The 57,671-nt window shown below is 36.0% G+C and carries 47 protein-coding genes (2 of these 47 only partly in view); 24 read left to right on the forward strand and 23 right to left on the reverse strand.

The window, feature by feature from the left end; all coding sequences use genetic code 11:
* The 4 genes from K4L44_07885 to K4L44_07900 form a co-directional block, all read left to right on the forward strand.
* On the forward strand, window positions 1-225 hold the 3' portion of the coding sequence (locus tag K4L44_07885) for a hypothetical protein (GenBank protein QZE15742.1). Its footprint begins 372 nt before the window's first position; the window shows 225 of its 597 coding nt (coding positions 373-597); its start codon lies beyond the left edge, outside the window; it ends in the stop codon at window positions 223-225.
* A gap of 9 nt (window positions 226-234) precedes the next feature.
* A complete protein-coding gene (locus K4L44_07890; protein QZE15743.1) occupies window positions 235-666 on the forward strand; it encodes a peptidylprolyl isomerase in 432 nt (143 codons plus the stop codon).
* A gap of 69 nt (window positions 667-735) precedes the next feature.
* Window positions 736-1,152 (forward strand): threonyl-tRNA synthetase editing domain-containing protein, encoded by a 417-nt coding sequence (locus tag K4L44_07895; GenBank protein ID QZE15744.1) that lies wholly within the window; start codon window positions 736-738, stop codon window positions 1,150-1,152.
* 70 nt (window positions 1,153-1,222) lie between these two features.
* Window positions 1,223-2,383 (forward strand): outer membrane protein assembly factor, encoded by a 1,161-nt coding sequence (locus tag K4L44_07900; GenBank protein ID QZE15745.1) that lies wholly within the window; start codon window positions 1,223-1,225, stop codon window positions 2,381-2,383.
* A 169-nt stretch (window positions 2,384-2,552) separates the two neighbouring features.
* On the opposite strand, the gene K4L44_07905 is transcribed toward K4L44_07900, so the two are convergent.
* From K4L44_07905 to K4L44_07935, 7 genes are all read right to left on the reverse strand, one after another.
* Window positions 2,553-3,551: an ABC transporter ATP-binding protein gene (locus K4L44_07905; protein ID QZE15746.1), complete on the reverse strand. Its 999-nt coding sequence runs from the start codon at window positions 3,549-3,551 to the stop codon at window positions 2,553-2,555.
* Between the two features lie 10 nt (window positions 3,552-3,561).
* On the reverse strand, window positions 3,562-4,590 hold the full coding sequence (locus K4L44_07910; GenBank protein QZE15747.1) for an iron ABC transporter permease: 1,029 nt from the start codon (window positions 4,588-4,590) through the stop codon (window positions 3,562-3,564).
* 5 nt (window positions 4,591-4,595) lie between these two features.
* Complete coding sequence (locus K4L44_07915; protein QZE15748.1) at window positions 4,596-5,714, reverse strand: ABC transporter substrate-binding protein; 1,119 nt, start codon at window positions 5,712-5,714, stop codon at window positions 4,596-4,598.
* Window positions 5,715-5,775: 61 nt separating this feature from the next.
* Window positions 5,776-7,917: a trypsin-like serine protease gene (locus K4L44_07920; protein ID QZE15749.1), complete on the reverse strand. Its 2,142-nt coding sequence runs from the start codon at window positions 7,915-7,917 to the stop codon at window positions 5,776-5,778.
* A 315-nt stretch (window positions 7,918-8,232) separates the two neighbouring features.
* Window positions 8,233-10,353: a trypsin-like peptidase domain-containing protein gene (locus K4L44_07925; protein QZE15750.1), complete on the reverse strand. Its 2,121-nt coding sequence runs from the start codon at window positions 10,351-10,353 to the stop codon at window positions 8,233-8,235.
* A 510-nt stretch (window positions 10,354-10,863) separates the two neighbouring features.
* Window positions 10,864-12,318 (reverse strand): NADPH-dependent glutamate synthase, encoded by a 1,455-nt coding sequence (gene gltA, locus K4L44_07930; GenBank protein QZE15751.1) that lies wholly within the window; start codon window positions 12,316-12,318, stop codon window positions 10,864-10,866.
* Between the two features lie 26 nt (window positions 12,319-12,344).
* Window positions 12,345-13,151 carry a sulfide/dihydroorotate dehydrogenase-like FAD/NAD-binding protein gene (locus K4L44_07935; GenBank protein QZE15752.1) on the reverse strand — a complete coding sequence of 269 codons (807 nt, stop codon included), beginning with the start codon at window positions 13,149-13,151 and terminating at the stop codon, window positions 12,345-12,347.
* Window positions 13,152-13,876: 725 nt separating this feature from the next.
* Between K4L44_07935 and K4L44_07940 the strand changes: the two genes are divergently transcribed.
* The 7 genes from K4L44_07940 (at window position 13,877) to K4L44_07970 (ending at window position 24,954) form a co-directional block, all read left to right on the forward strand.
* Window positions 13,877-15,655 carry a tetratricopeptide repeat protein gene (locus K4L44_07940; GenBank protein ID QZE15753.1) on the forward strand — a complete coding sequence of 593 codons (1,779 nt, stop codon included), beginning with the start codon at window positions 13,877-13,879 and terminating at the stop codon, window positions 15,653-15,655.
* Between the two features lie 62 nt (window positions 15,656-15,717).
* On the forward strand, window positions 15,718-16,227 hold the full coding sequence (locus K4L44_07945; GenBank protein QZE15754.1) for a metallophosphatase family protein: 510 nt from the start codon (window positions 15,718-15,720) through the stop codon (window positions 16,225-16,227).
* A 1,028-nt stretch (window positions 16,228-17,255) separates the two neighbouring features.
* Window positions 17,256-21,413 (forward strand): T9SS type A sorting domain-containing protein, encoded by a 4,158-nt coding sequence (locus K4L44_07950; protein ID QZE15755.1) that lies wholly within the window; start codon window positions 17,256-17,258, stop codon window positions 21,411-21,413.
* 60 nt (window positions 21,414-21,473) lie between these two features.
* A complete protein-coding gene (locus K4L44_07955; protein ID QZE15975.1) occupies window positions 21,474-21,791 on the forward strand; it encodes a transposase in 318 nt (105 codons plus the stop codon).
* A gap of 341 nt (window positions 21,792-22,132) precedes the next feature.
* On the forward strand, window positions 22,133-23,176 hold the full coding sequence (locus K4L44_07960; GenBank protein ID QZE15756.1) for a hypothetical protein: 1,044 nt from the start codon (window positions 22,133-22,135) through the stop codon (window positions 23,174-23,176).
* Window positions 23,173-23,865 carry a hypothetical protein gene (locus tag K4L44_07965; protein ID QZE15757.1) on the forward strand — a complete coding sequence of 231 codons (693 nt, stop codon included), beginning with the start codon at window positions 23,173-23,175 and terminating at the stop codon, window positions 23,863-23,865. The genes K4L44_07960 and K4L44_07965 overlap by 4 nt, the downstream gene beginning before the upstream one ends.
* A gap of 6 nt (window positions 23,866-23,871) precedes the next feature.
* On the forward strand, window positions 23,872-24,954 hold the full coding sequence (locus tag K4L44_07970; protein ID QZE15758.1) for a DUF4433 domain-containing protein: 1,083 nt from the start codon (window positions 23,872-23,874) through the stop codon (window positions 24,952-24,954).
* A 199-nt stretch (window positions 24,955-25,153) separates the two neighbouring features.
* On the opposite strand, the gene K4L44_07975 is transcribed toward K4L44_07970, so the two are convergent.
* From K4L44_07975 to K4L44_07990, 4 genes are all read right to left on the reverse strand, one after another.
* On the reverse strand, window positions 25,154-25,684 hold the full coding sequence (locus K4L44_07975) for a hypothetical protein (protein QZE15759.1): 531 nt from the start codon (window positions 25,682-25,684) through the stop codon (window positions 25,154-25,156).
* Window positions 25,685-25,740: 56 nt separating this feature from the next.
* Window positions 25,741-27,459 carry an SWIM zinc finger family protein gene (locus K4L44_07980; GenBank protein QZE15760.1) on the reverse strand — a complete coding sequence of 573 codons (1,719 nt, stop codon included), beginning with the start codon at window positions 27,457-27,459 and terminating at the stop codon, window positions 25,741-25,743.
* 473 nt (window positions 27,460-27,932) lie between these two features.
* Entirely contained in the window at window positions 27,933-28,940 is a 1,008-nt protein-coding gene (locus tag K4L44_07985) for a hypothetical protein (protein QZE15761.1), read from the reverse strand.
* An 8-nt stretch (window positions 28,941-28,948) separates the two neighbouring features.
* Window positions 28,949-29,842: a DUF302 domain-containing protein gene (locus K4L44_07990; protein QZE15762.1), complete on the reverse strand. Its 894-nt coding sequence runs from the start codon at window positions 29,840-29,842 to the stop codon at window positions 28,949-28,951.
* A gap of 794 nt (window positions 29,843-30,636) precedes the next feature.
* Here K4L44_07990 and K4L44_07995 point away from each other — a divergent pair.
* Both K4L44_07995 and K4L44_08000 read left to right on the forward strand, forming a co-directional pair.
* Complete coding sequence (locus K4L44_07995; protein QZE15763.1) at window positions 30,637-31,002, forward strand: hypothetical protein; 366 nt, start codon at window positions 30,637-30,639, stop codon at window positions 31,000-31,002.
* Between the two features lie 96 nt (window positions 31,003-31,098).
* The gene (locus tag K4L44_08000; protein ID QZE15764.1) at window positions 31,099-32,100 is read left to right on the forward strand and encodes a quinol oxidase; all 1,002 of its coding nucleotides are present in this window, start codon (window positions 31,099-31,101) and stop codon (window positions 32,098-32,100) included.
* A gap of 173 nt (window positions 32,101-32,273) precedes the next feature.
* Here K4L44_08000 and K4L44_08005 read toward each other — a convergent pair whose 3' ends face one another.
* From K4L44_08005 to mltG, 4 genes are all read right to left on the reverse strand, one after another.
* Window positions 32,274-33,293, reverse strand: coding sequence for a hypothetical protein (locus K4L44_08005; GenBank protein QZE15765.1), 1,020 nt, complete (start codon window positions 33,291-33,293; stop codon window positions 32,274-32,276).
* Between the two features lie 11 nt (window positions 33,294-33,304).
* Window positions 33,305-35,569: an AAA family ATPase gene (locus K4L44_08010; protein QZE15766.1), complete on the reverse strand. Its 2,265-nt coding sequence runs from the start codon at window positions 35,567-35,569 to the stop codon at window positions 33,305-33,307.
* Window positions 35,570-35,941: 372 nt separating this feature from the next.
* Entirely contained in the window at window positions 35,942-36,787 is an 846-nt protein-coding gene (gene prmA / locus K4L44_08015) for a 50S ribosomal protein L11 methyltransferase (GenBank protein QZE15767.1), read from the reverse strand.
* A gap of 10 nt (window positions 36,788-36,797) precedes the next feature.
* Window positions 36,798-37,874, reverse strand: a complete 1,077-nt coding sequence (gene mltG, locus K4L44_08020; GenBank protein QZE15768.1) for an endolytic transglycosylase MltG — start codon at window positions 37,872-37,874, stop codon at window positions 36,798-36,800.
* A 220-nt stretch (window positions 37,875-38,094) separates the two neighbouring features.
* Here mltG and K4L44_08025 point away from each other — a divergent pair, with 220 nt between their 5' ends.
* Entirely contained in the window at window positions 38,095-39,294 is a 1,200-nt protein-coding gene (locus K4L44_08025; protein ID QZE15769.1) for an FprA family A-type flavoprotein, read from the forward strand.
* A gap of 92 nt (window positions 39,295-39,386) precedes the next feature.
* Here K4L44_08025 and K4L44_08030 read toward each other — a convergent pair whose 3' ends face one another.
* The 4 genes from K4L44_08030 to K4L44_08045 all read right to left on the reverse strand — a co-directional run bounded on the left by K4L44_08030 (window position 39,387) and on the right by K4L44_08045 (window position 44,885).
* Window positions 39,387-40,421 carry a hypothetical protein gene (locus K4L44_08030; GenBank protein QZE15770.1) on the reverse strand — a complete coding sequence of 345 codons (1,035 nt, stop codon included), beginning with the start codon at window positions 40,419-40,421 and terminating at the stop codon, window positions 39,387-39,389.
* A 323-nt stretch (window positions 40,422-40,744) separates the two neighbouring features.
* The gene (locus tag K4L44_08035) at window positions 40,745-42,511 is read right to left on the reverse strand and encodes an ABC transporter ATP-binding protein/permease (GenBank protein ID QZE15771.1); all 1,767 of its coding nucleotides are present in this window, start codon (window positions 42,509-42,511) and stop codon (window positions 40,745-40,747) included.
* An 8-nt stretch (window positions 42,512-42,519) separates the two neighbouring features.
* A complete protein-coding gene (locus K4L44_08040) occupies window positions 42,520-44,262 on the reverse strand; it encodes an ABC transporter ATP-binding protein/permease (GenBank protein QZE15772.1) in 1,743 nt (580 codons plus the stop codon).
* A gap of 11 nt (window positions 44,263-44,273) precedes the next feature.
* Window positions 44,274-44,885, reverse strand: a complete 612-nt coding sequence (locus tag K4L44_08045; GenBank protein QZE15773.1) for a TetR/AcrR family transcriptional regulator — start codon at window positions 44,883-44,885, stop codon at window positions 44,274-44,276.
* A gap of 388 nt (window positions 44,886-45,273) precedes the next feature.
* On the opposite strand from K4L44_08045, the gene K4L44_08050 reads away from it, so the two are divergent.
* The 3 genes from K4L44_08050 (at window position 45,274) to K4L44_08060 (ending at window position 47,624) form a co-directional block, all read left to right on the forward strand.
* Window positions 45,274-45,870, forward strand: coding sequence for a sigma-70 family RNA polymerase sigma factor (locus K4L44_08050; GenBank protein QZE15774.1), 597 nt, complete (start codon window positions 45,274-45,276; stop codon window positions 45,868-45,870).
* 149 nt (window positions 45,871-46,019) lie between these two features.
* Window positions 46,020-46,556 carry a hypothetical protein gene (locus K4L44_08055; GenBank protein QZE15775.1) on the forward strand — a complete coding sequence of 179 codons (537 nt, stop codon included), beginning with the start codon at window positions 46,020-46,022 and terminating at the stop codon, window positions 46,554-46,556.
* 87 nt (window positions 46,557-46,643) lie between these two features.
* Window positions 46,644-47,624, forward strand: a complete 981-nt coding sequence (locus K4L44_08060) for a permease (protein QZE15776.1) — start codon at window positions 46,644-46,646, stop codon at window positions 47,622-47,624.
* Between the two features lie 334 nt (window positions 47,625-47,958).
* Here K4L44_08060 and K4L44_08065 read toward each other — a convergent pair whose 3' ends face one another.
* From K4L44_08065 to K4L44_08075, 3 genes are all read right to left on the reverse strand, one after another.
* Window positions 47,959-48,978 carry a hypothetical protein gene (locus K4L44_08065; GenBank protein ID QZE15777.1) on the reverse strand — a complete coding sequence of 340 codons (1,020 nt, stop codon included), beginning with the start codon at window positions 48,976-48,978 and terminating at the stop codon, window positions 47,959-47,961.
* 806 nt (window positions 48,979-49,784) lie between these two features.
* A complete protein-coding gene (locus K4L44_08070; protein ID QZE15778.1) occupies window positions 49,785-50,240 on the reverse strand; it encodes a hypothetical protein in 456 nt (151 codons plus the stop codon).
* A 118-nt stretch (window positions 50,241-50,358) separates the two neighbouring features.
* On the reverse strand, window positions 50,359-50,799 hold the full coding sequence (locus K4L44_08075; GenBank protein QZE15779.1) for a hypothetical protein: 441 nt from the start codon (window positions 50,797-50,799) through the stop codon (window positions 50,359-50,361).
* A 198-nt stretch (window positions 50,800-50,997) separates the two neighbouring features.
* Between K4L44_08075 and K4L44_08080 the strand changes: the two genes are divergently transcribed.
* The 6 genes from K4L44_08080 (at window position 50,998) to K4L44_08105 (ending at window position 54,147) form a co-directional block, all read left to right on the forward strand.
* Complete coding sequence (locus K4L44_08080) at window positions 50,998-51,483, forward strand: sigma-70 family RNA polymerase sigma factor (GenBank protein ID QZE15780.1); 486 nt, start codon at window positions 50,998-51,000, stop codon at window positions 51,481-51,483.
* A complete protein-coding gene (locus tag K4L44_08085) occupies window positions 51,470-51,889 on the forward strand; it encodes a zf-HC2 domain-containing protein (protein QZE15781.1) in 420 nt (139 codons plus the stop codon). The genes K4L44_08080 and K4L44_08085 overlap by 14 nt, the downstream gene beginning before the upstream one ends.
* 97 nt (window positions 51,890-51,986) lie before the next feature.
* Window positions 51,987-53,225 (forward strand): hypothetical protein, encoded by a 1,239-nt coding sequence (locus K4L44_08090; protein QZE15782.1) that lies wholly within the window; start codon window positions 51,987-51,989, stop codon window positions 53,223-53,225.
* Window positions 53,226-53,347: 122 nt separating this feature from the next.
* On the forward strand, window positions 53,348-53,644 hold the full coding sequence (locus K4L44_08095; protein QZE15783.1) for a TfoX/Sxy family protein: 297 nt from the start codon (window positions 53,348-53,350) through the stop codon (window positions 53,642-53,644).
* Window positions 53,645-53,668: 24 nt separating this feature from the next.
* Window positions 53,669-53,980 carry a GNAT family N-acetyltransferase gene (locus K4L44_08100; GenBank protein ID QZE15976.1) on the forward strand — a complete coding sequence of 104 codons (312 nt, stop codon included), beginning with the start codon at window positions 53,669-53,671 and terminating at the stop codon, window positions 53,978-53,980.
* Window positions 53,935-54,147: a GNAT family N-acetyltransferase gene (locus K4L44_08105; GenBank protein QZE15977.1), complete on the forward strand. Its 213-nt coding sequence runs from the start codon at window positions 53,935-53,937 to the stop codon at window positions 54,145-54,147. Before K4L44_08100 ends, K4L44_08105 begins: the two co-directional genes overlap by 46 nt.
* Window positions 54,148-55,290: 1,143 nt before the next feature.
* Here K4L44_08105 and K4L44_08110 read toward each other — a convergent pair.
* The gene (locus K4L44_08110; GenBank protein ID QZE15784.1) at window positions 55,291-55,818 is read right to left on the reverse strand and encodes a PDZ domain-containing protein; all 528 of its coding nucleotides are present in this window, start codon (window positions 55,816-55,818) and stop codon (window positions 55,291-55,293) included.
* Between the two features lie 758 nt (window positions 55,819-56,576).
* Between K4L44_08110 and K4L44_08115 the strand changes: the two genes are divergently transcribed.
* Window positions 56,577-57,671, forward strand: the 5' portion of a protein-coding gene (locus tag K4L44_08115; GenBank protein QZE15785.1) for a type I restriction-modification system subunit M. The gene runs 453 nt beyond the window's last position; 1,095 of the gene's 1,548 nt are visible here — the first part of the coding sequence; its start codon is at window positions 56,577-56,579; its stop codon lies off the right edge, out of view.

The following is a 57,671-nucleotide window of genomic DNA, read 5'->3' on the forward strand; positions in this document are numbered from 1 at the left end:
TGTATTCTGATCAATAGAAAAGATCGCAGCAGTAATTCTCTTACTTTTCTACGCATACTTGCAATAGTGCTAGGTGCTTTTCTAGTGACACATTGGATTATAACCGCACCTTCGGAACCAATGAATATTATTGTTGCAATACTAACATTTCTGTTTCCAGTGCTATCAACCCATTACTTATATAGATTAAGTAAACAAGAAAAAGAAAATACAATTACTAAATAAAGTTTTACTATGTACGCAGAAATTCATACTGAAAAAGGAATGATGAAGGTGGAGTTTTATGAGAATGATGCTCCTAATACAGTTGCCAATTTTGTGAAACTGTCGAAGGATGGTTTTTATGATGGTTTGACTTTCCACCGTGTAATCCCTGATTTCGTTATCCAAGGTGGATGTCCTGACGGAAATGGAATGGGAGGACCTGGTTACAAAATCAATTGTGAATTGGATGGAGATAATCAATATCATGATCGCGGTGTACTATCTATGGCGCATGCTGGAAGAAACACAGGTGGTTCACAGTTCTTTGTCTGCCACAACAGAGAGAATACACAACATCTTGACCGTAACCACACCTGTTTTGGTCGTGTAGTCGAAGGATTGGATGTGATCGATGATATTCGTTCTGGTGACGAAATCGAAAAGATTGTAATCTTTGAATAATATTTATCTACGAAATAAAAGAGGGAGTGCTTAAATGCGACTCCCTCTTTTTGTATAAAAGATTTTTTCATGAAAGTACTTGTCTTCTATGTCAACTCTTTTGAATATACTCCAAACCAAAAGAGTCTTGATATCGCCCCCGACTGTCCTACAGCCACCACAATCATAAATGATGCAATTCTAGCATTTATACATGCAGAACCATCAGATCAAGATGAGAATCTAAAATCACGAGATAAGAAATTAGCCAACCATCTTAAATGGTGTTGTAGAAAAAATAACACCACCAATGTCATAATACACTCATTTGCACACCTTGCAGAGGCTAAAGCAGATTGGGAGTTTACTCAAAATCTATTGAATCAATGCGATATAAGATTAAAAAATGGTGGTTTTGTTACCCACCAAACCCCTTTTGGACATTTTCTTGACCTAAAGATTGATGCTCCAGGGCATTCACTCGCAAGGCTTTGGAAAACATTATAGTAAAAACATATGAACATATTTTCGTTTTTAGCTGTTCTTTCAATTGAAGGTTAAACTAAAATTGATATCAATGATGATAGCCAATCGAAAATATGTTCTCACAATACTACTTCTTACAATAGCTATAGTCATACCATCTATTGGTCAAGCACAAGAAAAAGTAAAGAAAAGTAGTAAATTTCAAAAACAGACTTTTAATGCCCTAGAGGAACGGTCGAAGATGAAGTACAGACTTATCCCACTCCCTTCATACGATCCAGCAACCAAATTTGGAGTTTCTGTCGCGAATATGTTTACATATTATCCAGATAAAACAGATACAATATCTCCACCAACAACCACGGCCCTTTATGTGATGGGAACTACCAATGGATCGTGGCTAGTTGGAGCCAAACAAACGACATTCCTAAAACATGATTCTTGGAGAGCAAATTTAGCATTTGGGGCTGGAGGAATCAATCAAATTATGAATTTAGGCCAACTAGGAGATGCGGATGCTAAAAAAAGCCTTTTAGCAATGAATTTAGACATCCAACGTAAAGTATGGCAGAAATTATTTCTTGGACTACGTTATAACTATCGTAATATAAGCATATCAGGAAGAGACGACGAATCAGAACAGATTCTAGAACAAGCTGATTTTACAGGTAGAACCATCACCCATGGTATTGGTCTTCTCGGAACAGCAGACTATCGAGACAATATCTTTTTTCCTTATCATGGATTCTATGTGAAATACTACGGGTTGAATTATTTTCCAAATACGAAGGGGAAAGGGGCCAATCATCTCTTTGCAAATATTATTGATTATGCCCACTTCTTCTCTTTAAATGACGAAAACAGTTCTATTTTAGCATATCATATTGTAGGGAATTTTCTATCTGGTGATGCAACACCAGAGAATTTTTCTATGTATGGACACAGCCGTGGAGGTGGTCTACAACGAGGTTATGCAGCAGGTTCATATATAGATAAGAACTTAGTCAGTTTGGATGTAGAATGGAGAAAGCGTACTGGACTATTTAAGAATAGATTTGGATATACCATTTTTACTGGTGTAGGGAAAGTATATGGCTACTATAACAGCTTTAACAAAGCCGATTGGCTACCAACAATTGGAGCAGGTGCAAGATATATGATATTGCCATATGAACGTTTAAATATTCGTTTTGATACGACCTATTCAAAAGATGGATTCGGTTTCTATTTTGGGATTAGAGAAGCCTTCTAATATTATCAAACAACGATGTAATATAGAGCGAAGTCTATCTTAATTACATCGTTGTTTTATTTCACCAAAAGCATAAAAAAGATATTGGAAAGAATCAAATTGAATTCATTAAAACACAAAAATCTGAACATGCTACATTCACTTCACTGAATAAAGTTGATTTAGATCGTTATGCATCTTTTAGAGTCCAGATACAACGACACAGAGAATATATGTTTTCATGATAAGTCTCATGGTCAATAAACTTTAAACAATACCCTTCATCCCTTATTGTTAGAACGATATCGTTTAAATCATTCGTAATGCCTATATGACATCTTTTAAGGGCTTGTGTAACCAACAAATAAGCCTCCTTGTTATTTGTATTATTCTGAACAGAGACAAAAAGCGAAGAATCATGTACAGATACAAAATCACCTTGTTCAATATCAAAAACAATCTTATCACTTTTAAATAATGAGTCAATATCTTTAGTCTTCATAAGATCTTCAGGAGCTCCTTGTACGCAAAGTTCTGAGGTCACCAACCATAACTTGTCCACTTCATGCGTTGCAATATTAAAATCATGAGTAGAAAATATTACAATCTTATGCATCTTACGAGCGAGGGATTTTAAGAGATAAATGATCTCATATTTATTAGGAAGATCTAAAAAAGCTGTTGGTTCATCCAAAATTAAGATCTCCGTATCTTGAGCTAATGCTCTAGCAATCATAACACGTTGTTTCTCTCCATCACTTAATGTAGAAATTTCACGGTCACGAAAGTTCCAAACTCCCACTTGTTTCATGGATTGTTCGACCATTACGACATCCTCTTTTCGTAATCGCCCCATCCATCCGGTATATGGGAACCTCCCAAGACTTACAATATCATACACGCTCATATTAGGGGCCATAATACGATCAGTAGAGACATAACTCACCTTCGTCGACCAATCTTGTTTAGAATAAGCATCAATTAGATAATTATTGTATCTAACCTCTCCCTCTAATAGAGGTTGTATCCCAACAATTGTTCTGAGTAGAGTACTTTTGCCGACACCATTACTTCCTAACAATGCAATAATGTCTCCTTGTTCTGCTTCAAGAGAGATAGCACTTTTTACCTTTTTTTTATCACCAGATTCGACATATCCAACGGTAGCATTTAAGATCTCTAACTTCATTGACAATGGATTAATTGATTATCTTTTTTTTCAAAATCACCCATAAAACAATAGGAATACCAAGAAGTGACATTACTGAGTTTATTGGGAGAACCATACTAAAACCAGGAACTTGTGATATAATATCTCCAGCGACTAAAAAAACAGCACCCAAAATCATCGATGCAGGAATCAGAATTCGATGGCTTGCAGTTGAAAGAATCATTCTAGATATATGTGGAATTACCACACCAATAAATCCAATAGGCCCACAAAATGCTGTCACCGTACCTGCAATCATTGTAGTAGACAAAAAGATCACAGCTCGAGTCAATTTAAGATTCACACCCAAACTAAGAGCATATCGCTCACCGAGCATAAATGCATCCAATCGTTTGCTCATCAAAAACGAAAGAAAAACCCCAAAGAAAGAGACTGCTGCCATTACCATCAACTGGGTATTTGTCACAGATCCGATACTTCCCATTGTCCAAACGACAAAAGACTTTAATGCAGCCTCACTCCCAAAATATTGAAGTAAATTTACGATGGAGGTAGTAACTCCAGAAAATAGTATTCCTAGAACTAAAATAGTCATAATATCTCGCACTTTTGACGAGAGATATAAGATAAAAAGTAGAACCCCTCCAGAACCAATCCATGCCGCCAAGGCTAAAGACCAACTTCCCCAAGCACTGCCCATAAAAGAGAAATAGGTACTTCCCACCCCAAGAATTAAGAAAGCGACTCCTAGACTTGCACCACTACTCACCCCGAGAATATAGGGTCCTGCAAGAGGGTTACGAAAAAGCGTCTGCATCTGAAGACCAGCAACCGCAAGTGTGGATCCAACAATACATGCAGCCCATAACCTTGGGACACGTATATCCCAGACAATGTCATTCAATATCGGGTTGGATGTTTTTCCACCAGTAACAATCACAGCAAGATCACTCCATGTTATTTCTGCACTACCAATATAGAGATCTAGTAATAATACCAATACTAGAAACAGAGATGAAAAAATAAAAAAAAGAATATATCGTCGATTTGATTTCAAAATATCTAATTTATTTTTTGATAAAAATAGAACAAGTGTTCAGGAAGCAATTCTGGATGAAAAATAGCAATCATGTCTTTTAAAACTAACTCTGGATTAACCACACCACTTTCCCAATAGTCATTCCCACCATCAGGACTCATACGAAGGTTGTTATTATAGATATGATTCTCTTTAAACGGACGAAACTTCTGAAAACGTGGATCGCTCTCTACAATCTGTTTTTTAGAACTCATAACCCCACAATCAATCCAAAAGTCCGCTTTATTCGATTTCAGATACACCTCTTCAAACGAGACAACAAAAGCTTTATTCACCTTTTTATCATCCCAAAGATAATTGGCACCTGCATCTCTAATCAGTTGAGCCAATAATGTTCTACCGCCAGCCAGCCACCATGCATCTTTGTATGGAAAACCAGTCAACACAGATGGTTTCTTAAGATTTGAACTTTTCACTTGCTCTACTAACTTGGTATAAGCAATCTCTTTCTTATTGAAGATTGCATCTGCAAGATCTTGTTTATCAAACAAAAATCCAAAAACCTTAATCCATTCAAGTTTACCTAGAGGATGTAATTCATTATACTCACCAATCACCACCACTGGAATATGGAATTTTTGGAACCTCTCATAGAGATCCATCACTTCACTTCCTACGCCATAAGCTAGAATTACATCTGGTTTCAATGATAAAATCAGCTCCTCATTCAACGTATTATCGTATCCAACATCTTGTAGATCTCCATTTTTAATTCGTTCTAATAAGGCAGGATCATTTACATAATTGGCACCAGAAATCCCCACAAGATGATCTAAAATACCTAGTTCGCGGAGGAAACCAATATGAGTCGTAGAGAAAGAGACGATTCGTTTCATCTGTTTTGGTAAAGCGATCGACATCACTCCTTCTTTACGAATATTTGAAGTATTTTTCTTAGTATATGAAAGGTGAATATTAGCACCTTGCCATGGAGAAGTGATCTCCAAAACTTCTTTTTCATAATCAATCAGAAACCCCTTAGCAAAGCGATTGTGCTTTGTGTGATCCTCTTTTGTTTTACTTTTTGGGACACAACCCACTAATAATAAAACAATTGCTAAGAAACTAAAAAATTTATACATGAATCAACTTAAATTATTACATCCATTGCCAAAGATATTGGCTTTAGTTGAAATAATCACATTAATAAGAGATAAATTTACCTTTATAATGGACTCCATTCTTCTCTATAGAGTAAAAATAAACCCCATGCCTTGACACTTGAATGGTTAAATGATTATCACCTATAGAGATAGAAAGATTTTGTGTTAAGATTTTATTCCCTAAGATGTCATAAACCTTAAAATCTACATCTCCTAGATTCTTTGAACTTCGAACACAGTACTTTCCTGAACTTGATTTTCCTAATGAAAACACCCTCACTTCATTATTATCGCTGTTTACACGAACTGAACTACTTCCTTTATTATAAGAAACTAATTCTCCTATAAAGAATGCTCCAGATCGACTCATCGGATATGAATTCATCGGAATCATGACACCATTCGAAACATAATATGCAGTATTCGTAATATTATCACTGAAATATGGAATATAGTCTTGTCTCCATGATTTACCTTCAAGAGAAACCGATATAATATGGTCTTTTGAAACTTTAAGAGGACTAGCTAAACCAATTATTTCTAATTTGTTGAATGTTAATTTTTCTGCCGACAATGAATATTGTGCTATTGGGGTTAAAGTACCAGCATTGATATCAGACATATTATACACTCTAAAAACAACATTGTCTTCTTTATAACCCTCATAATTAGCTTTGATATACATGGTAACAGAGATTTTTTCTATCATCACATCCTGATCATAAGTAAACCGTTCACAAATTGCAGAGATAGAAATACTTTCATTGATGTCTGATTTAGCATTACCTTCTCTACTTACATTTAGATTCAACTCATACATATTATCTGAATCTTTATTCGGATCATAACCCTCCATTTTACGTATATCTTCATTCCCTACTAACCAATATTTAAGCTGTTTACTTCTTTCATTATAATGGTCGAAGGTATAATATAGGCTTGAATAATAATCATCATACGGATTACCACACTTAGATACTCCTCCTATCAGAGAACCAATTATTTTTTTATCATCAAATAGTGCCGAACCCGAAGAACCACCCTCTGTTGTTCCTAGATTCCATTTCTTAATATGGACCGAACTATTTGCAACTATTCCTTGCCCGTAGTTCCCAAAAGTAGGGGCTTCATGACTTATAGAGTATTTCTTAACATCTCCAGAAGGATGATGGATACCAACCACATCAGGAGTAAACATTCCTGTAGCATCCCAGCCAGCATAATAAGCGTTATTCGAAGGAGAAAGTTTCGTATTCATCTCAACCAAACAAAAGTCTAAATCTTCAGCCGTAGCCTTAACGGTCCCTCCATATACAAGATCATAATGAGGACCATCAAAGCCACTACATCTATATGATTCATAATTAAAATGGTAATAAGTATTCCTTGCAGTTGCATCTGATGAGATACAATGATTTGCTGTCAAAACATAAGGAGGCTTTTCCCCACCCTTACTATTAATCAGTGTCCCTGTACAAACATATTCCCCTGAAATAAGCAATCGACACACACTTCTTTTTAGGAGTTGATACTCCTCATTGTCGGTACAGTTAATATCCACTTGACAGGATCCAGAAACTTTAAATTGTTTCTCTTGAAATGCATTGTCATCAAATTCAGCAAGATTTCTAAATCCATGTTTTACACTTCCTAATTGAATGTGACACGTCTCCACTCCTAAGTCACTTGGAACATCTAATTCTACGAACAAAGTATCTCCTTTATAAAGACAAGATTGAAATCCCCCCATAGAGTTCTCCATACCATTCTGAACAGGATGAAATGTATTCGTTTTATTACCATAAACAAAAAGATGCATGCCCGAGTTAATCTGCATCTTTGAAAACTGCATGCTCAGAAACAAGGCATCTTTGGATGCAATTTTCATTAAATAAGCACAACTTTTATCTTCGTAATCAATCTTTGTTGCTTTTCTAATAAAATTCAAATTAAGCGAGTAAGGAAAAGCTATTTGCAAACGTTTACTCTTCTCCACCGGAAACATCTCTCTCAGATCATGATTATTAAAAAGAGGCAAAGTTACAGTAAACACTTGTTGATTGGATCGATTCAAAACCATCTTATACTTAGTATAAGGTTTAGGAGTATTGTCTGCCATATTATTTCCGTACAAGAAAAACACAGAAATCATAAAGACTAATAGGAAGTAGACTTTCTTCATAGGACTATTTTAAGAGTTATCTACTTAAATGCACACAATAACATTCTCATAAACACGAATATAATTCATACCTAGGGATGAAACTTCTTTGAGTCTATGAAAAAGCAAAAAACACAATATTACACGAAGGACTAGTGTTTATCATTGATATTAATCGACATAAAAACAGATATTGTTTTGAATAAAAACATCCTAGCTAAGAAGATTGTTTATTTCTCAAAAATTATCTCACATAAAACACACTCACTTACAATCTCATATTAATTTCCTTATTATTAATAACGAAGATGGTAAAAGAACACTTATAAGCAAAGTCTAAAACATCACCATTTTACCTTTAAAATTAAGGTGTTCATTTCGAAGACTAAAGAGATATATTCCAGAAGGAAGATCATCGATCACCAAGGAAGTCTCTCCAGAAGAGATTAGAAGCTGTTTCACCTCTAACTTGTTACCCAGTATATCATATATTGATAAAGTTGCAAGTCCATAATCATTCTGACTTTGTATGCGATAGTGACCTGGGAGATTTTGTCCTTCAGGGAAAATTTTGATCGCAATAGAATCCTGTATTTGAATTGCAGTCTTCATTTTATTTGGATGACTTATAATCTCTCCAATAAAAAAAGAAGAAGCACAATGAACAGGGCTTGCACTCATTGGAAAAAACTCCTCTCCTAACTTAAAATATGCAGTATTTTCAGTTTCTTTCTTTTGCGCACTGTAATATAATGAAAGATAATCTTGCCAATTCTCTCCTTCTATAGAAAGAACGACCATATGGTCTTTATCCATTTTCAAAGGAGACGGTAATTTAATTATCATAGACTTATCCTTTTGAACAAGACTTGCCAAGAAACTAAAGTTACGTACAGGATGAAATAGATCATTCATATTATAGAAAGTGGCAACAATTCGATGATCAGAGAGTTTACTAAACTCACTTCCAACAAAAAAATTAAGGGATAGATAATGAACCGAAACAGGAGTACTATATTGAAACCGTTCCCCGACAGCTTCAACAGGCCTAAGGTCTCCATAATCATGACGATAATCACCAAAAGGATCTATATTAAGATTCAGTTCGGAAATCGTGTTTGCATCCTCTTGAGGATCATAACCCTCCATCGATCTTATATCTGCTCCATTAGACAACCAATACTTAAGCTGCATATTTTTTTCAGGGAAATGGTCATAAGTATAAAAAAGACTAGTATAATAATCATAATTAGGCGACACACAAGTTGCAGCACCTCCAATCAAAGAACCTATTACTTTCTTATTATCAAAAAGAGCACCTCCTGAAGAACCACCCTCAGTAACCCCAAGGTTCCACTTCTTAATTAAGATAGAACTGTTCTGAACAGTCTTATCGTCAAACTGAGAAAAAGATGGAGTGGCTTGACTTACACTCAATTTCTTCACATCTCCCTTAGGGTGATGAATAGCATATACCATATCAGTCAAGTTACCTGTTGCATCCCATCCTGCATAATATGGCTCAGTAAAAGGAGAAGGATTGCCATTCATCTCGACTAAAGAAAAATCTAAGTCGATGGAAGTAGAACGTAGAAGGGAACCTCTAATAAGGTTGTAAGTAGGCCCCTCTAAACCGTTACAAGTATAAGATTCATAATTGAAGTGAAAGATTGCATTTGCAGCTTCAGTCTCATCTTGAATACAATGATTTGCAGTTAAGACATATGGTGGTTTCTCAACACCACGACTATTCATTAGAGTTCCTGTACAAACATGTGATCCTGAAATAAACACTCGACATACACTTCGTTTTAATAGCTGGTACTCTGAATTAGAAGAGCAGTTAATATCCACCTCACAAGACTCAGAATCTCCAAAACTCTTTCTTCTTGTCTCTGCCGGCTTTATATCACCAAAAGGTCGAAATCCATGATTTACATTCTCGATTATAAGTTCTGCGTTAAGTTCTTTAATATCATTGGGAACGTCAAGTTCAACAAACAAAGTATCTCCTCGATAAATATCTGATTGAAAACCGCCCAAAGCATTGTCCATTCCTGATTGTATCGGATAATAAGAAGTAGTTTTATTACCATAAACAAAAAGAGTTGCCCCTGATGGGATTTTCATCTTGGAAAAATTCAGACTCATAAAAAGCGCATCTTTAGAGACAAACTTTAAAATATAAACTCTTGAGTGGTTGTCAAAATCAACTTTCGTTGCATGAGAAAGAAAGTCGATATTTACATAATTGGGAAATGCAACCTGTAGTCTGCTCCCTTTCTCTTCAGGAAACTTTTCTAGCAGTCGCTCATTATTTCTTTCAGGCAAAGAATACACTTGAATATCATCAGCTAATGAATGCTTCAAATACGGAATATTATTTGCTTGCACCTCAAAAAGACAGACCAAAACAAATATTAAGCTACTGAAAAGAGAGATAAAAAAAAACTTCATACAACAAATATCATTTTCAACATAGAAATTATAAATACAAGATAGTACTCTTAATGATAATAAAAGCAACATTTAAGGACATGATTGCTTAATTTTAGTTAATCCATATAAATCCTAGAGATAAAATAAATACCCCATTCAAATCAATGTGGATAAATTTCACTGAATCATCCACGACCTTAATAAAGGACTATAGGGGATCTGACACCACTTCAAAAAAGACTATCCTAAACATCTATCTTTCAAAATTTATTCAATCGAAGAGAAGATCTTCACCTTGACATTCCTGCCTCTTGACATTAAGAAAACGAATTAGGCTAGGTCTATTATGGGAGGAGATTCAGGAAATAGACGAAGTAACATAAAATGGTTTCATCAAATAAAAACTATTTATTTGAGGCCACGAACGATCAAAATTTGAATCCGTCAACACATAAAGTAAAAAGACACATATAAAAAAAGGGTTCTATCCACAAGATAAAACCCTTTAATAATATCATTTAAAAAGAACTACTTCTGCAAATAGGTATCCATTGATTCAGCAGCTTTACGACCATCACCCATAGCAAGGATCACTGTTGCACCACCACGAACAATATCACCACCAGCGAAAACCTCTTTCACATCAGACTGCATATTATCTTCTCCAACAATAACAGTTCCCCATTTAGAAGTTCGTATAGATGGCAAACAAGAAGGAATAAGAGGATTTGGAGATACACCAACAGAGACAATTACAAGATCGATATCTATCACTTCAAATTTACCTTCAATAGGAATAGGTTTACGACGTCCACTTTCGTCTGCTTCACCAAGTTCCATGACTTGAAGTTTCATCGATTTTACTCGACCATTTTCGTCACCGAAATATGCCACAGGGTTATGAAGACACATAAACTCAACGCCCTCTTCAATAGCATGGTTCACCTCTTCCACACGAGCAGGAATCTCTTCCATCGAACGGCGATATACAATCATTGCTTTTTCTGCACCAAGTCTTTTCGCAGTACGTACAGAGTCCATTGCAGTATTTCCTCCACCAATGATAGCAACTCTTTTGCCTCTTAAAACTGGAGTTTCAGAATTATCCTGATATGCACCCATCAAATTCACTCGAGTCAAGTATTCATTTGCAGAAAAGACCCCATTAAGATTCTCTCCAGGAATATTCATAAAACGAGGTAATCCTGCCCCACTACCGACGAAGAAGGCCTCGAATCCCTGCTCTCTCAGGTCATCAAAAGAAGCTGTTCTTCCAACCACAAAGTTCGTTTCAAAACGAACTCCAAGTTTACGAAGATTGTCGATCTCATGCTCAACAATATCATTTGGAAGACGAAACTCAGGAATACCATATTTTAAAACACCACCTATCTCATGTAATGCTTCAAAAACGGTAACCTCATACCCTCTTTTAATCATGTCACCAGCAAAAGATAACGATGCAGGTCCAGAACCTACAGCGGCCACTTTATGTCCATTTTTCTTTATGGATGGCAACGTAATTTGATCTGCATGATCGCGAGCATAATCAGCAGCAAAACGTTCTAAGTAACCAATCGCTACTGCAGGCTTTTTCATTTTTAAAGTATAGAAACAGTTCGCTTCACACTGTTTCTCCTGAGGACATACTCGACCACATACAGCAGGCAAAGCACTTTTATCTTTTAACGTAGCCGAAGCCTCAATAAAATCACCTTTTTCTACCTCCTTAACAAATTTAGGAATATTGATTCCAACAGGACAACCAGAAATACAAGTAGGATTTGCACAGTCCATACAACGTATTGCCTCTTTCTGTGCAGCTTCCATCGAAAGGCCACAATTGACCTCTACTTCTTGATGTAGAACTCTGACACTAGGGGCAACCTCTGGCATTATGACTCTTTCTAAAGAGACACGATCTTTATTTTTATATTTTTTACGAAGCGCTTCTCTCCACGCTTCTGATCTATCTAACAACATGGGCTTAATTAAATTGAAATTGGGGATTAATCAACAGGGACTTTTTCCTCTTTGACATAGCTTTTAAGACGCATCATCATCTCATCAAAATCCACTTGGTGGGCGTCAAATTCTGGGCCATCAACACATGTAAACTTAGTTTTACCCCCTACTGTAACTCGACAAGCACCACACATTCCTGTCCCATCAACCATCATAGCATTTAAGCTTGCTTGAGTTGGAATATCATACTCTTTAGTGAGTTTTGCAGCAAATTTCATCATGATTGCAGGACCAATAACAATAGTTTCATCCACTTTCTCACGATCCAAGACACGCTTCATACCTTCAGTAATCAGCCCTTTTTGTCCTAAAGAACCGTCATCGGTCATAATAATTAATTCATCAGACCATTTCTCCATCTCTTCACGTAAGATAACAAGTTCTTCTGATCTTGCAGCAATAACTGAAACGACACGGTTCCCTGCCCTTTTAAAACCTTCTACAATCGGTAAAAGAGGAGCTACTCCAACACCACCACCACATGCTAAAACCGTACCAACATTATGGATATCAGTAGGGCGTCCTAGTGGACCAACTAAATCAGTTATGTAATCACCAATTTCTAAATCGGCTAATTTCTTAGAACTTGCACCAACAATCTGAGCAACAATGCGAATAGTACCTTTATCAATATCAGCACCAGCAATAGTTAGAGGGATTCTCTCCCCTTTTTCTCCGACACGGAGGATTATGAAGTTACCAGGTTTTCTTGATTTGGCAATCAGGGGGGCTTCAATTTCAAAAGCAACCACTTTTTCCGAGAAAAATTCTTTGCCTATAATTTTATTCATTCTCTTTTTTCGTTAAATTATGGTCTATTTTTAACGTATGAAATAGGCCATGTTTTACTCAAACAATATTGCAAAAATAACATTTAAATAAACAGGATTAGATAACAACCCTTCATGGAATAATTCTAAATTATGAGATGATCATCATTATAGTTTTAAACAAAACCACCCCATTTAATGATAAGTTCGTATTATAAAGCAATGAAATCACACGAAACATTGGTAATCTCCTATTCTCATTCAATAAGAGAGAGACTCAGTTCGCAAGTATCAATAAAGTTAAATAGAGAAATGGACTATCTCACATACTCTCATTAGAATACAGCTCATTATAAATATCTAAAGTAAAACATCTACTCAAAGATTGTGCGAATATAGATTGTATCTTCAAGAAGAAAAACGACCAATCGAAATCATAAAGAGAACCTTCTAGGGACATCCATAGTCATATAATTTTAGGTCATATATCTTTTTTTAGGTAGTTTTGTAGAAAGCATATACCATAAAATGAAACACAACAAACAAACAAATATGAGCACTAGATGTCCTTAGAGACCTCCATCAATTAGTCCTTTCAATTTCGCTTTCTTCTCTAAAACACATACAACAGAGCATAAACCAGAACCTCAACCTGTAATAATTAAAACTTAATAACATTATCGCTTGTTATTTTAACAGTTGCATAAATAAAACGGCACTACATTTGTTTAGCAAAATAGAGAAACATGATTAATGATATCACTACAATGATTAAAAAAGGAATAACAAAGCAATCGATTCTTTATCTATCTTTTTTTGGATTTATTCTTTTTTCAAATATCCTCCGTGCACAACCGAGCGAGAATATTCCGACCTCTTTGCAGGAGTCTTTTCAGAAATATGAGACACTAAAAAAGAATAATCCTTACCAGGCGGTGAGCATGATGAAGGAAGCAGCCAACCTCGATATAATTCAAAATAACAATAAAGTAAAGTCATCAATCTATAATCGTATAGGAAACATATATCTTGAATTAAAGATATATCCTCTTGCAATGGATGCATACTTTGAATCACTAAAATATATCAATCTTGCGAAAGATGAAAATGGAAAAGCCTACTGCTTAAATGATATTGGAAATGTATACTATGCATTAAACAATTTTCAGCTACCTCAGAAATACTACCAACAGTCTCTTGAAATTTTTGAGAAGCTAAAAGATAATTATGGAATAGCAGTGGCCTGCAATAACCTTGGGATGGTTGCTTTAAAAACACAGAAATACGAGAAAGCACTATCATTCTATAAAAGAGCATTAGTCATTAGAAAACAAAATAATAACCTAGGATTAATCGGCCACTCTAAACTTCTTATTGCCCAAGTATTCCTAGAACAAGGATATTTCGAAAAGGCAATTAACTATATGAAAGAAGCTCGACAAATGTATGCTAGAGACAGAGAGCCTGAAAATGTAGCAACAGCTGATTTTCAACTGGGTAAAGCCTATTTTTTATATAAGAAATATCCAGAGTCTTTACACTTCTATGAAAGTGCACTAAATCTTTACACATTAAAACAGCAGCATTTAGAAGTTGGAAATACAACATTAGAGATCGCGGCCTGTTATGAGAATCTTGATAAATATAAGCAAGCGGAGGAGAGTGCTCAAAGAGCCAATATCCTTTTTGAAAGTTACAAACTTAAAAGTCGTAAACTTGATGCAATTCTATTTCTTTCAAAATTATATTTAAAACAAAACAGATACAAAGAAGCAGCTAAATATCAAACGGAATATATTAACCTCGAAAAGTTAATAGAGACAGAAAACAGCCGTTCAGAATTCTCGAAGCTACTCTATAGTATTGATGCATTCAAAGAGACTCAGGAGATCAAACAACTACGTGTAATTAATAGTCAACAAACATTGCGTACTCGACTTCTATTAGTTCTATTTCTTATATCTATTTTATTCATCATCTATTTCATTATCTCTTTTAATCAAAAGAGAAAACAACAGCAACTGATGAATAACAAGACCAAAGAGATTGCCTCTCTAGAGTTATACAAGAAAGAACAAGAGAATGAACGATTAAATAGAGAGTTGAATTTTAGAAATAATGAGCTTGCATCCAAAGCAATATCCATGGTGAAGACCAATGAATTTATTGATGAAATCATTAAGCTTCTTCAACAACTCATCATCCCTAAAACAGCCCAGAAGAGTATTAATCAGATCATAGACAAACTAAACTTCTTTAAGAAAGACGATGGATGGAAAGAGTTTGAAGTTCGTTTTGAAAAAGTTCATAGTGATTTCTATCGCAATATCGAAAAAAGTCATCCCAATCTCACACCAAACGAACGTAAAATATGTGCTTTCTTACGTTTAAATATGACGACCAAAGAGATTAGTGCTCTGACTTATAAGAGTGCTAAAAGCATTGACGTTGCAAGATCTCGTTTACGTAAGAAGATGGATCTGCCCCGTGATGAAAACTTAATTACATATTTATCGCAGTTTTAATTTTTATACTACTTTTAGAAACGCAAAGCTTATGAAAAGTTTTGCGTTTTTAATTAAAGCTTATGAAACAAATAGCACTCATTTCTGATAGCCATGGGAAATTAGATAATCTGGCAATAAAACACCTAGCTGATGTAGATGAAATATGGCATGCTGGTGATATTGGGGGGTTACCAGTAGTGGACCAAATTCAACAAATAGCTCCTCTACGGGCAGTATATGGAAATATCGACGACCACCAAGTAAGGGCTACCACAAAAGAATTTCAAATCTTCGAAGTGGAAGGAATCAAAGTAGTGATGACACACATAGGCGGCTATCCCAAAAGATACTATAAAGGTATTGGTCCTCTACTCACAAAAGAGAAACCAAATCTATTTATCTCAGGACACTCCCATATATTGAAAGTAATACCCGACACTTCAAAGGGGCTTCTTCATATGAACCCAGGAGCAATTGGCAAACATGGATTTCATAAAATTCGTACTTTACTTAAATTTGACATTGATAATGGAGAAATAAAGAACCTACGTGTTATTGAATTAGGACCAAGAGGAAAATTGGTAGAATAACTCTCTTTACATCTTTGTTGGAGTCATCTTTGGGATTGGATATTAATCCTTGTGATTTGAAACGATAGGTTCTCTCAAAAATAAAAGGCAAGGGGTATAACAACAACCAGAGAACTGTTTTGATCTTTGAAAAAATAATGTAGCACACAAAAACGAATTACTAATTCACTTTAGAACAAGAGAAAATAGAGGTCCGCATTGAGAGACCACTCTTAAGAACATTACAGAAATATATCCAAAGCATCATTTTTTAATAAAACACATCCCATTCATCATGATTGACCTACTTCACACGAGTTTTTACTATGATAGAATGAAAATATTTAGACAGACAGATAGCCAATAATACTATTTAAGAAACAACCCAATAGCAAAATAAACTACAGACATCTCTATCCTAGTCTATAAATTTAAGACAAATAGAACCAGATTGAACCATATCTCGATTACAAATCGTTTACCCTTCCTTTACCCTTTGGTTACTCTTGGGGTAACCAAAGGGTAAAGGAAGGGTAAAGGAAGGGTAAAGGAAGGGTAAAGAAGAGTATGTTGAAACTAGTTCAATTTATACTTTTTGACACTGTCCATAAAAATGTGTGACACTTTTCAGGACTATCAAAAAAAGGGTGTAAGTTCTATTAGTATCTCCTTATCAATATCAGAACAAACATTATTCACTATCAATGCTCCTCTTGCCATAAAATAGAGGCTCCACAATAAGAGACATCCAAATATCCCCAATGAATTACAAAATCAGCACGCTTTTAATCATCTACAGAGTAAATTCAACGAAATCTAAATTTTTTTGAACAATTCCTTAAGTTAAAGAACTAAAATTAAATTTCAATATATTAACAATAGTGTAAATTTGTGTTTGAATATTATAATAGGGAAGCGTAGGAATGAAGTAGATGTTTATAATTATTCAAACAGAGAATCTTTAACTATTTTGCCTCGCTTGAATAGGTTATTCATCAAGCTACTCTAAAGACACTTCCTTTTAAACTTTTTACACTATATCATAGAATATGAAGAATTTCTTGTGGCTGATACTATGCCTTTCGAGTTTATCTATCCAAGCAAAAGAGTGGACAGAGATAACGAGTAAACCTATTATGGACATTTCATCTATGGCTTTTTTGGATGATGAATTAATAGGAATTGTAAATAGAACAAGCATTGTAAAAATAGATTACGACAAAGGAACTACAATCCCATTTATCCCAACGGGGTCTTTTAGTAAAGATCCTATTTTAACAGATGTATATGTTGCGAAAGATCACACAATATATTGTGTGGATCAAAACAATAAAGAGATAGTCATCTTTGAACAAGATGGAGCTAAAAGAGCTACAACTCCTATAGCAATCAACAAACCCATATGTTGTTATTTTTCCTCAAAGAATAAACTATGGATTGGTGGTGAAGGAATTGCTTGTTATGAGAATGGAGTACTACAATCATCATCGACTCAACTAATGGGCAAGACGAATGATCTGCCAACGGTAAAAGATTTTCAAGAGATCGAAGGGAACCTCTTTTTTGTGGACCGACGCCGGGGAGTATTTCAATTAGATAAGATTGAGAATGGAGAGGTCTACTACACTAAAGCATTTTTAAATGATGGCACATATTCCAAATCAAATCAATGTGCAGTAATGGGCTCACAACTTTTGGTGGTTTCACAGAACAGTAAAACTTCAACTCCTGGGTTATATTGTTTTCCATATATGCTTACGAAACCTTCTCTTGTAGCAAAAATGGGAGTGACTGGTAAAGATGCTTTAGGAGTGGCAACAAAAGATGAATTTGCATGGGTATCCACTACTAATTCCATTCAAAAGCTAGAATATCAAGATGAAACAGCACCTGTCATTGTATTAGATGGCTTTGAGATCACAGGTACAACCTCCGCAAAAATCAAATATCATTGTAATGAAAATGTTTCCATCACTTTAGAGTTTCTTCAAGATGGTACAGAGATCGAAAAGAAGGTTGTTGACTACAAAGTATCTGAAGGGATTAAAGAAGTAATTTTTGATCGTTTTGTACCTCAACAGATGAGTTCTGTTACATTAACCGCAGTAGATAAAGAGGGTAATACTTCAAGTAAAGTAACATCTACTACCATTAAGCAAGAGATAAAACTTTCTCTTAATGTACTATCAAGAATAGAAAAAGACTTTATTCCATTCGTCTTAAAGACCGATATGGGTGGGTCTTTTTACTATGTTATTAGCGATGACCATAACGTATCCAACACCTATACTACGGCAGATCAAATTCTTAATGATCCTTCTACAACTCAAATAAAAAGTATTACTCCTGGAGATAATACTCTCCGCTTGCATATCCCTTCTTCAACACCAAAACGTCTTTATTATATCGTAACCAACGGTTTAGGAGATCAAGTGATGGGAGACTCAAAGATCATTATGCCATATCAAGAGATGGATAAAATTCAACAAAGAGTTTTATATTCACTAACAGGGCATGGAAGTGACCTTTCAGAGAAGTGGTTACAAAAACATATTGGTTACCTCGTCGATAGAGCAGATAAAGCATCGGTGGATGCAAAAAATTATGTGATCTCTTCTGCCAATACCGCGTTGTATCTGAAACTAGACAAAACAACCCAGAAAGATGATACAGATAGAGAACATCTTCGTACTTTATTAACAAAAGTACTATTTCCTCTATCTATGGTCTATCAAATAGAATCTCCCAATAACCCATATTATCACAAGCCAGAGACAAAAGAACAGATCGTACATCTTTTTGACTATATCTACTCTAGAGGTTTTAACAACACCTGTTATAAAGAATTTCAAGGGGGAGGAATCTATCTTACACTATCTAGCTATTTCTATTCCGCATTCTTGATGAGAGATGATCTTATCATTGCAGGGAGCTGGCCAAATGTATTGAAAACATGTCGATGGTGGACAGAGTGGTCTTTGATGGATAATTTCGATGTCGAAAGATGGAACAAAGAGGATAAGAATAGAACACGAAACTCCGATTATACACGTACCTTTTATAGAAATAAGATGCTTACACTGCTAATGAGTGGGGCACATAAAAGCTATCGTAACGAAGAGATGATCAAACTGTCGAGAGTGATTAACGAAGCATGTCAGTTTTCACCAGGATGGGGCGGAATGATCAAAAGAGACTATACAGGATTTCATCATCATGGATTCTGGGGTAATGCGTATAATGCAGGGGGAGTAATGATGGCTTCCGACATGGCCTTTTTCCTATCAGGAACACCTTATGCTTTGAAATCCTCTGCACTTGAAAATCTAGGAAATTATTGGCTAGCACAAATTTTCTACTCCAATAGATATGATATTCCATATGGGGTAGCAGGTCGTTTTCCAAACAATCGATCTACTCTAATGACCAATGAACTCTCTATTCTTTCGCTATGCAAGGCACTACCGAATGGTAAGATGAAGCAGCAATTAGAGGGACACTTTATGACTCTATGGAATAGCACCGATGCAGTGAAAGACCAGAAAGCTCGTGATGTCCAATGTTCTATCAATTTTACTGGATCTTATGGACACTGGGCAGATGCAAACACATTTGTAAATAGCAATACTGTATCTCCTATTACGTATACTGAAGGAAACAGAACGTTCCCATATGCTGCATTCCAAGTACATCGCTTTAAAGATAAGATGATCTCAGTAAAAGGTTTCAATAAATATGTTTGGGACTTTGAGAATAATGGAGAACAGAACTTTTTTGGTTACAACCAATCGAATGGTGCACTAGAGATCATAGGAACACAAGACATTGAAATTGGAGCGCCATCTGCCAAAGCTTCGGGATGGAGTATTGATGGATATGATTGGGCACATATCCCTGGGGTTACAGCATATAATATTCCTATTCCAGATTTGAAATATAAACGTAGCTATGACCAATATGCGAAGTTCTGTTTTGACTATTTTGCTGGTGGTGTTTCCTTAATGAATCAGTATGGAATGTATGGATATCGATTCAAAGACTTACGCACACTTAAGAGCGGAAAAATCTCATTGAGAGCGATGAAATCATATACATTCTTTGGGAACTATGTTGTTTGCTTGGGTTCAAATATTCAATCTACATTAGATACTTATCCTGTTCACACCACTATTTTTCAGAATCATATTAATATTGCTACAGATAAAACCATCTTTAATGGAGTTGCACAAACTGGAATTCTAAATAGTTTTAAAGGGACAAATTCTGCAACCACAATTACAGATTCGAAAGGTATCTCATATTATTTCCCTTCAGGTTCTGCTTTAGAGCTTTCAAGAGAAGAACAAACGTCAAGAGATGATCGAGATCGAAAAGATACCAAAGGTACATTCGAAAAGCTTATATGGGATCATGGGCAGAGTCCTAAGTCGAACCAATATAGCTATATAATTTCTTTGGATGGAGAAAAACTAATCCAGGATATTGCGACAGCTCCCAATGATTACGTTAAAGTAATCCAACAGAACGGCTCGGCCCACATTCTCTATTCAAAACAAATGAATCTATATGGATATAGCTTCTTTGAGGCAACGAATGTTGCATCACCTGAAGGGGTTATTGAGAGTATTGACTCGGATGCAATGGTAATGGTTCATCAAAAAAACAACCAAATAAACCTCTCTCTTTCTCATCTTGATTTAGGACTACTTCCAAAAGATAAGCACTATAATATGGTGTGGGATGTAGACGACAATAACAGATGGAACGAATCGGAAGAACAACAAGTTTCATTGGTATTACGTGGAGAGTGGGACATCAAACAAAATAGTCATGAAAGAGCAGTAGTATCGATCTTTGATCCTGTAACAAAGACCACTACACTTCTCTTTAAAACAATATATGGTGCATCAAAGGAAATATCTCTAGAACAAAAGGTATCAACTCTCTCCTCTTTGGATCTTCAGGCAAAAGATATTCAAGTCTATCCAAATCCTTTCAAGAATCTTATCAAAGTCTCCTTAGGGAACAACAAGGCTGTGATGAATTTAAATATAAGAGACATCAGAGGGAATATAATACTCTCTAGAAAAAATTGCAAACAACAAGAAGACATCATTTTAGACAGCTTTCCTAATGGAATTTATTTCCTGGAAATATCTGATATATATTCAAATAGACAATATGCAACGAAACTTATAAAACAGTAGAACGAATGTAAAATATTGTAACTAAAAAAAGAGTCCCTTACAGCATTACCAAAAAGCCCTATTGGGAAAGCAATCAACTATACCCTAAACCTATGGGATGAACTGTGCCAATATACAGAAGATGGAAGCTACATTATCGACAATAATAATGTGGAGAATAAAGTACGTCCAGTAGCGATTGGACGTAAAAACTATCTCTTTGCTGGATCAGAAAAGGGAGCAAAAAGAGCAGCAATGTTTTATACCCTATCTTCAATCTGCAAAATGGCAGACGTTGAACCTCATGCATGGTATACAGATATCTTAAATCGTATATCCGACACCAAGCCATCGAAATACGATGACTTACTTCCTCAAAACTGGAAAGTATCTTCATAATAAAAAAGATCAATCTTCATATACGTGAATAGCCGAACGGATACATGCATAAAATCATTCGTGGATTCAAGCGACAAAGGCACAAATCTTTATGCTGTTTTTCCAACTGACATTTTCATGTTATGGTTACAATTAGATATTATAAAGGACAATTACAATCAGACATAGAATGCACCTACGCACTATTAGGGTTCTTTCTATTTATTTTATTAATTTTACAATACTTACATTTATGATCAACATTAAAACAATATTTAGCCCCCTCCATAAGCGAAACTAATTTTATTTGATCTTGTGGATTTGATAGATATTATACCCTTCTTATTTAAAAATTTCGACCATTGGAAAATAGCTATATATTCAACATTACAGAGATCCCAAACAAGCATGGGCAATCTCTAAAACTAGAGTTTTATGGAGGAGATATCACATCGCGATATTCAGATGTGTTATTGGTGTCTGCATTTCAAGGCGATTTCTATCCAAAGAAACGAACGGTTCTAGGGCGAATAAATGAACGTTTTGGCATTGCTTACCCTGATGGACTTCCCAAAGAGGCCCTAAAGTTAGAAAAAGGAATCTATGATTTAGCGAGTCCTCAAACAGAGATATACAAACGTTTATGGGCCATAGAGATGACCCAATTTGAAAAAGGAGAAGAGAGCAAAAACGATTTCTATACCTCCATGAAACGGCTCGAAAAACTGATTGAAGTGATAGAGTACCTTGAGTTAGAATCTATCTCACTCCCACTACTGGGTTCAGGAGCCCAAAACCTCTCTCTTGATGAAACTGCCATAGGCATTATGGGAGTGGTACGCAAATGGGCAATGCGTTGTAATTCATTAAAGACTGTCCGTGTATTCGCCTACGATCTCAAAGCAGCCTCCAGATTAAATCATATTATCGATGCATTCTTTGGGGAGGATACAGAGCCTACTAGTAGCACCTCTTTAGAGTTGCTACGAACATGTAGACAAGAGCTCATAGAGAAGATCGATTCCCTCAACGAACATTTGATTCCCCATCTAGAGGAGATCAACAACCTACTTAAATCTCCATCTCCTTCGGTGAAGAGTATTGCAGTGGCGGGAAGGGTGTTAGCAGAGAAGAGCACAGAGTGCCTTATCAATGTTTGGCATCCAGAAATAGATACTTCGAAGATGACACTACACGAACGCATCGGAACCATACAACCCAAGATACTCAAAGACTCGGGTTGGATGCTCTCCTATTTTAGACTACTACAGACTAGTGGAAATTCGGGAGCACATAACACAAACCATATTATCACTGCCATCGATGCCGTTGCAATTATCCTTGCGTCTCTAAGAGTGGCAGAGTATACAACAACACATATTAATCGTTATTTATTAAGAAGATGATAAAATTAGACCAAGCGATAACCATTTTAGAGAATGGATTCAAAAAACTAGAAAATTCACAAGGACCTCTGCAGTTAGAAGATATTGAACCAGAAGTAATCAATCAAGCATGCAGGTATATCCTCAACAATTATCCTGTCAAAAGCACCCACAATATACAGAATATTGGAAGTGTTAGACCTCAGAATGTTCACCTTCTACCCATCACCCAAACATTTGTACAAGCTGCCCACATTCTCTATCCTGAGAAGTATGATCTAAAAGAGATGATGAACTATGCTCCTATTTCTATCATAAACAATATTAGTTGGGCAGGAATGGGAGAATTTCTAGAGGATTACTTTGCAAAGAAACACTTTGAGAAAAAATGCAAATCCAATAGTCAATCAGAGATTTTTTACTCTACGAAACACCAGAGATGGGAGGATGGCCTATTAATAACCGAAAGTCAAGTAAATAGGAATGTCAATTTACGTTTCTCCGAGAACAGAGAAGAGCTACTAGTGAGTGTTGAACCAACGTTGTCAGCCAAACGAGCCTTCTTGGTATCATCTCAAGATAAAACTTTCTGCTATCAAGGAGAAGATCCTGATTTCTATTTCCGTATGGAGCTCAATCATTTTGATGAGATCCAACTTTTTGAACTCTTTAGAGTAGACCGTAACTTGAAAATCATCTATTTTGAATAGCTTATAATGAACGAAAAGCAGAACACCCAATTTATTAGAAACAACGAATTTGTTCTCACTCAAATAGAGGAGGTACAAAATTTAATTAAAGAGGCTATTGCTTCAGAAAGTTATCGCTCTTTAGATTCAATCAAGGAGATATATAACACACTATTTTTGTCAGAAGACATTCGAGAACATGTCACATATAAATTAAGTACGGTTGGCAATTCGTCCATGGCACTTGGTCGAATAGATATGAATGCCGCCAATGCTCGGCACCATATCACCCTAAAATTAAACCCAAGTCTATATGAGATAAACCAGCAATACAACAATCTCTATGAGGATCTCGTACATCTTTTTAAATATCTCTTCTCTGCATTAGAAAACCTAACGGTATATCAAAACGATCGAAAGATACTGAAATACCAAAAGCTACTACATGGAGCGAGTGAATATCTACATGATCTTATCGTGAACCATACACAGGTAAATGACAACCAAAAGAGATGGAACAAGGTTCTACAAGAGCGAGAGGCATGGGAATTATCAAAACTCAAAGAGGGGAAGATAGAGAGACAAGATGCCTCGGATCTATATGAGATACTTCAAAGCAATGGGATTGAGAAACTATATCACTTCACTGAGCGAGAGAATGTGAAGAGCATTATGGATCATGGAGGCCTCTATGCAAGAGAATTGCTTCATCGAAATAATATTAACATAAAAAATCCAGGTGGCGACACCCTCTCTTATGAGTTAGATAAGATGAAGAGTTCTGAACACTATGTCAGACTCTCTTTCTGCAAAAGACATCCGATGTTAGAGGAGATGATAAAAAAAGGAAGGATTCAGGACCCTGTCATTCTAGAGATAGACGTCAGTGTATTGAAGCGAATAGGCTCTAAGATTTGCGATCAAAATGCCTCCAGACGAGATGCAGTGATACGATATGAACTCGAGACTTTTCGTTCGCTTCGATACGATCTATTTCAGAAAACATATTCTGGTCTATCCTACGAAGAGAAAGATGCCTACCAAGCGGAAGTACTTATATGGGAAAAAGTTCCAATCAACTATATCTCCAATTTGAACCATATAGGATAAAAGGTGGAAACAATGAACTAGAGCTAGTTGTGATAATAGGGCTCGCTAGCCCCAGTATTCAGAAATAGTAGTTCTCAATAAACGATGAAGGAATAAAGTGCAATTAATAAGCATCTATTCCTTCATCGTGAACACTTCAACCACTCCATTTTGAATGAATGCTCATCAACCTAAGCGTAGAGATAAGGGATCAATCGAATCAACTATATTCATCCGCTATAGCATCATGGATCATATCCCACACATAGAGCGCTGTCTGCTTTTGTCTAAAATCGAACCACTGTTGTCGATAACCAGAACCATCTATAATCGATTTAAAATGAGCAAAAGGCCTTTTACGACTTAGAGCTTCGACCAAATCAGCTTGTAACGAGATATTCTCTACCTCCTTCACAAAGTTCGCCATCATATGAAATGATTCTTCCGACTCCATAGGTTCCATCGTGATACAGCTTTGCCAAGCAACATGTTTCAACCCATCGGAAACAATACTTTCGCCCACAACTGCCTCTAATTCTTCAAAATCATAAAGAAAATCTTTAGGCACCTCCTCGATCTCCAAGGTTTCAGGATTCAAAAAACAGATGAAATCAGCAGTCAAGCTTTCAGCGATACTACCTACAAGTTCTTGTAATTTCACAGAGGCTTGCTCCAAAACAATTTCATGTCGCATCTCTTCAATATAAATAGATGATATTCTATTTTGTACACTATTATCTTTCTCTGCCATCTTACGATAGTTTTAATATTTCAAATGATTAGATCATCAGCACGTTGATTAATTATCTATTTCCAATTCAATTTCCCAAACTCTTCTCTCATTGCGGGGCGGTTTTTGTATTGAACCAATAAAGAGCTTCTTAAAGTTGTAGCAGCGTTCAAACCTCCTTTCAGTTTGGCCATATTTTTAAAATAATGCACCAAAGTCACATAGACACCTCTTCCTGTATTTCTTGCAGCATTCTCAATAGCCATTGTATAATACTTCAATAATTGAGTAGAATAGTTCTCTTTTAACTGGTCTGTATAATAGATGACTACATCAATACTATTTGAAGAACGTACTAGTTCAAATAGATCATTTATCAACTGCTCTTCAATGTACACCCAAGCCAAATTATGAATAGGAGTACTTCTATAATAACCGTTTTTATTATTTTTCAAATCGTCTATGAGCAGATCTCTTTTCTTTTCCCAATCTTTCGTATCGCTAGTCTGTTTAAAGATATAAAAATACTTATTCTCAGAAGTATTTTCAAGAAACAGTTCTCTAGCCAAATTATGGTACTTTAATGTTTGTTTTTGTTGCTTATAGAGCTCTAGGAGTTGATCTTTCCATCGATGGACAACCCCACTAGAGTTTTCTTTTTGTGCTATCTTAATCCCATCTAGTATCAGCTTTTCAACTTTTTTCAGATTGTTTGCCTTCAAGGCAGCATCCACCCTTATCTGTCTAAAATTCTCAAGATGTAAATAAGAATCTATGATATTTTCTACTTCGACCTGACGATCTTCAGACTCCAACATCTTTACCTTTTGCTCCAGATATCTTCTTAAAGAGTGCTTTGAACTCCAGTCATTTTCTTTACTCAATGTAGAAATATTCGCATCAATAAACTTATAAGCCAAATCCAATTGTCCTAAAAAGGCAGCAGTATTAAAAAACAATGACTCTAGACTATCTCCGACACCAAAATCTATGTAATCAGAATTTTGAACCTGTTCATGAAGCCAATCGAAAATCCGTTTTCTCAATTCACGAGAAGGCGTATTTTTATAGAGTATATTCTCCATGACCTCAAATGATTCACAAATAGCTCCTCCACAATCTCCAGAGGAATCATCCATATATTGAATCGCACTTATTCCCTCCATTGCAATCGCAGCCGAGATACAAAAAGCTTCGTTAAGATTGCCTTTTAAGTAATACTCATCCGCCTTTATCTGGAACTGACTCACATCATTCATTGCTTTGTGACCACTACGATAGTCAATAAATCCCCCATCTTCATAGTTCTCAAAGATTCCATTAATTTGACTCTCGTAATAGGATATGTTGTCCGCGTTATCTACAGAAACAGGCTCTGAAAAAGTGAGCTTAATTTGATGCCTAAAGTCATGATTATTCTCCCCATAGTCAAGCATAAAATCCCTCAGATCTTTGAGTTTCGCATCTTTTATCAACTGTTCCCAGCTCACTTCTTTAAGTTCTATATTGTCTGATGGAATATTCATTGTTTTTCTCTCATTGATTGCAAGAGCAACCGCGGCGACATGTTTACATATAGCACCATCATAGGGACAATCACAATAGTAATCAGCAGATTGGCTATCGTAATCAGGTTTAATTTCCACTTTATAGGTACCATTATTCCCCTCCACATCAGCATACCAAGTCCCATCTTGTCCTTGATTAAGCTCCAAGATATTTCCGCTATGATAATACCCCTCTCCTCTTTTTAATATTACAGGAGGGATTATATTGATTAAATCTTGTATCGTCATTTTATATTTATGTTTACTCTTTTTCTATTTCTACTTTGCAAAATAGGAAGAAATACAATCCAACTCAGACTTTTGCAAAATTCTCCTCTCTTTATTCACTGTGCCTTCATTTGAAGGCTAATATCAACGAAACCAAATCCCATTGATATTTTACTTTATATAAAAAAAGTTTACACTTACTTTCTATGAAAAAACAAGTTTCATATTCTCAAAAAAACACATCTTTATCATGATTTCTATCTATTCGTTATAGATTTCAACGTAAGTTATATGTTTCAAGCCTGAATCACAACATTGCAAACACTAAACTAGAGAAAAATCGTTTAGAGAAATGGGGTAAACCCATAGGGTCAAACATGTATAATTGCTAAATCTCGTAAAAATAATCAGCACATTGAATTACCACACAAAAACAGCCCAGACTCTTTATTCAAGAGTTTGGGCTGTCCTAATATTTTATTTTAAAGGACGTATTACGAATTCAAGTAATTGAGATAACGTCTAATATTCATTAAGAAGATGGTATCAAAACAGATAAGAATAAAGCTTAAGACGGTGATAAAAATACCAATATGGGCAGACCATCCTATGGCAATCACAATCCCCGCAATAAATGCGAGCAACTCAATCCATAAAAGAACCCGCATTCCTATCTTGGTCTTCTTAAAATGAATCGCCAACGCTTTCTTATCCTCCTGCTTTGCTTTCCTAAGACCTAGAATCACACCGATGATGAGTCCTAATGTAAATACTAGCACTACGGCAATAGCAATGTTTAAAGATACCATAGGCATGAAAACAGCCTGACGATAGCCCATTGCAAAAACAATCACACAAAACAGCATCATAAAGAGACTTTTCAACTCTTTCTTTCGATAGGTTATGGTATTGTATCGAATGATAGACTCTATATCAGAAGATTCGTGTAGTTTAGATGGCGCAGAAATATTGTCCCATATATACTGTGCAAGAACATGTGGATTCATCGGACATAAATTGGTCCATTTTTGAGTGAGTCCTGAAACAAATTTAAGTAGAGGAATAGAGATCAGCTCATTCCATCTTATCGGACGTCGTTTCCAATCTTCATAAAGAGATGGACGATAGATATGTAGACGCTCAAAACCAATTTTCGTCACCTCTTCTTCCATATGGCCTTTGGTACGAAGATAAACTCCTCGTGTCTTAGGGTTCGCATTTACAGAAGAGAGGATATGAAACTCAGGTATATTTTGCTGTTTTGCCCAAGTAGCGATCTTCATCACTAGATCGAAATCTACTGCGATAAATGCCTCTTCTGATCCTGCATCCTTCATGGTTGTTCCAATGCAAACGACCACTGCATCCGCATCCATTTCTATACGATCTATATCCCTTAACTCTTTTCGACCCATTAGTGTAAGTTGGGTAGAGGGAGGGGTGAGTGATTGAAATATCTTTCCTACACGCCCTGTTGCTCCAAATAAAACGACTCTCTTCATATAAATAATTAATGGGTCAACACTCTAGCAAATGCCATGGTCATTCTTTTGGTCACGACCTGTTGGCCTTTATTTGATTTACCATAATATAGTTCTCCTAATTTAGCCATATTGCTAAAAAGAACCTGCGTTTTTCCATCTTTATCTTCATAAACTAACATTTTCTGACAAAAAGCATCCAATCCAATCTGTGGAGCATCATGCATAGCCATTGCTCCGGGCTTAGGTGCTCCAAAAAACAGTAGAAGGGTTGGACGGATAGATAGTCCATAATTCAATGCTTCCTTTTGAAAATCGATAAATGTAAAGATGCGTGTATCGCTATTTTGAAGAATATTTAATACTTTAAAGATTCGCCCTAAAGACTCAATGTAATTGTACTTGCTATGTATACGAATTACACCATAATCCTCTGTTAATTTTATCAAATCAGGACGAACAAGCAGGTCTTTAGGCAATGTCGAGATCACTCCTTCAATTACCTCTTTGTAGTCAGCCAAACTTTCGATATCCATACCATGTCTTTTTGCTACGAACTCAGCGGAAGTATAAGTTAAAGAGGGACGATCAGCATTTGGTTCCGAATAGGCCAATATCTTAAATGGCATATCCAATGCAATCTCTTGATTTATCGTTACCAGTTGAGAGATTATTGGAGAGTCATCACTAAAAATGGACACGATAGCAGGAGGGGTCTTCGCTTTTGCCTTCATTGCCATTCGATGATGATCTAACTGTACAATTTCCCTATATTTAATAGTTTGTCTCTCCACTTGCATATGAAGATTGTCTACCTGGGCTTCTATACTAAGCCTAGAGGTGTTCTTGTCAACAGGAGTTTGACAAGAAGGGATCATCATACAAAGAACGTTGAATATAAAACAATGAAAAACGTTTTTCATAACTATCAAAGGGCTAATTAATAAACGGCACAAAAAGATCTTGTTTGGAAACAGAAATAAACAAGATCAGTTCTATCTTAAACATTACAATACTCCTTATCAAACAAAAATCGAAACCACTTGGTTTAAATTTATCGCTACATCAGGTGCAGATACTCATAAAAGTCAGATTTAATTCTCTTATTTCCCTTTTAATTCTTCCACTAACATGGTGTATTTAAAGTAATAAAAACACGTTTCATTCAGACATAATAGCATCACAAGGTGAAAAGTTAAGGCATTCTCCATAAACGAGTTGTTTTCATTCACTGTGTGTCCGAACAAAGGTTCAATTATATAAAGGTTTCCCAGCTACTTTGGTTAACCTTTCTTTGCCCTTCAGTTACTATTTGGGGAACCAAACCCAAACCAATGTGTGAATAATTTGTAATCAAGCAACGAAGTAATCTCGTCATATTTTCTAACGATTTTTAGCCACCGTATACGAAAGGACGAAGAGAAATCCAGTCATTTTAGACCGAATCATTAAACCTTAGACTCTAGATTAGTAGAAATTAAATGAAACGGTATCTGAGAAAAGGCTGAAGAGTGGTTTTCCTCCATAAAAACATCGTAATTCTATTAAGAGAGAACAGAGCATTGTATAAATGGCTATTGGAAATTAAAAACACATCACTATATCCATTGTAAATCGTGATGACAAGAACATCGAACAATTGTTAAAGACATATTAAAATAGGACACAAAACTCTTTTGTATTTTCTACTTTCATTTTTATTGTCTAACCTTACAGCATGATTTCTTTTAAAACATACCACACTGAGGATAAAAGTTCTGCAATCCGATCTCAAATTGGAGTGCTATTGGTGTTGCTATGTTTTATGGTTTCAATCCTCACCCCTTTGAACCAGAGGTATCACGAAACCACATTCTATTGTAAGAAACGTCAAGCATGGTTTATTGGAGAGAAAGCAAGTCCGAATCAGGACATGCAAAAGACATTGTGTCAAACCTCTTTTTCTATGCCAGGCCTGATAGAATCTACTGTGAAAATTCAAAAGAGCTATCCAACGATAACTGCACCAAAGTATAACCAGCATTCACACGAAGAGCTGGAGGGATATCTAAATCCCCTCTACACACCTCCAAAGTATTTGTAATAGAACATCTGTGTCATTCAATCTGTTTACGAGTAAAAGAGATCGTATAAATGGGATTGTTACACCCAAACTTTTTATTTACAAATACTTTATATCATGAATAATTTAAAATTCAAAAACAATATATATTCTGCAATTCCGGTCATTCTACGAGCAGTGATGGGCTGGATCTACTTCTCTGCTTTTTGGCGAAGAGTGATATTAATGAATAAGCTTGACCCCAACATTGCTGGATATGTAGGCGAGAAATTTAATGCATTTTTGCCAAATGCACTCTTTATCAAACCCATCATTCAATGGTTGGTAGACAATCCTGACATGCTATGGATTAATATGATCGTCTTCACCCTTGTAGAAGCATTGATAGGGCTCTCTTTCTTTCTAGGTCTATTTGTTCGTCCTATGGCATTGGTATCCGTAGGGGTTGCATCAGGAATCTTATTGGGATCTGGATGGCTAGGAACCACTTGTTTGGATGAGTGGCAAATAGGGGTTCTATGTATCATGGCAGGAACGTTACTATTTTTTACGGGGTCAGGCGACTACTCCCTGGATAAAAAGATCGAAAATAGAAAAATCACTTGTTTTGAGAAACCAAAATATCGTTGGCTTATTGTCCAAGATTTAGAAACACTGGTCTCCCCGACCAAATTACGCAAAACAATCCTTGCTAGTGCGATTCTTATTTTTTTAATTATGACAGGTACCAATCAACATTTTCATGGAGGAGTATGGGGACCACTTCATAATCTAAGTAAAAAGCCAAACTATGAAGTGACCGAACTCCAAATGAAGAGTAATAAAGTTCGATTCGATATCATGCGAACCGAAGGAATTGATACCTATGGAAGCTTTCTCTTTAAAGTGTCGCTATTAAATAGCAATGTAGAAAAACAATCATGGAAGGATGAAGTGCTGAGCAATAAGGTTGAAATTACCAATCATCATGTAGCGATGATTAAAAGTGGAGCCCATGGACTAGAACTTCCTTTAGGAGCAAAGGCAACCATCACATTATCCACCAATGCGATAGATGCAGACACCCTTATGATCGAAGATATCTCTGGAAAGAGATGGTTCTTCAAGATTAAGAACTAGTTCTTAAGTAGAGAGAAGAAAAGATAGAGGAACAGGAGATTAAAGCCCCCTGTTCCTCCTTTCACTCTTCCAAGACAAACCTCCAATTTTTCACATCAAAGGAATTTCTGAAGACTTGATTCTATTCGAAACATGAATCGTTTCTCGGAATATCATATCCTTCCTAAAAAGGGCTAAAAGATCCCTAAAAGACGATTAATCTTTCCTCCTGCCACACAATCATCATCCGCGTTCTCTATCAAAGTTCGCACAGAAAGACGATGATTTTCGAAATAAGAGTCATACAACTGCTCTTTGTTCCTAGCAGTGTTTGGAATCACCTCTAAGTCTGTCATACTTCTTAAGCGGATCTCCATCGTTTGGTTGTCAAAATAGTTAAAGGAGTTTCCGGAACGAAAAGTATAGTAGTCTGTAAAGATATGGCGGTCGTGGTTGTCCGATGTTTTACATAAAACGATATTTAAATTATAGCAATCTTTATCGATACTCTTTTGAATCTCTCTATCGATTCTTTTCTTCAAAACAGATATTTCAGTCGGTTCAATAGAGTCCCTCCCTTTGGTATATATCTTACTCGTTACAATGGTTATATGAAGCTTTTCATGACACTCCTTCTGCCCTCTCAAATAAGCCTCTAAAATAGAGATGAGATTCGAGATATTATAGTGCGCACAGATATAGTTATCTACAAGCACAAAAGAAGAGGAAGGGTGACCTAGCTCTTTTAAACTTTGCCACGAATAAAAATCATTATCCAAAGGATCTTTGGGATTAATACAGATTGTTCTGCCTTCCGTATACGGTTGCCAACGCTGTAATATTTCGTCCATCTCAATCTTTGGAATCGAATCGAAACTTTCATTAAAAGAGAACTTCAAACGCTCTTCCCGATCATATAGAGACACCTTATTTTGAACCAACTCGGCTTTTCCATTTCCTGTAGCCACTGCATTAAACAGCGTTTGTAGAATGAGATTATGAAATCCATTAGAATCTTTCTGTGTCTTGGCATACTCTAAGAAACGATCCGCTTCATTATCGATAAGCAACACATTCTCATCTCTTTGAATAAAATTGATAAGATGTAACAGTTGTTGCATCTCTGCCTGTTGTATAAATGGGTCTAGACTGTTTTTAAGTACCAACAGTTGATCAAAAAGTTGGTCTGTACAATAAGTTGCAGCATTTCTCATCTTAAACCATTTTATTTATTCACCTCACCCGTTAGCAGCCCCATCATCAAATTCGATGACTCATCAAAGAAACCTTGTCCAAATTGATTATCTAAAGTCCCTTTGGGGGTAATATTAATTCGCTCTATATGTTTTTTTCCTTCAGGGATATTGTTTGGAGGATATAAATAATATATCACACTTTCATCGCTTGATATTGCTCCCTTTGCTGTTAAGAATTGCATTTTGCGAATTAGATATTCGGAGTGGGTCTCTACGACAAATTGGACATCAAATCGTTTCACAGCATCCACCAACATATCTGCCAAAAGCGATTGTAATTTAGGGTGTAGATTACACTCAGGCTCTTCTAAAAGAAATAGTTTCTGATACTCTCCTTTTGTTTGCTTTATCGGGATGGTTTCGATCTCTTCCTTAAGGATATTAAATTTATTTTGCTGAATCTCAGATTTACCACAACGAAATTGTATACATTGGGTCTCGGCATTTGAATCTAACCTAGGCAAAGACGGTAAGTTTTTACATTCCACTCGATAAACTACAATTGCTCCCTTTTCGACGGAATAAAATGCTCTACGTATACTCTTTGGATTATACAAATCGTTTACGCCAGGAAGATCCAAAAAGGATCCTTTCTCTTTCTCTTTCTGTTTTGCTTTGGACTCTTCCCAAGCTTTTCTATCTTCTTTATCAAGCGAATTGTTCATTTCTCTCAGTTGATCTGCAATACGGCTTTCACAGTTGGTAGCAATCTTCAATAGAATTGCAATCAATTGAGAGTAACCAAATCCAGTATCTGCAATATTGGTTTCTGTTCCATCAAAATTGATTACCCAAACACGATGCATATACCCTTCTATCTGCTCAATACGAAGTCCTAACCCGATGCCAAGCGTTCGAATCCAATAGTCTATAAAGTTATTGGCGTCCTTAGAGTGTACAATATATTTTCGCAATTGGTTCTCACTCTTTTCTCGGATATTCTCATCCGTTTCTATGCGATTGACTTTACCCCAAAGTTTGCGATATAAAGCATCAGATTCCGTTTTATCAATCCCAACCGCATCCATAAATTTTTGGAGTGTATTATTCTTCTCTTGTAATATCTCCTCTGAAGTTTTAGTTCTTGTCTTATTTGCACTCCAATCTTCTCCACGAATCATAACTTCAGGTGTTGCATTCTCTACAACTTCTCTAATATTGTCAAAGAAATAACTTGAATGACCTGAGTCCTGTTGATTATAGTATGCCAATAGATCTTCATTAAAATCAGTTCCCTCACTCTCTAAGTGATACAATCTTCTGGTATTAGAACGTTGCACATTACACAATAGCAATGAAGGCATACCCACATACTGAAGTAAGCTATTTTCAGCTTCATAATAGTTATTGGCACACTCCACAAGAGAATCATTATAGATATCATGAATTGGCATCTCTCCAAAGTACTTGGCTATCTCTTCATGAGGATCATTCTCTTTGGTAAACGTTAGGGACGAAAAAAAGGTATCTTTAAAGCTACAAAGAAAAGGAACGTCTTTCAGATACTCAGGTACATGTGAAGTAGGAGTATTTTCAGAGACTTTTTTATGATAGAATGCATGAAATATTCGTTGAAGAAATGTATCACACTCATCATAAGAGAATTGGTCTCTATCTTCCAAGGCAATATGTAAAAACACCAAATTCTTTTCAATACCATGTTCGATACAATACCTCTCCCATACTTGATAGAAGCTATTTTTATATCGATAAGTATAACATGGAGTATCATAGGTTGAAAAAGTTCCCCAATCGGATTTATTCTCAAAATATTTTCTATCAAAACCAAAGGAGTAGATACAAGCCTCAGGCACTTCCTCGTCAGAAGTTAACTTCTTAAAAGGATCTAGTGCGATCTCCTCCTTTAAAAATTGGAGACCTACCAGTTTATTAAATGCATTGAAATATAACTTGACATATAGATTGGCATCCTCCATTCCAAACATCGGCAAGGTAATCCCCTTATAGTGCAACGTAAAAGCAACCTCATTTTCACTTCCTTTAGAGTGGATTGCCTCCATGGAACCTAGATGATGTTTTTTCCCATTGAAATTTAACGAATGAAGTCCGTCATTTTGAAAACTATCCTCTAGAAGCATCAGTGCCTTTAAAAGGGAGCTCTTTCCACAACTATTTACCCCTGTAAGAATCGTAATAGGATTAAAGTCGACACTCGTATTCTCTCTGAAATTACGAAAATTCTCCATACTAATCCCCGATAGCATCTCTCTCATGTCATTTATTTAAGTTATTGTTATATTTAATTGCAGCCTCTATAAAAATATAAATATTTAGGTCTTAATAAGATTTTAATCTGGGATATTTTATAAAAAAACAAAGTAAAAAAGCAGAAATAAAAGACAGAAAGGATCTTAAATCCTCCAAATTGTTGAGCTCCTCCATTTATTAATAGGTCTAATCCTGAACTGGGATAAACCATGTAGATGAACTGTCAACCTATATGTAGATTTACAAGGAGAATCGCATTAGGTCTAACTGCAACAGTATTATCTCTTCAAACACATGATACTCCTTTTTCTAAAAAATAATCCCCCTTCCTCTGACAAGAGAGAAAGGGGGATGTTTCGAATTGAAATCATGAAATGCTATTGCTTCTCCAAAAGCACTACGGCCCATCCTTGGTTTTCGTAAGTATCTCGATAGACATACCCAAGGGATTCAGCTTTTAGTCGAATATCCTGCACATCCTCCACAAAGAAACCACTCATATACAATAGTCCTCCTGTAATTTGAACCGAGGCATATTTAGGCATATCTTGCAATAGAATGTTCTTATGAATATTGGCCAATACCACCTCATAAAGAGCATCCTCAGGAATGGCTGTGGCATCACCAAGAATAGGACGAATTACTTGATTCACTCCATTAATCTCACTATTCTGGGTAGTACTATCAAAACACCAAGCATCGATATCAATGGCATCGACATGTTTTGCACCACGTTTGGCTGTCATAATACCCAATATTCCAGTACCACAGCCCATATCAAGGATTGTCTTATCGGCACAGTCCAAAGCGATCAACTGTTCTAAAATAGTGGCTGTCGTTTCATGATCACCAGTACCAAAACTCATATTAGGAACAATCTCAATCTGATAAGGGTAGTCCGAATCAGATGCAGGGCCAACAGCCCTAATTAAAATTTGGTCTGCAATCACCATCTCCGTAAAAGACTCTTGCTCCCATACTTGGTTCCAGTTTTGATCTGGCACCTCTTCACTTTGAGTCTCTACAGTATATAATGGTGCAAAATCTAAAGAACCATTTTCCACCAAGGAAACATCAAAGAGATCTGATTGAACATATGCCTCAAACACCTCCTCTTCCGATACAAAACTATCATACCCTATCTCACCTAAAGCAGCGGTAAGAAGGTCTCTATTCACCGAGTTGTCTGGAGTGATTGTACAGACTGTCTTTATATATTTCATTCTAATATGATTATTTTCGATGACTTTTAAAGCCAATCCTTCTTCTATTTAACTCTTTTTGATACGCTTTTGCATTAATCAAATGCTGGCGGTAACTCTTAGCAAATGCATGGTACCCATCAAAGCTCTTGTTTGCACAGAAATAGAGATAATTATGGTGGGTATAATTCAACACCGCATCCACAGCTTCTACTGAAGGGAAACAGATTGGTCCAGGAGGCAATCCTTTATATTTATAGGTGTTATAAGGAGAATCAATCTTTAGGTCGTCCTTCAAAATACGAGAAATCGTAAAGTCACCCAAAGCATACTTCACTGTAGGATCAGCTTGCAAAGGCCATCCTCTTTTTAAGCGATTCATATAGACTCCAGCCACTTTAGCCATCTCATCTGTATGACGAACTTCCTCTTGAACAATCGAAGCCAAAGTAGTCACCTGAATAGCACTCAACTTTGCCTCTTTTGCCTTTGCTAATCGTGTTTTATTCCAAAAAGTTTGATACTCTTTATGCATCTTAACCAATACTTTTTGAGGTGTAGTGGTCCAATAGATCTCATAACTATTCGGAATAAACATTACAGGGTATGTCTGCTTATCAAATCCGAAAGCTTTCATCTGAGCAGTATCATTAAGGGCCTTCAAAACTTCAGTAGAGTCAGCCATAATATCCTTCGCTATTTTACCAGCTAGATCTGGAAAAAAACGAACATTATTAAAGGTCAAAGTGATAGGAGTTTGGTTTCCTGCAAGAAACTGGTTCACTAAGTTGTTTCCGATGGTCCCCTTCTTTAAAAGATAGTAACCAGGCTTTAACTTCTGGTCTAGATGTTTCTTTTTAGCTAAAAAATCAAATGCTTTATGATCAAGTAGCGCGTCCTTTTTTGTCAAGCTATCACATAGATCATCATAGGTGGTATTCGGTCCAATGTAGACACCACACTCTTGCTTTACAATGGAATGGAACACATATCCGAACATTTTATACGCATACAGTCCTGCTCCAATTGTTAGCAATACAATCACAACAGCAATATTACGTCCCATCTTAGGGCGTATTAATGCTTGATTCGATTTTTCAATAGACATTTTATTTTATCTGTTTTAAGTTTTTTTTTAATATTCATGACGAATTTAATATGAAAGCACTGCTTCACCAAATAAACCAAGGGTAGAATTAAAGACACTAATATCTTATTTTGACATTTTTTAGTTATTTATTAAACTATAATTATTACATTTGCGCGTATTATAATAAGCCTCAACACAAAAGGCTTAGCATGTTTAATTTGAGATTATTATATTATTTATGCATCAAGTAAAAATATCCGACGACATCTTTCATGTAGGTGTTAATGACAGACGATCTGAAAGGTTTGAAAATTATTGGCCACTAGACAAAGGAATAGCATATAATTCTTACCTTATTGTAGACGAAAAAATTGCGTTATTAGACACTTTAGAACGGGCTTTTATTGATGAATATATAGACAATATCAAAAATGTAATTGGAGATAGAGAGGTAGATTACCTCATTATTAACCACATGGAACCTGACCACTCTGGAGCAATTAGAGCAATTGTAAAAGAGTTTCCTAATATCACATTTGTTGGTAACAAAAAAACCTTTCCAATGCTGGAAAGCTTCTATAAATTCACGGAAAACACTCTTGAGATTAAAGATGGTGAAAACCTAAGTCTTGGGAAGCACAACCTTCAGTTTCATACCATCCCTATGGTTCACTGGCCAGAAACAATGGTTACATACGAAACAACCACAAAGACACTATTCTCTGCCGATGCTTTTGGTAGTTTTGGTGCTTTAAATGGAGGCATTTTCGATGATGAGCTTGATTTATCATACTATGAAGAAGAGATGATGAGATACTTTACCAATATCGTTGGTAAATATTGTCCTCATACCCAAAAAGCATTACGTAAGCTGGACGGTCTAGAAATTAAGACTATTGCTGCACTACATGGTCCAATTTGGAGATCTCATATAGATATGATACTTGAGAAATATGAGAAATGGAGTACATATCAGTCAGACAAAGGGGTAGTTATCGTATATGGAACGATGTATGGTAATACAGAAAAGATGGCTGAAACCATTGCAAGACAACTTGCTGTAAGGGGGGTTAAAAATGTTCGTGTATACGATGCATCTAAAACACATCCATCTTACATAATATCTGATATCTTTAAGTTCAAAGGTTTTATTATCGGGAGTTGTGCATACAATAACGAAATGTTCCCAACTGTAGAGACATTGGTAAACAAAATCAAACATATGGGGATTAAGAAAAAATCTCTTGGTGTGTTTGGATCTTTTGCTTGGAATGGCGGAGGAGTAAAGAACCTAATGAAATTTGCAGAAGATATCAAGTGGGAGGTAGTGGCAAATCCTGTAGAAGAGAAAGGATCTCTTAAGGAAGATAAATTTCAACAATGTGTTGATCTTGCCAACGCCATGGCAGACCAATTAGAGGCCGAGTTTGGAGCATAAACAGGGCTCTTTAATATACTAAAATAAAAGGCACCCTCTTTAGAAGGTGCCTTTATTGCTTAAAAATAAAACTCAAATCAGAACGTAAGAAATTATAATGTTAGTTTCTCTGTCATCTTTTTCAATGGATATTTCTTCGCCACGTTTGTAGAGTGAATCATCATATCCACATATCCTTTACGTGAAAATATTCGCTTGCTTTCACGACATTCAATAGATAGATTGCCCCTAAAATCCTCCAATCTGTCATACCCTTTAGATGCCATCCATCCCTTTAGCTCCTCTAGCATTCGAGGAATATATTCCACCTTATGACGGTAAACAGTACTTACAACTTGTACAGATTCAGCTCCAGCCAATATCATCTTTACAATATCATATCCATTTCTTACACCACCAGAACCGATCAGCTCAGCAATGATATTTGAATATAATTTACCGATAAAAGGAAACGATCGATGTAGGATAGAATCTGAAGTTACATCCACGTCAAAAGACATCTGTTCCGTTTGGGTATTAATATCAGGGAAAATAGGATTTCCAAAAAGAACCAACGAATCAACTCCAGCTCGATCTAATAACTTCACATGATGAAGAAGATTAGTGAAATAGGGACTTAGCTTCGCTGCGACTGGAATATGCAAATTAGATTTAAGAAGCTCTACTATTCTACACTGCTCCAATTCTGTATGTTTTGAGTTATAACTCCACGAAAAGTTAGGGACACAGAAATTTAGCTCAATCCCTTTCACTCCTTGATCCTCTAATGCTTTAGCATAAGTTACCCAAGCATCAGGATGAAGACAGTTAAGACTCCCAATCACAGGAACATTGAGTCTTTTTACAAGATCTCGCACATTGCTTAGATGTGCATGCAAGTCTCCATGTCGAACAAAAGGAAACATATTGCGCTTGGCATGTTGTTTTATTTCATACTTACGTTGTTGTGATTCAGAGAATTGATTCATCATCGCAACTTCTTCAAAAAGCGTAGGATAAACGACGGCACCAATACCATTATCCATCGCATCCATCACTATATTGGGAGAAAGAGAGAGGTCTGAAGCACCTAATACTAATGGAGAGGAGATCTCCATGCCCATATATTTTGTTGAAAAGCAAACCATAAGCCTAGTTCTATTCTAAAGGATTTGAAATTAAATAGGGTTTATGAAATACAACAACATACAATAGTTTAAGTTCAAAGCAATGATTCTTTTTAGAAAAATTAATGGACTTAATCACACTATTCATATGCTACAAACTAAACATAAAGGTTGAGTTTCCATACGATTCTATTCATAAATAGATACAATTCATACACATGTTACCTGTTTCATCACGAACGATACAAATAGAAAACAAGAGAGAGGTACATAATAGCACCTCTCTCACCACTTTAAACATCAAGAATACACGGCTGTTGTGAATTTAGTAGAATAAACAGATCTCACAACAATGAATCGGAGTAATGATTTGTCTCATCCAAAATAAGTTCCTGTTTTTGAGCCATATGATAGAAAACACCTCTGTCTTTATATAGTGTGAGAGGTTTTCCCATCTCTACCACTTTGCCTTTATCTAACACAACCACTTTATCTGCCCCTGCAATAGTTCGCATCTTATGTGCAATGATGATTACCGTTTTGTTCTTTACTAAATGATTCAATGCTAGCTGTATCTTCGACTCATTTTCCACATCAAGAGCGGCAGTCGCCTCATCTAACAAAATGATAGGGGCATCTTTAAGCAGGGCGCGTGCTATGGAAACACGTTGTCTCTCTCCTCCTGAAATAGTTGAACCATTTTCACTCAAGACAGTATCATATCCATTAGGCATAGCCTCAATAAAATCATGACATTGTGCAAATTTTGCAGCATTCACCACTTCTTCGTCAGATGCCCCCTTTCTACCCAATCGAATATTTTCACGTATGGTAGAATTAAAAAGCACGACATCTTGAAAAACGATAGAGTAATATTTCAATAAAGTTTCAGGAGCAATGGTATTAATAGGGATATCTCCCAACTTAATAGCCCCACTTTTAACATCCCAAAACCTAGCAGCTAATTTGGTTGCAGTACTCTTTCCACCACCAGAAGGGCCTATTAAGGCAGTTATCTCTCCCTGCTTTGCGGTAAATGAAACATTAGAAAGTACAGGACTCTCTTTTTCATAAGAGAAGGATACTTGATCAAATTCAATATTAAAATTCTCCAACGCTACATCATCATCACCTTTTTGCTCTTCAATATCATGTATCTCTTGAAACCTTTTGATACGAAGGTTAATAAACAACAAAGCAGCAAAATTATTAAACACTTCATGGATAGGATTGAATATTTGGGTACCTAAAGTCAAAAATATTAAATAGACAAAGATCGATACTTGATGTTGCATCACCATCCATCCTCCAACCAAGATAACACTAGGTAGTCCTAACTTTATCAGCATCTGTGAAGCATTCACAAATGCTCCAGTTAAAAGCTCCTCCTTTAACAAACTCGCTTCATAACGATCTACAACCTCCTCTAGTTCTCTATCAAAATCCCCCTCTTGGTTATACGCTTTAATCTCTTGCACTAGGTCTACTCCCTCAAATATCTTTTCAGCCACATCTTGTTTCTTTCCATACAAGGAGATGTTTATTTTGTCTATTTTTTTCTTAGACATAGCAATGAAAAAGAACGAAATAGGAACCACCCAAAGTAGAGCCAAAGAGAGTTGCCAATTGAGAGAAAAAAGCCCTATAGAAGCGATCAATATAGTCACTAAGGATGCAATGAGTTGTGGTACAGCATGAGAAAATATATGTTCTAAATCGGTGGCATCATTCATCAATGTAGTACTTAGATCCGAAAGGTCTCTTTTACCAAAGAATGAAAGAGGAAGTTTTCTCAATTTCTCCGCCAAACTTATTCGTCTCTGTGAACTTTCATTATACACTTTAGTATAAACGCTATCATATTGTAATAAAGAGACCCCATAAATCACCCCCATCATCCCGAATGCAACCAGAATAAATGTACCTAATGACCATGGAGATCCAAAATTACTTTGATGCTCTAATGGAAAATATTGATCCATAAAAATAAAGAGAAAGATCATCGGCAGCATGATCGCTATATTTTGCAATGTAGTATAGCCTATTCCAATGATAAGATCAGAAGCTCCTTTTGCACTCATTGCAAAGCGCTTTTGTATATATTTTTTCATACTATTATTTATAAAGTCCATTCAACAGAAACCTGATATTGATTCCACATCTTAGTATACAACGCTTTATTACTTAAGAGTTCGTCATGCGTCCCTCTTTCCACAATTCGTCCTTTATCTAAAACCAATATCATATCGGCATCGGTCACACTAGTAAGGCGATGTGCAACCATAATCACAGTCTTCCCTTTAGTAAGCTCCCGTAAAGCTTGCTGAATTAAATGTTCATTCTCTGGATCAGAGAAAGCAGTTGCCTCGTCTAATACAACCAAAGGAGTATCTTTCAATATAGCCCTTGCCAAACAGATACGCTGTTGCTCTCCGCCAGACAGATAGACCCCATTTTTCCCAATAATCGTATCCAATCCTTCCGGAAATTTATCGATGATATCCAGGCACTGTGCTTTCTTTAGAGCACTCAATATTTCAGCATCGCTACAAGACTCTAATCCATATGCGACATTCTCTCGAAGCGTTCTTTTGAATAAACTAGAGTTCTGAAAGACAAAACTAACATACTCCATTAGCGTCTCTTGACTCAATGATTTCACAGGTTTACCTCCTATAGCAATAGACCCCATATCAGCATCCCAGAAGCGTGGAATCAATTTAGCCAAAGTCGTTTTACCTCCACCAGAAGGGCCTACCAAAGCAATCGTCTGCCCCTTAAAAAGATCAAAAGAAATATCTTGAAGTACTTTTTTATTCGTTTTTGGATACGAAAATGAAACATCTTTAAAAGAGACGGAACAGTTGTCCGACACATCCTGTTCTTCACCAAACAGGACAGGAGGCACATCAAGCATTTCATCAATTCTATTTAATGCCTCTCCAGCTTGTCCCATTGCATACCCCAAATTCATACTTCTCATTACCACCTGTGAATAGACTGGTGTAATCAACACGAAGAGTAATAAACTAGTAAAAATAGTCACATTAGACATAGGAGTGTTTGTCATCAACAGTATCGTTAGTGGAACCAAAACAAAACAGAACGAATGAACAAAGACCAAATAAAAAGACATAGGCCTCCTACACCAAGCGGTATAAGTAATCACCATATCCCTATAATCAATAATACTTTTATAGAAATTTTTAAACGAAAAGACTGTTTGCTGAAATGTCTTCACCACGGGGATTCCCCGTATATACTCAACAGATTCCGTGTTCATCTTCTCCAACTGATCCATATATAGCTTCGTGAAATTCTGACCTCTTTTACTCATCAGAAAACCCAAACTAGCTAGAGCTAAGCCTAGAGGAAACAGACAAGCAAGCCCCAGACGCCAATCAAGAAACCACATAAAAACAAACGTCAATATTGGCATCACAAAAGTTGCAGCAAGATCAGGCAACTGGTGTGCTAAGAACATATGAGTAATGGTCGCATTATCATCAATCACTTTACGTATCTCTCCACTTGTATGATTATCAAAAAACCCCAAAGGCATACGAATAATCTTTTTCATAGACATCTTTCGTATATTGTTCTCCACACGAAAAGCAGCAGCATGCGAAAGCATCAAAGCAAAATAATACAATAACACCCCCAATAATGCAAAGCCCATCGCATAATACGCATCTGAAAGAGAAGTTAATGTATGTTGGGTCAATAGCTCTTGCACAATGTTCCAAATAAAATAAAACGGAAGAAGCATTACTACAGCACTAATGCTAGAGAGTGCAATAGAACAAGGAAGTAAGAGCTTTCTATTTCCTAGATAGCCCTGTACTCTTTTTAAAATAGTCATAGGATTCTTATTTATATATTCATTATCTTTTTCCAACCTGCAGTAGAAAACAGCACATACTCCTCAAAAAATGTGCGCATCTTGTCCAATGGATAATCATTACAAACAAGTTCTGAGAGTATTTCAACAAACCAAGAGGAGATATTTCGAACAAATAAAGAGGAGATATTTGCATTTATATCAGGATATTTTTGTTTCATCTCTTTCAGATAGGCACGACCTATATCACACTGTAACCCTATAAAATCTTCTCGAAAACTCTCATACAATGAGCCTTCACAATCACACAAGAGCAATTTAAGTTCCTTCTTATACATAGTCACCAAATTCATATAATAGTCAGCTCCTTCTTCGATAAAAGAGTCTAAATAAAATACGGTAGTGTCTAACTTACTTGAATCATTATGTTCCCCTAACATGGAAGTAATTTCAGTCATTAAGGGCTTTAATATTTGGATGAGAATCTCATCCTTATTTTTAAAATAGTTGTATATATTACTCAAACTCACATCCGCATTTTGAGCAATATTTCTCATAGAACTACCCTTAAAACCGTTACTATAAAACTCTTGACATGCAGCCTCAATAATATTATTTCGTTGTTCCGCTTTCTTAATCTGCATTTTATAATTATTTATTTTATACAAAGGAATCAGAAATCACTCATGCTATCAATCCCAATATTTTATGATTAACCAATATAAAAACGAACATTTTACGATTATGTTCGTTTTCGTATAATATCTAAAACGATATTTTATGCTTCCACACGCTACAACAGTTTTCATATATCAAACAAAACAACTAGAAATGCAATGTTCAACAAGATGTATTACTGAAACAGACTAAAATGACAGGTAAAAAACAGATCTCATGTATTAAGCGACTATATTTATCATGACTTGAAACATATAGTTATTTTAGATAAAAAAAGAATAGGGGGTGCATTAGAGTGATCATTCAGAATTAAAATATTCTCACTATCTTTAAAATTAAACACATTATATATTGATGAAAACAGATAAACAAAATAGCTGTTGTAACCCACATCAAGTGACAGCAGAATTCTATGATAACATCTTTGGATTTGTTTTGAAACAAATCCAAGATAAAGAGATAGCAGAAGATATTACCCAAGAGGTAATGGGAAGGATGGTAGAAGCATATAACTCCAAACAAGAAGTGCAAAATACAAAAGCATGGCTCTTCCGTGTCACACGTAATATCATTTCAGATCGTTATCGTAAAAAAGATATTTTACAATTTGATAACTCAATCCTAGAATCAGAGAAATCAGAAAATGATTTCGAATTAATGACTGAAGACTATATTGTACCGATGATTCACCTTCTTCCTGAAGAATATGCAAAACCGCTTTTATTAAGTGATATTGATAACCTCAAACATGTCGAGATAGCAAAGAAACTTGACCTCTCTCTCTCTGCGACAAAAATGCGGATACAAAGGGCTAGGAAAAAACTGTACGAATTATTTCTAGAATGCTGTGATATAACTTATACCGAGAATGATTCTTTTGCTCACTGCACCATAAAAACGAGTTGTACTCCCCTACTTAAGGAGAAAGATAGATTAAAAAAAGAGAAATAATACTATCATCTAACCTCCTAATAAACAACATATTTACATTTCACATCACAAAAAAAAAGACTCTTTTTTTTAAATAGATGTGTCTTTTTTACTCATTTCACGACTTCCTTATTGAAAACAATAATTTTTCAATAAAAAGGAATTAAAAAATGAAAAAAAGAGACGGATTTATCGCATCAATCATCACTATTCTATCTTCTGTGTTTGCCTTTATAGGAATCATCAGTTGTTGTGGATTTCCTATACTCGCTTCCATCCTTGCCTATATTGGACTCGGAGCATCTCAATTACAAGCACTTGCCCCCTATCAAAACTACTTTCTAGTTTTAGCAATTCTCTCATTAATATACGGCTTTTACAGCATCTACTTTAAAAGAAGGCCTAAGAAAACCTCATCAGATTGCTGCAATATATCCATCGAAGAGGTAAAAGAAAACAAGCCCAACGATTGTTGCAATATATCCATCGAAGAGGTAAAAGAAAATAAGCCCAACGACTGTTGTAATGTATCCATCGAAGAGGTAAAAGAAAACAAGCCCAACGATTGTTGCAACAACTCTACTAAAAAAGCATTAGCCAAAGAATCGGATAATTGTTGTAATAATACTTCGAATAAACTATCAAAAATTATGCTTTGGGGCGGAGTCATCGCTGTTCTCTTAGCAATCATTGCCACCAAACTTTAATCTCAATACTCATTTAATTGTAAACCTAGAAACAAGAAGTTTCAGTTAGAATACAATGTCAAGTCACAACTTTTATAATTAATCATCATGCTAGAAAATTTAATACATCACATACAGTACCTACTATTTCAGATAATGGGTATAGAGAATACTCCATTTTTTATTAATCTAAGTAAAACACTAGGAAATTTCATCTTTATCACCCTAGAACTGTTTATCCTATTTATCGGAATTACTGCTATCATAGAGTATATCATGATTCATGTAAATCAGAAAAAACTACAAAAACTATTTAAAGGAAAGGGAATTGTAGGAAATCTAGCAGGAGCCACCTTTGGAGCCATCACCCCATTTTGTGCATGTTCTACGATTCCAATGACCGTAGGCTTCCTTAATGCCCAATTGCCATTTGGTTCCATTATGTCATTTCTAATCTCCTCTCCGCTTCTCAACCCAATCATCATAGCGATGCTCGCAGCCACAGTTGGAGTTCAAAATGCAGCAATTTATTTTGTCTTAGCCTTTGGGTTATCTGTTATTTTTGGATATCTATTGGAGAAGTTCGGTTTTACTAAAGAGGTAAAAGCAGTAAAAGTAACAGGTGGAAAGGATACAATTATTAATGGAATAGATGTAAGAAAAGAACTACCTATCACAAGCAAAATAAGAATTAGCCTAAAGACCGGATGGGACTCATTAAAGCCAATCCTTACATATCTCTTTATTGGGGTAGCCATCGGCTCCATGATCTATGGATATCTACCTGAAGGAGATACCATTGCAAAAATAGCAGGAAGCGACAACTGGTTTGCTGTTCCCATTGCCTCAATCATTGGAATTCCTCTCTATATTAGAGCCGAGACAGCGATTCCTATTGCCATGTCATTAATATCTAAAGGAGTCGGAATGGGAACCGCAATTGCATTGATTATAGGTGGAGCTGGAATGGCCATACCAGAGATGACAATGTTGGCAAAAATATTCAAACGTAGACTATTAATCACATTCATTGGAGTGATATTCTTGGTTGCTGTCATCTCTGGTTATGTATTCAACATCATAATATAAACATAAAGAGAAAAACACGTTACTTGTTTATCCTTCCTAAAAACAGGACGAAATAACCAAGAATCTATCCCCAAAAAGAGACCTCCTAGAATGGAGATACACTTCAAGATGTATCTCCATTCGTTTTAATTAAACAAATAATCAAAAATGGCCCAGGATACGAAGCCCTTCGACAAGTGGTTCCTGATCTTGTCGAAGGGCTCAGGGAGCTAGCTGATAAAACTGCTCCCAGCAGCTGTAGCAACAATCGTGACCTTAATATATTGATATATCATGTCTCGAGTAAAGGCTTTACAACTTCCATACAACAGGTTCCCACAATCAATTTATACAACTAGAAATAAGTATTTTGATAAATCACCTTCTTAGTCTCCTCTCCATTCACTAGATGGTCCTCCCTATTTAATTTACCATATTCATCATAGAAATATCGTTTCTCTGTAATTTTATCATTCTTCTGTTTCTTCTCACAAATTAACCTATCGAAGTCATCGTAGATATAGTCCACTTGGGTATTAAGTTTCGAATTCTTGAAATATTGATATACCTCTCTCACTTTATTATTATTTTCATCATAGAGACATCTTTTACAACCAATAGTATCCACCTTTGATTTCATCTCAACCTCCTCTATAAGATTATGATGGTCATCATATTTATAAGTGAAATACCGAATTAATCGTTCATGACAATGTAGAAAAACCTTTTTCAATACATTTCCATGAGCATCATATTCAAAACGAGTATGATGAATACTTTCGCTTAAAGAAGGCATAGAATCCACTTTTTCAATCAAATTATCTCTCCATGGCTCCCCATTAAACATATAAGAATCTAGCTTCTCTCCACGGCTATTATATTTATAGAAAGTCTTTAAATCTACACGACCACTCATAAAAGAAGTCTGTATCAACAGGTTTCCATTTTCATCAAAGATCGAAGAGTTTAGTAACTCATCCAAATAGTTATAAAAACTACGACTCGATATTTTACCACTCTTCCAATATTTCATCACACTATAATTACCAAGTGTATTTTTGAAGAAGTATCTCTTAAAACCACTTAACTTTCCATCTTCACGATAACTGAAAACGTCTTTAAAGAAAAGCGATCCATCATCATTATAATGTTCCGCTTTGAGAACACATCCTTCTATATTGTACTCACACGCATAAGTTTGCAACGTATCAAAATGAATCTTCTGATTCTTGTTGCATTGCTTTTTTCTACAAATAAATTCTTTATGAAATCGAACCTTTCGATCCACATGTAAACTATCATTAGAAGCCCATATTACATGTGAATAAAACATATAGGAAAGGAATAAAAAGAATAGAAGGAAATATTTTCTCATAGAATATCAAATTATTTAGATTAGTAGCAACATCTCTTTATTTTTTTAGAAATATTGGGCACGAATATAACATAATTTAAAAAACTAGGAGATATGAATTCATAAAACGATGAACACTCCTTCAATATTAAATGAGAAAAAAGATGCTTCTCTCAAAACTTTAAAAGAGAACTAAAGACATAAAACTTGCATTCATGTCATAAATAAAACGAATCAACCTTATATAATGTAGACTGATCGGAGTGTAGGTTACCGACCACTTCGACATTTGGTTGCTGAGCTTGTCGAAGCACAGGGACCATTTGTCAGCATTGTAGGTTACAGAGCTTGTCGAAGCACAAGGACTTCACTACCGAAGCAAAATAATCATATATTTAATTCAAACATGATAGCAGCAAACCAATCGATTTACCCATTATCACGATTTATCACCAAGTCGCATACCCTTTTCTTTTAGATTGTTTGACTAAAATGTATGCTTAATTCACCTAGTATATGGAGTTATGCAAATACTGACAATATAATTACCCAAGCTACAGCCAATACAAGGATGTATAACATGAGAGAGACAAGCCCTTTCCACATATTTTTATCTTTCAATGGATCTCTTTTTAATGAATGATACACTTAAACTTCAAACAATTATATAAAAATATAACATGGAACAAGCCACCAAAAATCGCTTAAACAAATAATTCAGTATCCTATATTGATGAAACACGAATGCTCGAAAAAATATAACGACTCGCTTCCTTATATACCAGGTCTAGATCAATACGAAATAGGATATTTTAAATATCCTGAATTTAAAAATTCAATACCTTACCCTCTCTTTTGACTTTCTTATCTTTATACGAACCGATCACATTCCCTAGAGCAGTTCCAACTCCCACTCCTAAGGCAATTCCAAGACTACGCTCCAGTTGAAGTACAGAGGTCCCCAATAGAACCCCGATCATCATCCCTAAGAAGGTTCCTCTTTTTACATAATACCCCTCTTCCACCAATCCATATTCCTTACGAACAAAGTGAATCACTCTCAAAAGCTTTGTTGCCATGGCTCTACTACTATAAGATCTTCCAACCTCTATATCCAAAGAGTCAAGATTCTCTTCCAACTTCATCATTTCATTCTCACAAAGTCCTCTCTCCTGAAGCACTTGAAGCAATCCGACAAGTCTCCATATCGTATTCTTCGTATTCTTCGACTCCTGTTCATCATAAATATGTTTTAATAAGCTCTTTGCGTGGTCAATTGTCATAGTAATTTGATTTTCTTAATATTCTCCACCTTGGAAATTACACCTAAGAACAGAAGCAATATACAAATTTTAGCACATGAGACAAGAAAAATTAGAATTATAACACACATTGAAACAACTAGAACAATATTTTACCCTCTTTTTGCAATGCCTCCTCTCGTTGTCTCCCCATCGCATACCCTAAAACCATTCCCAACGAGATACCGACTGAACTATAAAAAAGTCCCCCAATTATTCCAACACATGCCCCCATACAGATACCATACAGACTCCAAGTACGAACATAATATCCCTTAGGCACCAAGCCATATTTATTTCGCAAGAAGGCACTAAATTTCCAATATTTAGCCTGAAAGTTCATTCTTTTATAATCATTGTCCACTTCAATATTCAAAAAATCTAACTGTTCTTCAATAGATAATTTCTCTTCTTGTGAGAACGATCTATGTTCGAGTGTAGATAGCAATTTTTGAAATTTACGTGCATCTTTTACATTCTGCGTATCATGGTATATCAGGATAATCTCATCTAAACGCATTCTTGTTTCTTGTAACGTCATAAGCTGTATATAATTGATATGTAAAGAAAAAACGATATTCATAAAGTGGGAATCACATCATATAAGTGAATCATTTCCATACATTATTTATTAAATTACAACAACGATTCGATCTATCCAAAATATCAATTTAAAAAAAATAGAGAAATTGTGTCACAAGATTCGCTCATAAAGAGTCATACTAGTATAAGACCTAGAATGAAAAACTTTAACGACATATACAACCAGAACTATAGAAAGATCTATGGTGTTGCATGCAATATGCTACACGATAGTGATGATGCAAGAGATGTTATTCAAGACATCTTTATATACTTGCATAAGGTACTTAAGAAAGGAAAGATCATCGAAAAACCACCCAATTGGCTCATGAGGGTTACAATTAATCGATGCATAGACCTTCTGAATAACAGAAAAAAATTCTGCACAGAAGAGCACATTCCAATAGTGGTAACAGAAGAGAAAATATTAGAGAAGAAGCAGGATCGTGAGATCCTAAAAGAAGCATTAAAACAACTGAACCCTAAAGAAAGAGCACTTGCCACTCTTTACGGAGAGGGGGCATCTTACAAAGAGATGGCTGAGATTACGGGGATAAAATTCACATCTATTGGAGGCACATTATCCCGAACATTAAAGAAACTAAATGAAATCTTAAAAACGTTGCATTATGACCTGCATTAACGAAGATTTAATTCAAAGATATATTGATACAGAGGTGACGTCTGAGGAGAAGGCATATATAGAGAACCATCTTCAAAGCTGTGAGTATTGTAACAAACAGGTGGAGCAACAACGTCAATTGGCAGCCCACCTAAAGGGAATGATCTCTCAATTCCAATCTTCAAATATCGAGATCCCTCCTTTTGAGGAGATAAAAAAGACGGGGCATCTCTTCCGATATCATAAACGCAAAGTCGTGGGCGCCCTTTTGGTTGCGGCTTCTATCGTGATATCCTGTTTTTTGTTCCAACCTAAAGAAGAGAAACAAAAAAACTATTTGATTACATACGACTTAGAGCAGTCTTTAGATGCCAATCTTCCATTAGAGGAACAGAATCTCCACTTTCAAATCATTGAATACAAATAATATATAAGCGTAAAAAGATCTTGTCGGACCAATGACGATTGGTTAAATCACAAAAACATACATGAAAGATTCTGATAACTTTCTTAAATCTAAAACGATGAAAAAATTAATTATTCTAACAATATTTTCACTCATCCAACTTCCTCTATTCGCACAGAAGCTTATAGAGAAGTATAAAACAGGAACAGTAAAATTGGTTGCAGATAAGGAGTATGCACAATCCAACGATTGGAACAAAATATTTCGCTCCTACTACGACACGTTATATAATACACCTATGGCACATCGCAAATCTATTGTGATGCTTCCAGACGGTTCTATTCTAGTAAACCATGCATACCGAAATTACCACACGAAGTTCTCTCCTAAAGGTGTTTTTCAAGAAGAGATGCAGATCGAAAAAGGCAAACAGAAAGCGATCAAAGGAGTGATCAATGGAAATACACTCTTCACGGGTTTAGACAACATGGGAAATATGACATGTAGCGATCTAGAGGGACATTTCAAAAAGAGCCTTCTGCTTGATTATATGGCGAAAAACATCATTGCATTACCAAATAGAAAATTTGCTGTCGTAGGATGGGCAATACATACAACACAATTTAGAACATTTATTGCCATTGTAGATTATGACACCAATAAACAAAAGATTATTTGGGACAAATATGATGATCAAGTTCTTAAACCATGCTCTTTTCAATACAAAATAAAAAGCACAAATGGATCGGTCAATATCTTTTCTATACCATTTCAAAACGATGTTAAGATAGGATTAGCTCCTCTAATTACCACCATGGACAACAAACTTATTGTGGCATTCCCAAATACTGGAAAAATCAACACCTATAATTTAGATGGCAAGCTGCTATCCACACAACAAGTCACATGGGAAAGAGAGACTTTGTCGGTAGCAGAACAAAAAAAGGCACAAGAGGATGCAATCCATTACTTTAAAAAATTTGCAGCCAAATCGAATAACATTATAAAAATCGACAAAAGCGAATTAAATAGAGTCTTAAATAAAATGGAGGAGGACATAAAGTATATTCGTACTGCTTTAAAAAAGCCATATTTCACCAATATAATTAAAGACTCTGATGGAAATGTATTGATCTTTGAAATCCCGAAGAAGAAAGGACAAAACCTATTCCACGTTTGGATTTATAATAAAAATGGAGAGATGAGCACCCAATGTTCTTTCGTGTGCGAAGATTATAATTTGGAGATCAATAAAGACAAGCTAATTTTTAAAGACGGATACCTATATGGACTACAAACATTAAAAAATGCCAAAGGGAATCCTTTACGTCTTGTACGTTTTAAGTTAGAAAACTAAAACGACATATTAATCACTTAAAGCATGAGGATGTCCCCAAAAGGCATCCTCATTTTTATGATTTCAATGGTGTTTTCACTATATTTATCCTACTACATCAACAAAACCATAATTCTAAAAACATGAAAAAAGACTCACTATCCTTACTACCCAATATCGGTCCCCAATTAGCAAAACTACTCTGCGATCACGGAATTCACTCAGAACACGATCTAAAATCGATTGGGAGCTATAAAGCATGGGAAAGAATCTCGCTACAACAAGAAACTTTTTGCTGCATCCAAAAACTATATGCATTAGAGGGAGCAATACAAGGAGTTCGCTGGCACAATCTATCAGACAAGGACAAACAACAATTAAAACAAGCTTTCGAACTTTTCAAACAAAATAAGAAACTTGCAACCTTGCCAACGAAGTAGAGAGATAAAGCCCTTCAATTTACAATTCGTCCACTAATAGAAAATGATTACCCTCATCTATTAAGGATATACCGAAACACCGTAAATATGAAATACATACCAGTGAATAGACACCTTCAAGAAGACGACCAACTAATAGAAATATGGAGAAAAAACACCCTAAAACAGGGGGCAATTTATGGCATTAATGCAATATCACTTAAAACAGGAATACTTGTTGGAGAGATCGGTTTGTATAATATACCAGACACAAACAACACGGCTGAAATCGGTATTATCCTTGACTCAAAATACTGGGAAAAGGGATTGCGACCAAAGCATCTATTCAACCGATAAAAAAAGCAGAGCAAGAGTTTGGAGTCAAGAAAATTATTGCCCGTACCTATAGCGACAACTCCTGTAGTATTGCCTTGATATCTCGTCTTGGATTTCAACAAAAACATCAAGAAACACTTGCAGAAAACCGCACGGTATATCACTATGAATTAGAGCCTCACAACTAAAGAACCAATAGTTGAAATAATATTTACTTCTTCCCCCAAATCCACGATAAATTTTTAGTGCTTCAAAACAGCAAATAAAAATGAAACATACACGAACATATTTTATTACACCGAACAATAGAATGGTTTAATTAAACCATTCTATTTTCAGTTTTATAAACCCCCAATTTTCACAATGAAAACCTCGCTACTATTTTTCATTTTTTGAAGAGTCAAAAACCACACTATCTAGACTAAATAAAAAAAGCAAAAATGAGAGAGTATATATTAAGGGTATATATAGCAACACGGGAATATTTATTTAGAATCACTCATTTTGAATCTCACTCAGCTCCTCATTTTTCATGTAGGTTTTAGTCGTAGCGTAACTTCACAGAGACAAACTTGTTCTATCCTTTGTTGCTTCAATTTTTTGCGCCCGAAAAAAAACACGAAAAAACAATGAAGAAATCATGTTTACTATCACAGATTGTAAACACCACAAAGACATCTTGCCCTTCGACATTTACGGGTGCTGAGCCCTTCGATAAGCTCAGGGACCAATTGTCGAAGTACAGAAACGACTTACACACCTTCGACATTTACGGGTGCTGAGCCCTTCGACAAGCTCAGGGACCAATTGTCGAAGTACAGAAACGACTTACACACCTTCGACATTTACGGGTGCTGAGCCCTTCGACAAGCTCAGGGACCACCTGTCGAAGGGCTCAATAACCTTAGTTCGAAGCACAGAAATATTTTATGACCACAACTGGAACAGACCGAACAGAGCAACACATATTTTATCAACAGACCGAACAGAGCAACACATATTTTATCAACAGCCCCACCATGGCAAACCCATATGTTTGCCCAACGTAGGATACTTTCCTCGAAGCCTCTCTAAAACAGAACCTATACCAACACTATCGAAACAAGCTACTTAAGGCAATCAAAAACAAATCACCATCAATTACACCAAACATCTATTTAAATCGCTTAAACAGTCTTAAAAACACATCTAATGACATATTACGAATAAACCAATACTCTATCAAACACAACTTACGTTAAACATAGATCAATCATAGAATCGTTAAAACAAAAAAGAGGATATCCAACATGAATTGGACACCCTCTATTTTGCACTATAGAATTAAATATTTACAATTTGAACTCGACAACCATTTCGTCTTGAGCACAAAGAACGGTTGCTTTATACTTTTGCCCCTCTTTCGCCCCTTTTAACAGACGTACAAGCGTTTTAATATCTTTAATCTGAACATCATCTATAGCCAGGATCACATCGTCCACCTTGAACCCTTGAGCCTTCCAATGACTATAACCATGAATTGCTTCTAGAATCACTCCTGATAGTTCTTTGGATCCATAAGCAGTCTGTTCAGACTCATTATCTAGACCATTCATTACAACCCCTTGAAACTCCACACGTTTATTTCCCTCTCTTACATTGTTGAAATAATGTAGCGGAAGATTGATCTTAGGTTCAGGAGCCAAATCTTTCAATCTATCAATAGTTACCCCCATACCTTTCGTCTTAAAGTTCATAAACCCTAAGCGTATTGCTGGCGAAGAACTTTTCACAGTAAAGTCACCATTGGCAGCATCCATAAATTGTGCATCTCCCACCAAGCTATGTTCATCCTGACAAGTCCAATTTTGTAGTGCCACAGATTGGACAGATCAAACAGATGAACACAGATTTTATAGTTGACAACCCCATGTGTTTGCCCTCCATGAGACAATTTCATCACAAAAACACAAAGATTTATTTGACGAAGGCTCGTCAAATCACAAAGCGGGAGCTTCGCGGTTCCCAGATGTTGTAGCAACAATCGTTAACGTCAATATAATTGACACATCATGGCAAACACATGCTATCCAAAAACATACTATATATTGCATCAACAAATCAATGCATCAACACCTGGGAGATAGGAAACTCCTGCTTCCGTTAAATGCATCAACCCATCACCACCACAACATATAGCAACAATCGTTAACGTCAATATAATTGACACATCATGGCAAACACATACTATCCAAAACCATACTATATATTGCATCAACAAATCGATGTATCAACACCTGGGAGATAAGAAACTCCTGCTTCCGTTAAATGCCTCAACCCATCACCACCACAACATATAGCAACAATCGTTAACGACAATATATTGACATATCATGGCAAACACATGATCTCCAAAAACAACAGCAAACCTATAAATCTATTGTATCTCTACCAACAGCAATTCATTCCACTTAGCCGACAAAAATGGGCAAAACAATTATAATAAAATGATTATTATTTTACCTTTGATACTTACAGTGAATACCATCATATCCCCATGACAGAAGATACCACCAGTACTCCATTTCATAGGATATGATCACATCTTTTGATATAAAAACAAAACAACATTATATAGATGACTAGCACAGCACAAAGAGCGGAGCTACAGGCTCAGATATGGAAGATAGCCAATGATGTACGTGGCTCGGTAGACGGATGGGATTTCAAACACTTTGTCTTAGGTTCTCTTTTCTACCGTTTTATTAGCGAGAACTTCTCCAACTACATTCAAGCTGGCGACGACAGTTTTAGCTATCCCGAGATGGACGACACCCAAATCCCTCCAGAGATCATTCAAAATACGATCAAAGAGAAAGGCTATTTTATCTATCCTAGCCAGCTCTTTTGCAATGTCGCAGAAAAGGCAGCAACCAATGAAGATCTAAACACCGACCTAAAACAGATCTTTAATGCCATCGAAGGGTCGGCTTCGGGCTTCGACTCAGAGAGCGACATCAAAGGACTGTTTGCTGATTTCGACACCACCAGCACCCGATTAGGAAACACGGTGGAAGCCAAAAACGAACGCTTGGCTAAAGTCATCAAAGGGGTTGCCAGTCTAAACTTCGGGAACTTCGAAGAGAACCAGATCGATCTCTTTGGCGATGCCTACGAGTTTCTGATCTCTAACTATGCTGCCAATGCAGGGAAATCGGGGGGCGAGTTCTTCACACCACAAAGTGTCTCAAAGCTGATCTCTCAACTGGCCATTCATGGCAAAACAACCGTAAACAAAATATATGATCCGGCTGCAGGTTCGGGCTCTCTGCTACTTCAGGCAAAAAAACAGTTCGACGACCATATTATCCAAGAGGGTTTCTTCGGGCAGGAGATCAACCACACCACCTACAACTTGGCACGTATGAACATGTTTCTACACAACATCAACTACGACAAGTTCGAGATTGTATTGGGCGACACCCTACTCCAACCGAGTCTACAGGACGACAAAGGCTACGATGCCATCGTTTCGAACCCTCCATACTCCGTTAAATGGATAGGCTCTGACGACCCGACACTGATCAACGACGACCGCTTCGCTCCTGCTTCTGTTTTGGCTCCCAAATCGAAAGCCGACTTTGCTTTTGTGCTTCATGCACTTCACTATCTCTCTGCCAAAGGTCGTGCTGCCATAGTCTGTTTCCCAGGAATCTTCTATCGAGGGGGTGCA

Source organism: Prolixibacteraceae bacterium, from assembly GCA_019720755.1.
Taxonomy (GTDB): Bacteria; Bacteroidota; Bacteroidia; order Bacteroidales; family Prolixibacteraceae; genus Halosquirtibacter; species Halosquirtibacter laminarini.

Excerpts from the sequence above, each read along its gene's own strand:
- K4L44_07890 (QZE15743.1), top strand. The coding sequence starts at position 235 with ATGTACGCAGAAATTCATACTGAAAAAGGAATGATGAAGGTGGAGTTT.
- K4L44_07895 (QZE15744.1), top strand. The coding sequence starts at position 736 with ATGAAAGTACTTGTCTTCTATGTCAACTCTTTTGAATATACTCCAAAC.
- K4L44_07900 (QZE15745.1), top strand. The coding sequence starts at position 1,223 with ATGATGATAGCCAATCGAAAATATGTTCTCACAATACTACTTCTTACA.
- K4L44_07905 (QZE15746.1), bottom strand. The coding sequence starts at position 3,551 with ATGAAGTTAGAGATCTTAAATGCTACCGTTGGATATGTCGAATCTGGT.
- K4L44_07915 (QZE15748.1), bottom strand. The coding sequence starts at position 5,714 with ATGTATAAATTTTTTAGTTTCTTAGCAATTGTTTTATTATTAGTGGGT.
- K4L44_07920 (QZE15749.1), bottom strand. The coding sequence starts at position 7,917 with ATGAAGAAAGTCTACTTCCTATTAGTCTTTATGATTTCTGTGTTTTTC.
- K4L44_07925 (QZE15750.1), bottom strand. The coding sequence starts at position 10,353 with ATGAAGTTTTTTTTTATCTCTCTTTTCAGTAGCTTAATATTTGTTTTG.
- gltA (QZE15751.1), bottom strand. The coding sequence starts at position 12,318 with ATGTTGTTAGATAGATCAGAAGCGTGGAGAGAAGCGCTTCGTAAAAAA.
- K4L44_07935 (QZE15752.1), bottom strand. The coding sequence starts at position 13,151 with ATGAATAAAATTATAGGCAAAGAATTTTTCTCGGAAAAAGTGGTTGCT.
- K4L44_07940 (QZE15753.1), top strand. The coding sequence starts at position 13,877 with ATGATTAATGATATCACTACAATGATTAAAAAAGGAATAACAAAGCAA.
- K4L44_07945 (QZE15754.1), top strand. The coding sequence starts at position 15,718 with ATGAAACAAATAGCACTCATTTCTGATAGCCATGGGAAATTAGATAAT.
- K4L44_07950 (QZE15755.1), top strand. The coding sequence starts at position 17,256 with ATGAAGAATTTCTTGTGGCTGATACTATGCCTTTCGAGTTTATCTATC.
- K4L44_07965 (QZE15757.1), top strand. The coding sequence starts at position 23,173 with ATGATAAAATTAGACCAAGCGATAACCATTTTAGAGAATGGATTCAAA.
- K4L44_07970 (QZE15758.1), top strand. The coding sequence starts at position 23,872 with ATGAACGAAAAGCAGAACACCCAATTTATTAGAAACAACGAATTTGTT.
- K4L44_07975 (QZE15759.1), bottom strand. The coding sequence starts at position 25,684 with ATGGCAGAGAAAGATAATAGTGTACAAAATAGAATATCATCTATTTAT.
- K4L44_07980 (QZE15760.1), bottom strand. The coding sequence starts at position 27,459 with ATGACGATACAAGATTTAATCAATATAATCCCTCCTGTAATATTAAAA.
- K4L44_07985 (QZE15761.1), bottom strand. The coding sequence starts at position 28,940 with ATGAAGAGAGTCGTTTTATTTGGAGCAACAGGGCGTGTAGGAAAGATA.
- K4L44_07990 (QZE15762.1), bottom strand. The coding sequence starts at position 29,842 with ATGAAAAACGTTTTTCATTGTTTTATATTCAACGTTCTTTGTATGATG.
- K4L44_07995 (QZE15763.1), top strand. The coding sequence starts at position 30,637 with ATGATTTCTTTTAAAACATACCACACTGAGGATAAAAGTTCTGCAATC.
- K4L44_08000 (QZE15764.1), top strand. The coding sequence starts at position 31,099 with ATGAATAATTTAAAATTCAAAAACAATATATATTCTGCAATTCCGGTC.
- K4L44_08005 (QZE15765.1), bottom strand. The coding sequence starts at position 33,293 with ATGAGAAATGCTGCAACTTATTGTACAGACCAACTTTTTGATCAACTG.
- K4L44_08010 (QZE15766.1), bottom strand. The coding sequence starts at position 35,569 with ATGAGAGAGATGCTATCGGGGATTAGTATGGAGAATTTTCGTAATTTC.
- prmA (QZE15767.1), bottom strand. The coding sequence starts at position 36,787 with ATGAAATATATAAAGACAGTCTGTACAATCACTCCAGACAACTCGGTG.
- mltG (QZE15768.1), bottom strand. The coding sequence starts at position 37,874 with ATGTCTATTGAAAAATCGAATCAAGCATTAATACGCCCTAAGATGGGA.
- K4L44_08025 (QZE15769.1), top strand. The coding sequence starts at position 38,095 with ATGCATCAAGTAAAAATATCCGACGACATCTTTCATGTAGGTGTTAAT.
- K4L44_08030 (QZE15770.1), bottom strand. The coding sequence starts at position 40,421 with ATGGTTTGCTTTTCAACAAAATATATGGGCATGGAGATCTCCTCTCCA.
- K4L44_08035 (QZE15771.1), bottom strand. The coding sequence starts at position 42,511 with ATGAAAAAATATATACAAAAGCGCTTTGCAATGAGTGCAAAAGGAGCT.
- K4L44_08040 (QZE15772.1), bottom strand. The coding sequence starts at position 44,262 with ATGACTATTTTAAAAAGAGTACAGGGCTATCTAGGAAATAGAAAGCTC.
- K4L44_08045 (QZE15773.1), bottom strand. The coding sequence starts at position 44,885 with ATGCAGATTAAGAAAGCGGAACAACGAAATAATATTATTGAGGCTGCA.
- K4L44_08050 (QZE15774.1), top strand. The coding sequence starts at position 45,274 with ATGAAAACAGATAAACAAAATAGCTGTTGTAACCCACATCAAGTGACA.
- K4L44_08055 (QZE15775.1), top strand. The coding sequence starts at position 46,020 with ATGAAAAAAAGAGACGGATTTATCGCATCAATCATCACTATTCTATCT.
- K4L44_08060 (QZE15776.1), top strand. The coding sequence starts at position 46,644 with ATGCTAGAAAATTTAATACATCACATACAGTACCTACTATTTCAGATA.
- K4L44_08065 (QZE15777.1), bottom strand. The coding sequence starts at position 48,978 with ATGAGAAAATATTTCCTTCTATTCTTTTTATTCCTTTCCTATATGTTT.
- K4L44_08070 (QZE15778.1), bottom strand. The coding sequence starts at position 50,240 with ATGACAATTGACCACGCAAAGAGCTTATTAAAACATATTTATGATGAA.
- K4L44_08075 (QZE15779.1), bottom strand. The coding sequence starts at position 50,799 with ATGACGTTACAAGAAACAAGAATGCGTTTAGATGAGATTATCCTGATA.
- K4L44_08080 (QZE15780.1), top strand. The coding sequence starts at position 50,998 with ATGAAAAACTTTAACGACATATACAACCAGAACTATAGAAAGATCTAT.
- K4L44_08085 (QZE15781.1), top strand. The coding sequence starts at position 51,470 with ATGACCTGCATTAACGAAGATTTAATTCAAAGATATATTGATACAGAG.
- K4L44_08090 (QZE15782.1), top strand. The coding sequence starts at position 51,987 with ATGAAAAAATTAATTATTCTAACAATATTTTCACTCATCCAACTTCCT.
- K4L44_08095 (QZE15783.1), top strand. The coding sequence starts at position 53,348 with ATGAAAAAAGACTCACTATCCTTACTACCCAATATCGGTCCCCAATTA.